51 protein-coding genes (1 of these 51 running past the window's edge) are annotated in these 57671 nt (G+C 36.5%); 7 read left to right on the top strand and 44 right to left on the bottom strand.

Features of this window, described 5'->3' with window-relative positions; all coding sequences use genetic code 11:
* The 4 genes in view from glmM to murB are tightly spaced (at most 35 nt apart) and all read right to left on the bottom strand, a layout consistent with a single transcriptional unit that may run on beyond the window.
* Positions 1 to 449, bottom strand: the 5' end (the start) of a protein-coding gene (glmM, locus tag JF75_RS03785; protein ID WP_046331906.1) for a phosphoglucosamine mutase. Its footprint begins 904 nt before the window's first position; 449 of the gene's 1353 nt are visible here — the first part of the coding sequence; it begins with the start codon at positions 447 to 449; its stop codon lies off the left edge, out of view.
* A gap of 20 nt (positions 450 to 469) precedes the next feature.
* Positions 470 to 1447, bottom strand: coding sequence for a CdaR family protein (locus JF75_RS03780; protein WP_046331905.1), 978 nt, complete (start codon positions 1445 to 1447; stop codon positions 470 to 472).
* Entirely contained in the window at positions 1444 to 2289 is an 846-nt protein-coding gene (gene cdaA, locus JF75_RS03775) for a diadenylate cyclase CdaA (protein WP_046331904.1), read from the bottom strand. The genes JF75_RS03780 and cdaA overlap by 4 nt, the downstream gene beginning before the upstream one ends.
* A 35-nt stretch (positions 2290 to 2324) precedes the next feature.
* Positions 2325 to 3224 carry a UDP-N-acetylmuramate dehydrogenase gene (gene murB / locus JF75_RS03770; RefSeq protein WP_046331903.1) on the bottom strand — a complete coding sequence of 300 codons (900 nt, stop codon included), beginning with the start codon at positions 3222 to 3224 and terminating at the stop codon, positions 2325 to 2327.
* A gap of 100 nt (positions 3225 to 3324) precedes the next feature.
* Here murB and JF75_RS03765 point away from each other — a divergent pair, with 100 nt between their 5' ends.
* Complete coding sequence (locus JF75_RS03765; RefSeq protein ID WP_046331902.1) at positions 3325 to 3858, top strand: 3'-5' exonuclease; 534 nt, start codon at positions 3325 to 3327, stop codon at positions 3856 to 3858.
* Between the two features lie 34 nt (positions 3859 to 3892).
* Here JF75_RS03765 and tsaE read toward each other — a convergent pair whose 3' ends face one another.
* From tsaE to JF75_RS03750, 3 genes are read right to left on the bottom strand one after another with little or no spacing between them, the layout of a single operon-like run.
* Positions 3893 to 4366 carry a tRNA (adenosine(37)-N6)-threonylcarbamoyltransferase complex ATPase subunit type 1 TsaE gene (gene tsaE / locus JF75_RS03760; RefSeq protein WP_046331901.1) on the bottom strand — a complete coding sequence of 158 codons (474 nt, stop codon included), beginning with the start codon at positions 4364 to 4366 and terminating at the stop codon, positions 3893 to 3895.
* Positions 4356 to 5354 carry a phosphate acetyltransferase gene (gene pta, locus JF75_RS03755; RefSeq protein WP_046331900.1) on the bottom strand — a complete coding sequence of 333 codons (999 nt, stop codon included), beginning with the start codon at positions 5352 to 5354 and terminating at the stop codon, positions 4356 to 4358. The genes tsaE and pta overlap by 11 nt, the downstream gene beginning before the upstream one ends.
* An 11-nt stretch (positions 5355 to 5365) precedes the next feature.
* Positions 5366 to 6061 (bottom strand): uracil-DNA glycosylase, encoded by a 696-nt coding sequence (locus tag JF75_RS03750; protein ID WP_209423240.1) that lies wholly within the window; start codon positions 6059 to 6061, stop codon positions 5366 to 5368.
* 194 nt (positions 6062 to 6255) lie between these two features.
* On the opposite strand from JF75_RS03750, the gene JF75_RS03745 reads away from it, so the two are divergent.
* Together JF75_RS03745 and JF75_RS03740 are read left to right on the top strand one after the other, a co-directional pair.
* A complete protein-coding gene (locus JF75_RS03745; protein WP_046331898.1) occupies positions 6256 to 7131 on the top strand; it encodes a Cof-type HAD-IIB family hydrolase in 876 nt (291 codons plus the stop codon).
* Positions 7132 to 7141: 10 nt separating this feature from the next.
* Complete coding sequence (locus tag JF75_RS03740; RefSeq protein WP_046331897.1) at positions 7142 to 7663, top strand: LURP-one-related/scramblase family protein; 522 nt, start codon at positions 7142 to 7144, stop codon at positions 7661 to 7663.
* 88 nt (positions 7664 to 7751) lie between these two features.
* On the opposite strand, the gene JF75_RS03735 is transcribed toward JF75_RS03740, so the two are convergent.
* The 10 genes from JF75_RS03735 to JF75_RS03690 all read right to left on the bottom strand — a co-directional run bounded on the left by JF75_RS03735 (position 7752) and on the right by JF75_RS03690 (position 18031).
* Complete coding sequence (locus JF75_RS03735; protein ID WP_046331896.1) at positions 7752 to 8324, bottom strand: GDSL-type esterase/lipase family protein; 573 nt, start codon at positions 8322 to 8324, stop codon at positions 7752 to 7754.
* Between the two features lie 65 nt (positions 8325 to 8389).
* On the bottom strand, positions 8390 to 8992 hold the full coding sequence (locus JF75_RS03730; RefSeq protein ID WP_046331895.1) for a hypothetical protein: 603 nt from the start codon (positions 8990 to 8992) through the stop codon (positions 8390 to 8392).
* Between the two features lie 129 nt (positions 8993 to 9121).
* Positions 9122 to 9763 (bottom strand): hypothetical protein, encoded by a 642-nt coding sequence (locus JF75_RS03725; RefSeq protein ID WP_046331894.1) that lies wholly within the window; start codon positions 9761 to 9763, stop codon positions 9122 to 9124.
* Between the two features lie 134 nt (positions 9764 to 9897).
* Complete coding sequence (locus JF75_RS03720; RefSeq protein ID WP_046331893.1) at positions 9898 to 10479, bottom strand: hypothetical protein; 582 nt, start codon at positions 10477 to 10479, stop codon at positions 9898 to 9900.
* 155 nt (positions 10480 to 10634) lie between these two features.
* On the bottom strand, positions 10635 to 11390 hold the full coding sequence (gene tpiA, locus JF75_RS03715; protein WP_046331892.1) for a triose-phosphate isomerase: 756 nt from the start codon (positions 11388 to 11390) through the stop codon (positions 10635 to 10637).
* A gap of 24 nt (positions 11391 to 11414) precedes the next feature.
* Positions 11415 to 12626 (bottom strand): phosphoglycerate kinase, encoded by a 1212-nt coding sequence (locus JF75_RS03710; RefSeq protein WP_046331891.1) that lies wholly within the window; start codon positions 12624 to 12626, stop codon positions 11415 to 11417.
* A gap of 106 nt (positions 12627 to 12732) precedes the next feature.
* Positions 12733 to 13749: a type I glyceraldehyde-3-phosphate dehydrogenase gene (gene gap, locus JF75_RS03705; protein ID WP_046331890.1), complete on the bottom strand. Its 1017-nt coding sequence runs from the start codon at positions 13747 to 13749 to the stop codon at positions 12733 to 12735.
* A gap of 63 nt (positions 13750 to 13812) precedes the next feature.
* Entirely contained in the window at positions 13813 to 14844 is a 1032-nt protein-coding gene (locus JF75_RS03700) for a sugar-binding transcriptional regulator (protein WP_046331889.1), read from the bottom strand.
* Positions 14845 to 15264: 420 nt separating this feature from the next.
* Complete coding sequence (gene argF / locus JF75_RS03695) at positions 15265 to 16257, bottom strand: ornithine carbamoyltransferase (protein ID WP_046331888.1); 993 nt, start codon at positions 16255 to 16257, stop codon at positions 15265 to 15267.
* A 247-nt stretch (positions 16258 to 16504) separates the two neighbouring features.
* Positions 16505 to 18031: an LBA0864 family S-layer associated protein gene (locus JF75_RS03690; protein ID WP_046331887.1), complete on the bottom strand. Its 1527-nt coding sequence runs from the start codon at positions 18029 to 18031 to the stop codon at positions 16505 to 16507.
* 165 nt (positions 18032 to 18196) lie between these two features.
* On the opposite strand from JF75_RS03690, the gene JF75_RS03685 reads away from it, so the two are divergent.
* Together JF75_RS03685 and JF75_RS03680 are read left to right on the top strand one after the other, a co-directional pair.
* Positions 18197 to 19639, top strand: a complete 1443-nt coding sequence (locus JF75_RS03685; RefSeq protein ID WP_046331886.1) for an APC family permease — start codon at positions 18197 to 18199, stop codon at positions 19637 to 19639.
* An 80-nt stretch (positions 19640 to 19719) separates the two neighbouring features.
* A complete protein-coding gene (locus JF75_RS03680) occupies positions 19720 to 20169 on the top strand; it encodes a Fur family transcriptional regulator (RefSeq protein ID WP_245190707.1) in 450 nt (149 codons plus the stop codon).
* A 318-nt stretch (positions 20170 to 20487) separates the two neighbouring features.
* Here JF75_RS03680 and JF75_RS03675 read toward each other — a convergent pair whose 3' ends face one another.
* The 6 genes from JF75_RS03675 to JF75_RS03650 form a co-directional block, all read right to left on the bottom strand.
* Complete coding sequence (locus JF75_RS03675; RefSeq protein ID WP_046331884.1) at positions 20488 to 21525, bottom strand: hypothetical protein; 1038 nt, start codon at positions 21523 to 21525, stop codon at positions 20488 to 20490.
* A 404-nt stretch (positions 21526 to 21929) separates the two neighbouring features.
* Positions 21930 to 22142: a GtrA family protein gene (locus tag JF75_RS10775; protein WP_052726867.1), complete on the bottom strand. Its 213-nt coding sequence runs from the start codon at positions 22140 to 22142 to the stop codon at positions 21930 to 21932.
* Positions 22143 to 22465: 323 nt separating this feature from the next.
* Positions 22466 to 24472, bottom strand: coding sequence for an SEC10/PgrA surface exclusion domain-containing protein (locus JF75_RS10125; protein WP_052726866.1), 2007 nt, complete (start codon positions 24470 to 24472; stop codon positions 22466 to 22468).
* A 31-nt stretch (positions 24473 to 24503) separates the two neighbouring features.
* A complete protein-coding gene (locus JF75_RS03660) occupies positions 24504 to 25913 on the bottom strand; it encodes a zinc ribbon domain-containing protein (protein ID WP_046331883.1) in 1410 nt (469 codons plus the stop codon).
* A gap of 23 nt (positions 25914 to 25936) precedes the next feature.
* Entirely contained in the window at positions 25937 to 26911 is a 975-nt protein-coding gene (locus JF75_RS03655; RefSeq protein WP_046331882.1) for a zinc ribbon domain-containing protein, read from the bottom strand.
* Positions 26912 to 27424: 513 nt separating this feature from the next.
* Positions 27425 to 29131, bottom strand: coding sequence for an SH3-like domain-containing protein (locus tag JF75_RS03650; protein ID WP_245190706.1), 1707 nt, complete (start codon positions 29129 to 29131; stop codon positions 27425 to 27427).
* A gap of 160 nt (positions 29132 to 29291) precedes the next feature.
* Between JF75_RS03650 and clpP the strand changes: the two genes are divergently transcribed.
* On the top strand, positions 29292 to 29876 hold the full coding sequence (gene clpP / locus JF75_RS03645; protein ID WP_034977497.1) for an ATP-dependent Clp endopeptidase proteolytic subunit ClpP: 585 nt from the start codon (positions 29292 to 29294) through the stop codon (positions 29874 to 29876).
* A 57-nt stretch (positions 29877 to 29933) separates the two neighbouring features.
* Here the strand turns inward: clpP and whiA are convergent, their stop codons facing one another.
* The 17 genes from whiA to JF75_RS03560 all read right to left on the bottom strand — a co-directional run bounded on the left by whiA (position 29934) and on the right by JF75_RS03560 (position 50781).
* On the bottom strand, positions 29934 to 30869 hold the full coding sequence (whiA, locus tag JF75_RS03640) for a DNA-binding protein WhiA (protein WP_046331880.1): 936 nt from the start codon (positions 30867 to 30869) through the stop codon (positions 29934 to 29936).
* Positions 30870 to 30874: 5 nt separating this feature from the next.
* Positions 30875 to 31900 (bottom strand): gluconeogenesis factor YvcK family protein, encoded by a 1026-nt coding sequence (locus tag JF75_RS03635; protein WP_046331879.1) that lies wholly within the window; start codon positions 31898 to 31900, stop codon positions 30875 to 30877.
* A 4-nt stretch (positions 31901 to 31904) separates the two neighbouring features.
* On the bottom strand, positions 31905 to 32783 hold the full coding sequence (rapZ, locus tag JF75_RS03630; RefSeq protein WP_046331878.1) for an RNase adapter RapZ: 879 nt from the start codon (positions 32781 to 32783) through the stop codon (positions 31905 to 31907).
* A gap of 90 nt (positions 32784 to 32873) precedes the next feature.
* Positions 32874 to 33416, bottom strand: a complete 543-nt coding sequence (locus JF75_RS03625) for an HdeD family acid-resistance protein (protein WP_046331877.1) — start codon at positions 33414 to 33416, stop codon at positions 32874 to 32876.
* A 50-nt stretch (positions 33417 to 33466) separates the two neighbouring features.
* Positions 33467 to 36319, bottom strand: coding sequence for an excinuclease ABC subunit UvrA (gene uvrA, locus JF75_RS03620; RefSeq protein WP_046331876.1), 2853 nt, complete (start codon positions 36317 to 36319; stop codon positions 33467 to 33469).
* On the bottom strand, positions 36309 to 38351 hold the full coding sequence (gene uvrB / locus JF75_RS03615; protein WP_046331875.1) for an excinuclease ABC subunit UvrB: 2043 nt from the start codon (positions 38349 to 38351) through the stop codon (positions 36309 to 36311). Before uvrB ends, uvrA begins: the two co-directional genes overlap by 11 nt.
* Before the next feature lie 100 nt (positions 38352 to 38451).
* Positions 38452 to 40176: a phospho-sugar mutase gene (locus tag JF75_RS03610; RefSeq protein ID WP_046331874.1), complete on the bottom strand. Its 1725-nt coding sequence runs from the start codon at positions 40174 to 40176 to the stop codon at positions 38452 to 38454.
* Positions 40177 to 40303: 127 nt separating this feature from the next.
* Positions 40304 to 41239, bottom strand: a complete 936-nt coding sequence (gene trxB / locus JF75_RS03605) for a thioredoxin-disulfide reductase (RefSeq protein WP_046331873.1) — start codon at positions 41237 to 41239, stop codon at positions 40304 to 40306.
* Between the two features lie 57 nt (positions 41240 to 41296).
* On the bottom strand, positions 41297 to 42316 hold the full coding sequence (locus JF75_RS03600) for an NAD(P)H-dependent glycerol-3-phosphate dehydrogenase (RefSeq protein ID WP_046331872.1): 1020 nt from the start codon (positions 42314 to 42316) through the stop codon (positions 41297 to 41299).
* A 30-nt stretch (positions 42317 to 42346) separates the two neighbouring features.
* Positions 42347 to 43183 carry a prolipoprotein diacylglyceryl transferase gene (lgt, locus tag JF75_RS03595; protein WP_045927796.1) on the bottom strand — a complete coding sequence of 279 codons (837 nt, stop codon included), beginning with the start codon at positions 43181 to 43183 and terminating at the stop codon, positions 42347 to 42349.
* Entirely contained in the window at positions 43180 to 44142 is a 963-nt protein-coding gene (gene hprK / locus JF75_RS03590; protein WP_046331871.1) for an HPr(Ser) kinase/phosphatase, read from the bottom strand. Before hprK ends, lgt begins: the two co-directional genes overlap by 4 nt.
* 17 nt (positions 44143 to 44159) lie before the next feature.
* Positions 44160 to 44435 carry a hypothetical protein gene (locus JF75_RS03585; protein WP_046331870.1) on the bottom strand — a complete coding sequence of 92 codons (276 nt, stop codon included), beginning with the start codon at positions 44433 to 44435 and terminating at the stop codon, positions 44160 to 44162.
* An 8-nt stretch (positions 44436 to 44443) separates the two neighbouring features.
* Positions 44444 to 45560 (bottom strand): peptide chain release factor 2 gene (gene prfB, locus JF75_RS03580; protein WP_167334209.1). Its coding sequence is split into 2 segments (ribosomal slippage): positions 44444 to 45487 and positions 45489 to 45560, totalling 1116 coding nucleotides; the frame shifts between segments, so codons are not numbered across the junction.
* A gap of 79 nt (positions 45561 to 45639) precedes the next feature.
* The gene (gene secA, locus JF75_RS03575; protein ID WP_046331868.1) at positions 45640 to 48039 is read right to left on the bottom strand and encodes a preprotein translocase subunit SecA; all 2400 of its coding nucleotides are present in this window, start codon (positions 48037 to 48039) and stop codon (positions 45640 to 45642) included.
* Between the two features lie 130 nt (positions 48040 to 48169).
* The gene (gene hpf, locus JF75_RS03570; RefSeq protein ID WP_046331867.1) at positions 48170 to 48718 is read right to left on the bottom strand and encodes a ribosome hibernation-promoting factor, HPF/YfiA family; all 549 of its coding nucleotides are present in this window, start codon (positions 48716 to 48718) and stop codon (positions 48170 to 48172) included.
* A gap of 93 nt (positions 48719 to 48811) precedes the next feature.
* Positions 48812 to 49501, bottom strand: a complete 690-nt coding sequence (locus tag JF75_RS03565; protein WP_046331866.1) for a ComF family protein — start codon at positions 49499 to 49501, stop codon at positions 48812 to 48814.
* A complete protein-coding gene (locus JF75_RS03560; protein ID WP_046331865.1) occupies positions 49498 to 50781 on the bottom strand; it encodes a helicase-related protein in 1284 nt (427 codons plus the stop codon). The genes JF75_RS03565 and JF75_RS03560 overlap by 4 nt, the downstream gene beginning before the upstream one ends.
* A gap of 41 nt (positions 50782 to 50822) precedes the next feature.
* Here JF75_RS03560 and JF75_RS03555 point away from each other — a divergent pair, with 41 nt between their 5' ends.
* Positions 50823 to 51485, top strand: a complete 663-nt coding sequence (locus JF75_RS03555; RefSeq protein WP_046331864.1) for a YigZ family protein — start codon at positions 50823 to 50825, stop codon at positions 51483 to 51485.
* A gap of 133 nt (positions 51486 to 51618) precedes the next feature.
* Here the strand turns inward: JF75_RS03555 and JF75_RS03550 are convergent, their stop codons facing one another.
* The 4 genes from JF75_RS03550 to JF75_RS03535 form a co-directional block, all read right to left on the bottom strand.
* Positions 51619 to 52773 carry a glycosyltransferase family 4 protein gene (locus JF75_RS03550; RefSeq protein ID WP_046331863.1) on the bottom strand — a complete coding sequence of 385 codons (1155 nt, stop codon included), beginning with the start codon at positions 52771 to 52773 and terminating at the stop codon, positions 51619 to 51621.
* Positions 52774 to 52939: 166 nt separating this feature from the next.
* On the bottom strand, positions 52940 to 54736 hold the full coding sequence (locus JF75_RS03545) for an FAD-binding protein (protein WP_046331862.1): 1797 nt from the start codon (positions 54734 to 54736) through the stop codon (positions 52940 to 52942).
* Between the two features lie 21 nt (positions 54737 to 54757).
* The gene (locus tag JF75_RS03540) at positions 54758 to 56563 is read right to left on the bottom strand and encodes an FAD-dependent oxidoreductase (RefSeq protein WP_046331861.1); all 1806 of its coding nucleotides are present in this window, start codon (positions 56561 to 56563) and stop codon (positions 54758 to 54760) included.
* Between the two features lie 14 nt (positions 56564 to 56577).
* A complete protein-coding gene (locus JF75_RS03535; protein ID WP_052726865.1) occupies positions 56578 to 57570 on the bottom strand; it encodes a helix-turn-helix domain-containing protein in 993 nt (330 codons plus the stop codon).
* Between the last annotated feature and the right edge of the window lie 101 nt (positions 57571 to 57671).

Raw genomic sequence — 57671 nt, 5'->3', positions numbered from 1 at the left:
CCCAATCCTTTAGCAGAAGGTCTAGGCAAATTATCTTCTGGAGCATCAATTAGTTTTTCAATTTCGCCCTCCATTTCGTCCGACAATTTCAAGCCATCGCTGCCAAAGAACTTAATACCGTTATCTTCTACAGGATTATGGGAAGCAGAAATTTGAACACCGGCATCAGCCCCTTGAGCACGGACTAAATAGGACAAACCAGGGGTAGTAATTACACCAACTTCTAAAACTTCAATCCCAACGGAAAGAAGTCCGGATATCAAAGCGTATTCCAACATTTGCCCCGAAATCCTGGTATCACGAGAAACTAGAACTTTTGCCTGCTCTTCCTTAGCTTTATTTTTAGTTAAAACGTAGCCACCATCACGACCCAGTTTAAATGCCAATTCTGGAGACAAGTCTTGATTAGCCACTCCACGTACACCATCAGTGCCAAAATATTTCAACATTATTAAACAACCTTCCTATCTTAATTATTTTTATTTTTTGAATCGTTTGCATTTTCCACTTTTACATCAACAGTAATCTGCCTGGGATTTGACCTTACAACCCCATCAGGTAAATTAAAAGTAATTGTTTTGGTAGTAGAAGCCGTAATAGTTCCTAGGTCGACTGGGACCTTTAAATGCTTCACTTTAGCCAAATCATCTTCACTACCATATAAAGTAACATACTTAGTTTTAGCAGTTAGAGAATATATTTTATTCATTTTCTCATGCTCAGGCTCAAGCTTTATTTTAACTGCTTTTTTGGCTGTTGTAACGGGAATTGATACTTTAGCCGTTGCGGGATCAATAACTACGTTTAGTTGCCTGCCCTTATGATCTTCTGCTATTAAATTGACCTGCCGCTCATATGTGTGGTCAATCCCATTTGGTAAAACTACTTTGGCTACTATTTGGTCAATTTGATCTACTTCAGAACGAGCTCCGGTCACTTCAACCTGCTGCGGATAAACACTGGAGTGACCCAGTTGATAGCCACGAGCAACAGCACTCTTATTATACTCTATTTGTATAGGCATTGTAGTAGATTTTCGTCTTTGAATATCAACTTCAACACTGCGAGGATTAAGCGAATAGGATATTTGCCTGTTAATGCCGTTAACATGAATTTTAACGTTATGTTTGCCAATACTTTTATTAGTCAAATCGATGTACGCTCTGAAGTTTTGGGTATTAACGGTTGAAGTAACCAATGCAGTTGAACCCTCGAGTGTCACGCTTACTTTTTCAGGATAGCCAACAACATAATACTTATCAGTATCAACCGAAACTTGCAGGGGAACCTTAATGGTTTGGGTTTTATTTGCAGTTTGCTTTGTTTTCTCTGCTTGTCCTTGAGATAAAAATCCGCCCTGAGTAGAGTTAATATAAATAACCAGTAAAACAGCTATTAACAAAGATACCAGTTTAATAAACCAAGATTTTTTCCAAAATTCTCTCATCGGTCAGCACCCCATTTCCAGAGCTTGCGGATAATTTTTTGATACCATTTATCGTTATCATTTTTCTTTGGAACCAGTTCTGCATTGAGATATTTTAGATATTCATCACGGGTTAAATCAACCATAAAACGGCCATTACGGGTAATTGTAACCCCTCCAGTTTCCTCTGAAACAACTACAGTAATTGCATCCGTCACTTCAGAAATACCTACAGCAGCGCGATGGCGTGTTCCCAGTCTTTTAGGAATCATGCTGTTATCTGAAAGTGGCAAATAGGCCGCAGCAACTGCAATTTGATGATCATTGTTGATGATAACCGCACCATCATGTAACGGGGTATTGGGAATGAAAATGTTAATAAGCAGTTCCCCCGTAACATCTGCATTTAACTTAATTCCAGTTTCAATATAATCTTCAAGACCGGTTTCCTGCTGAATTGTAATCAATGCTCCAATTCTTCTTTTTGACATGTACTGAATAGCTTTATCAAGCTCATTAATAAATTTAATTGATTCATCCCGAGCACTGTCCTCACGGCCACCAAAAATAGGCAAACGGCCTAAATGCTCAAGTCCACGTCTGATTTCTGGCTGAAAAATCACAATTATACCTACTACGGACCAGGAAACGATTTGATCAATTAACCAGGTGGTAGCATGCAATTGCAAGATGCCAGCAATAATGCGTACAAGAAATATCAGTACAATACCCTTGGCCAGTTGAACGGCTTTAGTTCCTCGAATCAAAACCACCAGGTGGTAAACAACAAACCAGATAATTAGAATATCAAGAATTGTTGAAAAGGTGCTCCAAGTAAAAATATGGGTACCAACACTTTGCATAAATTCTCCTTCCCATTATGTGTAAACATAATACTTTAATCATTGGGCTTACCAATAATTCTAACTTCTGTTTGTAGGTCAAGTCCAAAACTTGACCTGATTTTCTTTTGAATTAAATGAATTAAATTTAAGTAATCCGTAGCCGTAGCACCACCTTTATTCACGATAAAACCAGCATGTTTAGTTGAATCTTGAGCACCACCAATTTGTTTTCCCTGAAGTCCTGCTTGAATAATCATAGGTCCAACATAATGACCAGCTGGGCGCTTGAAAACACTTCCACAAGATGGATATTCCAGAGGCTGCTTATACTTACGCAAAGCGTTGAGATAATTCATATTTGCCAAGATTTTGCTTTTATTTCCTTTTTTTAAGGTAAAAGCTGCTTCTGTTACAATATCACCATTTTCCTGCACCAAGGAGTGACGGTAGGAAAATTTCATTTCTGCTTGAGAATAATTTTTATATTCGCCTGCTCGTGTCAGCACCTTTACACTTTGGATTACATTGCAAGTTTCTCCTCCATAAGCACCAGCATTCATGAAGACTGCCCCACCAACACTGCCTGGAATTCCAGCTGCAAATTCCATACCGCTTAAACCATGATGAGCAGCAGTAAAAGCCGTATCAACAATTGTGGCTCCTGCTTGGGCAATAACGCAATTACCTTTAACTTTTATTTTTTCCATCTTGGTTAAAATTATGACTAAACCATCAATTCCACCATCTCGGATAATTAAATTGGAAGCATTACCTATTACCGTTAAGGGAACATTATTTTCGTTAGCAGTAATTACTAATTTCCTTAATTGACTGTCATTACGAGGAAAGGCGAGAAATTCAGCTGGTCCTCCAGTTTTAGTAAATGTGTATTTACTAAGCGGAACCTGCTTTTCCATTTCAATACCATTTTGGGCTAAATCCGCTAATTTCAAAACAAAAATCCCCTTTTTTACTAATCTTTTACTATTTTACCGCATTCAGTTAATTGCTTCATCATATGTTATACTAAAATTAAAATTTAAAGGAGATAATATGAATTTCATCGCGATGGACTTTGAAACAGCCAACCAGCATCCAGAGAGTGCTTGCTCTTTGGCACTAGTGATGGTTCGGGACAATCAAATTATAGATCGTTTTTATACGGTAATTAATCCGCAAATGCCTTTTGATGCTCGCAACATTCAAATTCACGATATCACTGCGGCAGATGTCAAAGATGCCCCAACTATGGCTGAAGTTTGGCCTAAAATTAAGGATTTATATCAACCGGGGATGTTAGTCACGGCTCATAATGCCCGCTTTGATACTAATGTCATGCGACAGAGCTTGGCACGCTATGACATACCTGAACCACACTATTTTGTCATTGATACTTTACGCACCAGCAAATTATTTGAACCCAAATTACCTAACCATAAACTCGACACTGTTTCAAATGCTCTTGGTGTAGAATTATGGCACCATCATAATGCCTTAAGTGATAGTGAAGCATGTGCCGGTATATTAATAGCGCAAGATAAACAATATGGTGACGAAGCGCTGAAAAACTTAGTTTATCAAATATAGTATAAAAAAAGTAGGGCCTTTTAGACCCTATTTTTTAACTTATTTTTTCTATAATATTTTCTGCCCATTGTTTATTCCTACTGCCTTTGGGCGCGAATTCAACTATTCGCTTAGTCGAGTTCCAGCTATCATCTACTCTTTTGATGGTCAGTTGTAAAAATTGCTCAGGAAGTTGTTCTTGCACAATTTCCGGCCATTCAATCACAACCAAGCCAGGTTCCGCCATATAAGCACTTAAATCAATTGATGATAAATCATCATTTTCCAAACGATAAAAATCCATATGAAATAATGGCAGCTTGGCTTCAGGATATTCCCTCACAATAGTAAAAGTAGGACTTTTTACTGGGCGTTTAATTCCCAGTGCCCTGCCAATTCCCTGAGTTAAAGTCGTTTTACCTGCGCCCAAATCACCATTTAACAGTAATAAATCATGAGCTTGTGCAGTTTGAGCAATAACTGCACCTAAATGTTGCATTTCCTGTGTCGAATTGACCTCAAGCTTCATTTTCTTCATCCCTTATTAGTGCCTGTGCAGCAGTTAAAACGGCAATATTATAAACATCTTGAGTATTTGCCCCGCGCGAAAGATCATTAACAGGTTTGCGCAGTCCCTGCAAGATAGGGCCAATAGCCGCAAAGTTACCTAGACGTTGAGCAATTTTATAAGAAATGTTGCCAGACTGCAATTCAGGAAAAATAAAAATATTTGCTCGTCCCTTAATGACAGATTCTGGAGCTTTTTTAGCAGCTACTTCAGGCACAAAAGCAGCATCAAATTGTAACTCACCATCTGCAGGAATATCTGGATGTTGCTGTTTAAAAATTTCTGCAGCTTGTTCAACTTTAGCAACCATATCTGCCTGGGCTGAACCTTTAGTTGAAAAACTTAAAAATGCGACTTTAGGATCAATATTAATCATTTGTGCAGTCTTAACTGACTGGTATGCAATTTCAGCTAAAGTTTGGCTATCTGGATCTAGATTAATTGCGCAATCAGCAAAGATATATTTTTCATCGTGCCGCTCCATAATAAAACTGCCAGAAACACGTTTCATGCCTTTAGCGGTGTGGATCAATTGCAAAGCCGGTCTTACCGTTGCAGCAGTCGAATGAGTTGCTCCTGATACCATGCCGTCGGCCAGCCCCATTTCAACGAGCATAGTGCCAAAATAATTTGGATCTTTTACTGTTTCTGCTATTTCACTGGGGTCAACTTTTTTCCCTCGTGCGTTGATAAAGCTCTGCACCATAGCTGCCTTGTTCTCATAGTGAGCTGGATCAATTATTACTAACTCTCTAAAAGTTAAATTTTGTTCTTGTACCAAACTAGTTATCTTCGTGGAACTGCCTAATAAAATGGGCTTAACAACATTATCCAAAGATAATTTGCTGGCTGCGTTTAAAATGCGGAGGTCATCTCCTTCAGGAAAAACAATCTGATACTTTCTGTGTGACTTTTGTACTTTATTTTTTAATAAATCAAAAACGCTCATTTATTTCCTACCTATGCTAAATCTGCTTGTGTAACTTTGGTCGGCAACTGCCAATCAATGGGAATTTCGTTAAAATTTTTTAGTGCTTCGTTGCAGCGTGAAAAAGGTCTTGAACCAAAAAATCCTCTGTCTGCGGAATACGGACTTGGATGAGCTGATTTAATCACAAAGTTTTTATCTTGGTTAATCAAAACGATTTTATTTTGAGCATAGCGACCCCATAATATGAAGACCACTTTGCCACGATCACTTAAAGCCTTAATTGCGGCGTCAGTTACTTCTTCCCAGCCTTTTCCCTGGTGACCGTTAGCATGACCGTAAGGGACAGTTAAAACAGCATTTAATAGTAAAACTCCCTGATCTGCCCATTTTTTTAAATAACCATGATTAACGGGTCTACAACCCACATCATCATAAAGTTCCTTATAAATGTTTTGCAGAGAAGGTGGCAATTTTACACCGGGATTAACTGAAAAGCTCATCCCTGTTGCCTGACCAGGATTATGATACGGATCCTGTCCCAAAATGACTACTTTAGTATTTGCAAATGAAGTTAACTTAAAAGCGGTAAAAATATGATACATATCAGGATAAATCTTTTTGGTCGCATATTCTTTTTTTAAAAATTCATGTAATCGCTGATACTTTTCACTGTTAAACACTGGAGCCAAGATTTCATCCCAGTCGTTTCCAATAAATTTTTTCATCACCTAAACAGCCTCTCTTTCGTTAACTTTTATGTTATCATGAAATTAATAATGAAACTGGGACAATAAATACTTTTAATTTCTTTTAATTTTCATGTGAAGTTGATAAAAATTAAAGGTAAGGTTTTCTTCATAATGTTAACATGTAAAGTACTCATTTAACTAGCAAAATTGGAGGAGGAGTAATTTTACCATTGATTAAATTAGTAGCTTGTGATTTAGACGGAACTCTTTTTAACAGTGATATGGCTATATCAGACAAAAATGTCGCTGCGATTCGTGCAGCACAAAAAAATGGTATTGAATTTTTAGTGGCAACCGGGCGTGCGCCACGACAATCTCGTAAAACTATGCATGATTATGGTCTTAAAACTGGCTTTATCAATATTAATGGTGCATTAGTCTATGATGCGGATGCCAATTTAAAGGTTAAGCACAAACTGCCAAATAAAAAAGCCAGTCTAATTTCAAAAATCCTCAGGGAAAATAATATTTATTTTGAATTAGTCACCGCTGAAAAGATTTTCTCAACGGATACTAGTAAGCGAATAGTTAATTTGGCTCGTTCCTTAATGTTACTTGATCCCAAGGTTAATTTTAAAAAAGCAGTAGCTACAGCTGCAGGTAGTGATGCTATGCTTAGCATGACTTTAGTAGATGATTATGATCACTTACTAACAGATCCCAAGATTGAAATCATGAAAATTATTGCATTCGATGGTCGCGGTCAAGCTGCTTTTACTCAAGCTAAAAAAGAAATCAATGCTTTAGGTGACGTTGTTGTGACTTCAAGCTCTGCTGCTAATATTGAGATTAATGATGCTAAAGCACAAAAGGGACCAGCGCTTCTTGATTATGCACGTCAAAAGGGTATTAAACGTGAAGAAGTAGCTGCTATCGGTGATAATTTAAATGATGCCAGCATGATTAGAGATGCCGGAACAGGGGTGGCTATGGCCAATGCTGTTCCGGCAATAAAAGAATTAGCACAAGTCAAAACCAAGTCAAATAATGAAGATGGAGTTGCTTATGTTTTAAGAAAATTTATCAAGGATAATGCAAAAGAATAGAGGTGCTTAGATGCGCTACTTACTGGAACTAACTCAAAAACAGGAATATGGTCAAATTCCTGTAGCCAACGAACAGAATAAAATTCAGTATATAATTCAAGGCAATTTAGATAATCCCAATCATACTTTGTACTTAAAAAAAGTTAATGGTAAAGAAATCGGACGTCTTTATACCGATGGCAATGGATTTATTTCTTCCTACACAATTGATGTTATCAACCATTCTCTAGTAAAGGTTAAACGCTTAAACAATAAATTGGCAAACCTTTTTTATATTACTAGATTAAATTATATAGTCTCTGGCAGTATCAAAAAGGGAAGTTATAAGTTCCTCTTTGGTATCAAAAAAGTCGCAACAGTGCGTACTGTTGTTCAAAGTGAGGGCGTAGTCCTCATTTGCGACATTGAACGACCTGAAGATGTCCCTTTTATTTTATTATGTGCTACTCTTTTCACCCAGTGGCATACTACACCATTGAGACTGCCAACTTTTCCACCTATTGGTCGTAAATATAATGTTAACTTTAATTAATATAGTTACTAGTATATCAAACTGACTTTACTAGTAACTTTTTGGGCTTTATAATTTACTATTTTGACGTAAAAAATGTTGAGTACTTTTAGGTAATCAATAATTCTTTTACCAGTAAATCTGATAAAAACTGGTATCCTTCTGCTCCAAAATGCAAACCATCATTTAATTGTCCTCGACAAAGATTTGTTAAGTCACCACGTTTAATCATAGCTTGAAATAGGTTAATAAAATGCAAATTATAAGTTTCGGCTAGTTTTATTAATTCTGCAGTATAAATAGCTATTTCACGATTGATTCTATTTTTTTGTCTGGTTTCATCAACTGCAGGCGGTGAAATCAAAATTACATTTTGCGGATGATATAAACAAATTACGCTCGAAATTATGAGTGACATATTTTTCTTAAATTGGGTGACGGGAACTTTTTTATGCATAGCCAGGTCATTTGTTCCTAAGAGTAAAATCAATTTGTCACAACGTTCAACTTTTAACACTAAATCTGGCAATAAAGCGTAAAATGCGCCAGAATTAATACCAGAAACTGCCGTATTAACTAATTTGCTTCCTGGTATTTTTTCTTTTATTGCTACGTTAATATGAGGCACTTTTAAGCCTTCTTTGCGTGCAATAATGCTATCCCCTGTTAGCAGTAATTTCACGATTTCCTCCTAACTTTTCATAAAAAAACTGTAATCACAAATAGCTGAGACTACAGTTTAATATCTTAACGAGGATTAATTTTACTATACTTCATATTTTTAAATTCATATGCACTATATTTATTAGTTAAAGTTTTAGATTTAAAATATTGATTTATTACTAGACCATTTTCAGGATTACCTTGAAATAGTACTTTATGATTTTTACCTGCGATTGATTCTTTTTTAACTATAAAAGCATAGCCATTTTTTAAGGATTTTTCTTGGACTGGGCTTAGAATAATCCATTTGTTACCATTTATTTTCTTACTTGTAACACGCATGTATTTAGCAAGTTCATCTTTGTTACTTTGTTTCCAGGCATTAGGCATTTGCCAAGGATATTTTCTTGTTCCTTTAACAAAACTTGTTTTCACAACTTTAACATAATCATTTGCCCAAGGAGTATTAAACGCAATTTTGTGAATAAACATGGGGCTCGGTGTGAGATTATTGTTGCTAAACCACTTACCCCGCCAAGTCTTGGGAAATTTAAATTGCTGTCCCAGTAGCTGGCTCTTCTGATTTTGCGCAGCTTTCGCCGTTAGCGGCTCGTTTGCTTTAATTGGTACACCAAGTGATAGAGTGAGAGATGCTATGGCAATTAACGCAGTGATTTTTTTAGACATTTATTTTCTCCTAAAATACTTTTTATTATATAGTAATAATTATAAACTGGCTGCTCAATTTAAGAAATACATTTTTTATGAAAAAAACTGGTTCCATTTAAAACCAGTTTTTAATTCTAAAATATATATTTACTTTTTCTGATATTGATTAAAAACAGGAGCATATGTCTCATTCTTAAAATGATAATTCTGATATTTCTGTGCTAATTTTGGTGAACGGTAAAATTGATCATAGATTTCGCCAGTCTTAGGATTAGCCTCAAACATTACTTTCTGGGTTTTACCGTCAATTTTTTTATTTTGTAAACTGAAAGCATATCCGATTTTGATATTATTTTCATCTATTGGGCTAAAGACAATCCATTTTTTGTTGCTAATCTTATTAGTTGTTACTCGACCCAAATGTTTGAAAATTTTATCATGCTTGGTAAACCAACTTTGAGGCATTTGCCACAAGTATTTATTGGTGCCTTTTACTTTACCTGCTGAAACCAGTTCAACATACTCTCCGGTCCAAGGTGTGTTGAAACCATTCTTTTTAATAATCATGTTGCTCAAGTGACCATGTGTATTACTAAACCACTTGCCCCGCCATGATCGTGGAAATTTGAAATCTCTTTTAAAGCCATACTTAGTTTTATTACTGATTTTCTTAACTGATTTTTGCACCTTAATAGTCTGAGCTTGATTTGTCTGGCTATTAATAATTCCACCTGCTGCAGCTAAAGCAATTACTGTTGCTGTCCAAATAGCAGTTTTACGAAGTTTCATAGTATTGACTCCTTACTATAATTTTTACCTCATATTATGGACAGGTATTTTCCTTATTGCAAGCGATATCATTAAAAGTAAACAAAAAGCCACTATGAATAGTGACCTCGATTACTTAGGAAAAATGCATGAAATTACCATTCTCCGTATCTTTTTAGCTCTTTAGGCTTATGACCTCCATATTTTTTAGCCAGCTTGCGTGTTTTCCAATAAACATTAGTAATTCTAAATGAGGATGTAGTTCTATCAATTAAAACCTTATGTCCTTTGTAATGATATAAGCCAAGACTCTCACCAGATAAAGCCGGACTTACCCACGGATACATGGATATATATTTTATACCCTTATCTTTTTTAAACTTTACTGGATAATATGTTCTCGACCAGTTCCGAGCCGCCTTAGGTATTTTGGTACCTTTAAAATTAGCTTCTTGCTTATGCAATGGACTCCCGGCAATCGTGTGGGCAGTAATCTTTATCTTATTAATTTTCTTTGCTTTAATTCCATTGATGTCAAAATACTTGCCATACCATGTGCCGCGCATTTTTTTAGGTACAGTAAATTTTCCTAAGTCTCCCTTAACATGCTTTGCCTCTACAACTTTATTAAAATCCGCAAAATTACTATTGCCTTGACTAACACAAATTCCTAAAACTAGCAATACCAAGAGGGCTACCAATATTTCTGCTAGTTTAAAATTAACTTTCTTTTTCATTTTACTGCCTCATTTTATTATTTATATATAAATTATTTATAAAATTATATTATTTTCTATTTTATTAAAAATCAAGCATAAACTAAATATCTTTTGGAACAAACAAAAAAAGTTTCTGCGAATCGCAGAAACTTTTTGATAAATTACATTTAAAACTAATCTTGATAGTTTACTAATTCTAAGAATGAATCAGGCTTAAGTGAGGCACCACCAACTAAACCACCATCAATGTCTGGTTTAGCCATTAATTCTTTAACATTGCCAGGATTTACTGAACCACCATATTGAATTCTAACATTCTCAGCAGTTTCTTCATTGTACAAATCCTTGACAGTATCACGAATAGTCTTGCACATTTCTTCAGCTTGATCTGAACTGGCAGTCTTACCGGTTCCAATAGCCCAGATTGGTTCATAGGCAATAACTAAACTGGCAACTTGATCCGCAGATAAGCCAGCAAGTGCAGCCTTGATTTGACTAACTACCCAATCTTCTTGCTTATTAGCCTCACGTGTTTCAAGTGATTCGCCACAGCAAATAATTGGGGTAATATCGTTAGCAAATAAAGCTTTAGCCTTCTTATTAATGTCTTCGTCTGTTTCGTGGAAGTAACCGCGACGTTCAGAGTGACCAATAATGCAGTAATTCATGCCCATTTCTTTTAAAACTTTAGGTGAAGTTTCGCCAGTAAAGGCACCTTCATCCTCAAAATAAGCATTTTCTGCACCGACACGTAATTCAGAACCTTTTGCGGCTTGAGCTAAACTTTCGAGATCAACAGCAGGAGCACAAATCAGTGCTTCAACTTTACTTGCTTCTGGCAATTTATCCTTTACGGCAGCAACAAACTCAGTTGTTTGCTTAGGATTCATATGTAATTTCCAGTTACCAGCAATAATTGGTGTACGCATGTAAATAATGTCCTTTCTTAAAGTTTACTTGTCTGAAATGCAGGCAATTCCTGGTAATTCCTTACCTTCAAGGTATTGCAAGGAAGCTCCACCACCAGTTGAGATGTGGGTGATCTTAGGGGCAATACCAAGTTGTTTAGCAGCAGCAGTAGAATCACCACCACCGATAATAGTTGTAGCATCAGTTAAGTCAGCAAGAGCCTTACCAACTTCTAACGTGCCTTCAGCAAAATTAGACATTTCAAAGGCACCCATTGGTCCATTCCAAACAACAGTCTTAGCATCTTTTAAAACATCTTTGAACTTGGCAACAGTCTTAGGACCGATATCAAGACCCATCATGTTTTCAGGAATGTCATCTTCTACAACTTTGCGAGCTGCATCATTAGAAAATTCAGTAGCTGCAACATTGTCAACAGGCAAAACAATTTTACCATCAGCGTCTTGCAACAATTTCTTTGCAAGATCTACTTTATCTGGTTCAAACAAAGATTTACCAATTTCATGGCCTTGAGCTGCTAAGAATGTGTAAGCCATACCACCACCAATTAAAATGTGGTCAGATTTTGGAATGAGGTTAGTAATAACATCGATCTTGTCTGAAACCTTGGCACCACCTAAAATTGTAACGAATGGGTGTACAGGGTTAGCAACAGCATCACCCAAGAACTTAATTTCCTTTTCCATTAAGAAACCTGCAGCAACAGGCTTGCCATCTTTCTTCATAGCTTCAGCGATACCAACATTAGATGCGTGACTTCTGTGAGCTGTACCAAAAGCATCGTTAACATACATGTCACCTAATGAAGCCCAGTATTCACCTAACTTAGGATCATTTTTGCTTTCACGCTTGCCAAAGTCATTGTCAATATCTTGGAAACGAGTGTTTTCAAGAACAGCAACGTCACCGTCTTGCATTTTGGCAACAGCATCTTCAACCTCTTTACCTTCGTTAGCTGGAACAAAAGTTACAGGTTTTTTCAAAAGTTCGCTTAAACGTTCCGCAACAGGTTTTAATGACAATTCTTTCTTATCGTCATCAGACTTTACACGACCCAAGTGACTAAGCAAAATTGCTTTACCACCATTTTCAATAATGTATTTGATAGTAGGAAGTGCAGCAACAATTCTGTTGTCATCGCCGATCACACCATCTTTAATTGGCACGTTAAAATCAACACGAACTAAAACCTTTTTGCCCTTTACATCAAGGTCAGAAACAATTAATTTAGCCATCTATATCCTCCGATAATTTAATTATTTTTATTTTGAAAAAAAGGCGGAAGGAAGAATTTCCCTCCGCCTTCTCTTTCACCACTTAACAGTAATCAAATATTACAGATTAAAGAGTAGCAAATTTCAACAAAGTACGAACCATTTGGCAAGTGAATGAGTATTCATTGTCATACCAAGCAACAGTCTTAACTAATTGATTGTCACCGGCAGTAGTTACCATAGTTTGAGTTGGGTCAAAGATTGAACCAGCAGTCATACCAACTACATCACTTGAAACGATTTCGTCATCGTTGTAAGCAAATGATGGGCTTTCGTACTTCTTCAATGCTGAGTTAACTTCGTCAGCAGTAACTTTCTTGTCAAGGATTGAAACTAATTCAGTTAATGAACCATCAGTAACTGGAACACGTTGTGCGTGACCGTTAACTTTACCATTCAATTCTGGAACAACAAGACCGATAGCCTTAGCAGCACCAGTTGAGTGAGGAATAATGTTAACAGCAGCAGCACGTGCTGAACGCTTGTTACCACCACGAACAGGACCATCCAAAAGCATTTGGGTTGAAGTGTAAGCGTGGATAGTAGTCATAGTAGCTACCTTGATGCCAAACTCTTTTTGCAAAGCATCAACCATTGGTGCTAATGAGTTAGTAGTACATGAACCAGCTGAAACGATCTTGTCGTTTGCATCCAAAGTGTCATCGTTTACTGAGTAAACAATAGTCTTCAAGTCATTGCCGGCAGGAGCTGAAATCAAGACTCTCTTGGCACCTGCGTCAAGGTGAGCTTGTGACTTAGCTTTGCTGGTGTAGAAACCAGTACATTCAAGAACAAAGTCAACACCATCATTCTTAACCCATGGAATGTTTTGAGCTTGAGGTTCTGCGTATACACGGTATTTCTTACCATCTACAACGATTGAATCTTCAGTAGCTGAAACTTCGTGGTCAAATGTACCATGAGTTGAGTCATATTTTAGCAAGTGTGCCAAAAGTGCTGGAGTAGTCAAGTCGTTAATAGCAACAACTTCAATATCCTTTGACTTTTCGCCCAAGTCCATAATGCGACGGAATGCCAAACGACCAATACGGCCAAAGCCGTTAATACCAATTTTAACTGTCATATTCTAAAGTCCTCCTTAAGAACTATGTAAGAACTGTAAACATCAATTTATTTTAAATGAGAATTATTTCTCCTTTAAAATCTTCTCTGAGGCTCCTTCATCAGTAATTAACCAGGTTTGATGAGGAGCATTAGGCATATAAGCCTTGATTGCTTTGGCCTTGCGGCCACCGCAAGCAAATGCAAATATGTGGGGTATTTTATTTAGATTCTCAAACTGCAAGCCAACCTGATGAACGCGGTCAACAATCTTTCCTTCGCCATCGAAAAAACACCCAAAACATTCGGTGACTACTTTTTTTTCACGCAATTCAGACAAGCGAATTGAATCGTATCCTCTGCGCCTAGCCATATCGTGTGCCAGTCCAATTCCATGAATTACTACATCCGTTTGTGAAATATCTTCAAGTACGTCGGTAAAAGTAGATTCACGAATCAAGGATTTGTAGGCTGCTGAAGAAATCTGTTCCGGTAAATATAAAGTTTTGTATTTACCACCAGTTTCAGCTGCCATCTCTTGAACAATAGTATTGCTTTGAATCGCAACATTTTCACCCAAGGCCCCACGACCTGGCACAAATACCAGTTGTCGATTTTTACTTAAACTTTTAGACAAATTCCTAGTAGATCTTGCAAGAGCTTCACCACCAAGAACAGTAATAATTGAATGTCCTAAAGGTAAAATCAGATCTAGAGCTGCATTAAGCTCTTCACCCATTCTCTCATAAACCAATTCCTGTAAATCGCTATCTCCCGGTACAATGATTGTCCGTTCAATACCAAGTCTACGCGCTAAATCAATTTCTGATTTGCGAGCGTTAAACAGGCGATCTATTAGAGGTGCGGCCTCCTGCAATATCTTTTTGCCCTTTTCTGTCATAAACATGCCAAAACTTTTGATCTCGATCAAACCATGATCACGCAAATATTCAGTTTCTGTTCGCACATTTCTTTCAGAAAGTCCTAATGACTGAGCCACACTTCTGCGACCAATTGGTGCATTAAATGATATTTGCTCAAGGACTAGATATCTTTGTCGAAAAACTTTTAAGATGTCAGGAACGAGAGCTTCAAGCACGGGAAATTCCGAGTACATTAATATCTCTCCTTCTTCTGGGACGATATTGACCCATTTATTGTCATTAGATGTCCCAGATTGTCTAAAAATATATGAGAAACGTGACTTGACACTGATCAAGTTAATCATTTCTCAATCGACAACTATAGTATAGCAACACCAAGTAAATAATTCAAGTTTAAATGAATCAATTAGAAAGTCTTAATATTTTTGACCAACTCTTATTCTTGAAATAATCTACTGTCTTTTTTTGCTAAAGAAAAAACAATTCAATTTTTAGTTTTTTTCTGTTATACTTGTTGTTGTGTCAATTTGGGTCCTTAGTGTAATGGATCGCACGTAAGATTCCGGTTCTTAAAATCTGAGTTCGACTCTCAGGGGACCCATAATTAAAAAAAGAGTACCTGTTGCAATTTTCCAACAGGTACTCTTTTAGTTTTAAGCTAATAAATTTTGTAAAGCTTTTTGGCTTTCATTATTAAGTTGGCCTTTAAGCAGATAAGTGAATACTGCCCTCATCGCTGTTTTTTTGTTGGCAGCTTGCTGCCAGACAATTGATTTTTCACCGTCAAGCACAGCGGCTGTCACTTCTTCCCCTCTGTTTGCAGGCAGACAGTGCATAAACTTAACAGCGGAATTATTTGTTTTAGTTATTAACTCATCATTAACTTGGTATTTAGGATAAAAAACCTTCATGTATTCTTCTTTATCAAGCTCTTGCTCATACAGACCATACCAGACATCTGTATATACAAAATCAGAATTTTCTAAAACTTTTTCGTCATCAGATAGTGTAATCGTGCCACCATTTTCCTGCGCTAACTTCTTTGCTTTATCATAAACGGCTGAAGGAACCCACTTTGATCTTGGACCATATTGGACAAAGTGCATCCCCATTTGTGCGCACAAAAATAGAGCAGAAACAGTAATTTGTGTGGCATCTCCAACAAAAACCAGCTTTACATCAGATAGATTTTTTCCTTGAGGCAAAAATTCCCTGATGGTAATTAAATCTCCAAGGGCTTGTGTTGGATGATCATTATCACTCATAAAATTAACTACGGGTGCAGGCGAATTTTGAGCAATTTCAACAATATCCTCATGACTGGCAGTTCTAACCCCAATGATATCAACCAGATCACCTAGGGCATGACTCGTATCAGCTAAGCCTTCATGACCATTTTCTCCCAATTGAATTTGACCAGGTGCTAAATACAATGCGTGACCGCCAAGTTCAGTCATTGCAGTTTCAGCTGAACAGCGTGTTCTTGTAGATACCTGATCAAAAATCATACCCAGACTTTTTCCTTTTAATAACGATGGGTAATATCCATGATTAATAGTTTCTTTAATTTTAATACCCAGCTCAGCTAAATATTCCATTTCGTCTTTTGAAAAGCTACAAGTATCAATAAAGTCTCTTTTAACCAAAAAATCCTCCTTAAAATAACTGCTATTTGTGTTGTTGCGTATCATAATACAGGAATTCCGCTTCTTTTAAAACCAATTGGAGTCGAATATAGAAAGTCTTAATTACTTTTAAAACATTTTAAAGTAAGAGTTGAAGTATAAATTTTAAAACTAAACTTCATAATTGATAGTATTTTTCTTTTCTAACAATTTCAAAAATAATAAACAAAAAAAGCAGCTTGAAAATCAAGCTGCTTAATATCATTTTTTAATTCGTGTTACCGGCTGTTAGTTCCCCTCTTTGAGCAAATTCAACATAAAGCTTATTGCCATATGAGGATAGCCCTTCAATTTCACGTCTAACATTTAAATGGTGGGTCTTCTTAAATGTACCATCTTTATCAACTTTGAAGATGTAATCATTAAAACCAACATAGAATTGACTGTGCTTTTGATCATAAGTAAAGCCTTGAACTGGAGAATGGTTGCTTACAAAGTTGCCTTTGGTAGCACCAACTTCAACTGGGGTCCAGGTGTCACCTCTACGGGTAACTTTCCAATATTCGTAATAACCGTGGCCACCATTATGGAACAGGCAATACATTGTATTGTCGCCGGCAAATGTAGCATTGTGAATGTATCTTGGATTACCATAGTTAGAAATTCTAAAGGTCCAAATTTGATTAATCTTCATGTCTGACTTACGGATTTGTAAGATTTCTTCAGAAGCATCTGAATTGCTTGAAGTATTATTATTGGCAATTACGTAAACATATTTAGATGATGAACCAATAGCCTGGCCATGTCCTAATTTAACATAAGGACTGACTTTAATATGTGATGCATATTTCTTAAAAGTTGACCAGTTTAAGGTTAATAAGTTTTGAGCCTTAAACTTGTTAATGTGTTTTAAGTCATAAGAAACTAAGTGACCGTTTTGAGCTTTGCTAGAGTTAAAGACCGCAACAGTAAAGTTTGAGCCATGAACAGTGATGCCTTCTGGAATAACACCTACCTGACCCATTTTATCTCCTGCCTTGTGGTAGTCAAGGCTTACAAACCGGGGCTGGAACAACTTGGTTTTTAACGTTAATCCATTAGCTCTAAAAGTATTGGATCTGGTTTCAGGGGTATAATGATGAGCCGCATTCCAATTTCTGGATGAAGACTTTGAACTACCCTTCCAAGTTGTAACTTCCTTTGGACCCTTCTTAGGGGTTTTATTGGCTCTTGCGATACCTTCGTTTTTGTCAGAGCGAACAGTCACAGCAACACTAGCCTTAGCCTTGCCATAACTGTAATTAACAGTAGTTTTTCCTGGTGTGCCCGAATTAATCTTAGATTTAGATACATTAACTTTACTTGCGTCAACGGCTGTTCCGGCACTATCAGTCACATAATTAATCGCATCTTTAGTATTAAATGAATATTTATTATTTTGTACTAAACTAACTTTATTAGCTACTGAAATTTTATTTCTAGCAAAAAAGTTTTGGTTAACCCAGCCAACTGTACGACCATCAACAATTATTTTCCAAAACTTGCCCTTTTTAGTGTTAATTGACTTCTTTGACTGAATCTGTGCATGTTTAAAATACTTTGTCGATGTAAATTTTCCGGATGGTCCTTTTTTCGAAGCATGACGATAAACTGCATAGTTACCATTACCAGCTATTTTAGTGACGGCCTTATGATAACTTTTAGCAGAAATGTAAGAATTATTACTCCCAACAAATAAACCAACTGCGGCTATAGTTCCAGCAACCAGCAACGTGTTTTTAAATCTTTTTTTCATTAAAACTTACAACCCTTCTTTTATAATATAATAACAGTTTTGCACTTTTTCAGGCATAAATCAATAATTACCGCCGTTATAAAAATAAACTACTTTTTATTAGATTTTTATAACCATTTAAGCTAAAATAATAAAATTGTTATCTTAAAATAAGGGAGTAGTTTCATGGGTGAAACACCAAACAATTCTAAAAAGATGATGTGGACAACGCTTGCTACTATGGCTTTTTCTATAGTATGGAGCTTCGGCAACGTTGTTAACGGATTTATATATTTTGACGGTACTAAGGTAATTTTCAGCTGGATTGTTATTTTCCTGCTTTTCTTTATTCCTTATGCATTAATGGTTGGTGAACTGGGGTCTGTTTTTAAAGACTCTGAAGGTGGTGTGGCTTCTTGGATTAACGCCACCATTGGACCAAAATGGGCCTATTATGCTGGTTGGACCTTTTGGGCGGTTCACGTAGTTTACATTTCCAGTAAAGGTACAGGTGGCTTAAGAGGCATGGCCTGGGGCATATTTGGAAATACTAATTGGTATGACAGCCTGCCAACTGCTTGGACACAACTAGCTACACTAGTAGTCTTTTTATTCTTTTGCTGGGTAGCCAGTCGAGGAATTCCAGTAATTAAAACTTTGTCGACAATTGCTGGTACTTCAATGTTCATCATGTCAATTTTATTTATTATCATGATGTTTGCGGCGCCAATGATTAATCCGCACGCTAATTTCAATACTGTAAACTGGAATTGGCAAAACTTTGTGCCAGATTTTAACATTAAGTATTTTACTTCTCTTTCTATTTTAGTATTTGCTGTCGGTGGCGCAGAGAAGATTTCGCCATATGTTAATAAATTAAAAAATCCTTCAAAGAATTTTCCAAAAGCGATGTTGGGCTTGGCCGGAATGGTGATGATTTCAGCTATTTTGGGCACAATTGCTTTAGCATTAATGTTTGATCCAAAGACCGTTAATGGCAATTTGAATGAATACATTTCAAACGGTCCTTACATTGCCTTTCAAAAATTGGGTGAATATTATGGCGTTGGTGGATTATTCCTCTACATCTATGCCTGGTGCAATGTTATCGGTCAATTTTCCGCACTGGTTATAAGTATTGATGCTCCTTTAAGAATGCTGCTAGGCGGCAAAGAAGCTAAAGATTTCATTCCTAAAAAGCTCTTAAAAGTCAACAAACATGGTGCCTACATTAACGGTATTTGGATGATTGTTATTCTTTCTGGTGGAATTATAGCACTTCAAGCCGTTATGCCTGATGCACAAGCAGTAATGGCGCAATTGGTTAAACTTAATTCAATTGTAATGCCAATGCGGTATCTATGGGTTTTCATTGCATATTTGGCCTTACGGAAACAACATGAAAAGTTCCACAAGGGTTTTGATAACTACCAAATGACCAAGCACCAATGGCTAGCATATATAGCTGGCCTTTGGGGACTAGCTGTTACGATTGCATGCTGTTTAATGGGGATGTATTCATCAGATCCGTTCACGCTATGCTTAAATATTGCTACACCGGTAGTACTACTGCTACTTGGATTGATTATGCCGACTATCAGACGCCACCAAGAAGAAAAAAATAATTAAATAAAATCGCCTTGCTTAAGGCGGTTTTTTCTTCACCAAAAATGCTAAACTATAATTAAATAATAAAGGAGATGAGAACTTTGCCTAATTTTCATGATGATGCTGAGGACTTGTTACGTAGCCACCACTTAAAAGCTACTAAGCCGCGCTTAAAAATATTAGAATACTTAATGGCACATCACAATCATCCTACTGCCGCCACAATTTTTACAGCAATTAGTGGAAACGAACCTACTTATCGTGCTACAGTTTATAATACTCTAAACAAATTGGTTGATGCCGGAATTGTAATTGAAATAAAAAATGGTGATGATTCTCTACACTACGATTATTTTGTCAAACCCCACTTTCATATTATCTGTAAAAAGTGTGGTAAGATAGCTGACGTTTATTATCCTAATTTTGACTCAATTGAAAGTCACATGAGAACAGAAGCAGAAAAACAAACTGGTTTTATAACCTCTTCTAGCCATGTTGAAATATATGGTTTATGTCCTGACTGTATAAAGAAAGAAAAAAGAGCTGAATGATACGACTCCTCAATTTAAGAAAAATTTGGGGGTCACATCAAAGTGGCTCTTTTTTTATTTATGATAAATAATTTATTGGTAACTTTCTTTAACTAAATTTATTTACCATTGCTTTTTGTTAACTGATCCAAGTCTGCTTCCACAAGTTGAAATTTGAGAATCAAAGTAGATCAATATATCCTTTTCGTTCTGCACTTAAAAGTAAGTTACTTTAATGAGGTGTCAAAAGAAAAATTAATTTATTCCATTAATGAATCTCTTTTAATCTTGGGCATTTTTGAATTTATAGCTATTGATTTCATTTTTTAACTTTGCAAGTTACCTAAGATAATATAAATCGCTAAATTTTTTATTTTTATTTTGCATGGCAAGTTGCGGTGTCTTCCAATAAATTTGATCAGTCGCTATTGAGGCACTGCTTGCAACAACTAAAACTGGTTGACCCATTTCTGAATGCAGGCCATAATATATGCCATCTCCTGCTCCCTGCATCCAAGCTCGAAAATTAATCCATCTGATGCCATGGATTTTCCTGCTCAATTCTCCTGTCATTTCCCAGTTTTCGGTTCTTATTTGATAGTCTTTAGACATTTCTCCATAAGTTTTATGCTCAAAAAATTTATCATCGATCCGATGCAATTCATATTTTTCACCATTTTCAATAGTATAATTTGGGCCAATTGTCGTAGTATTCATACGTTTATTAAAATAACTATACCAGTTACCTCGCATAACAAACGGCACGATGAAAGCTCCAGCATCACCCTGCATTTTTTGACTCATTAGCTTTGGACTGATCCTTAGATCAAAAATCTTAGTTTTATGGGCATATTCGCTAATTAAATAATCCCAGCCATTTTCTTTCAAGTATTGACGCATAGTTCTAAATGTTGCGTGACCCAACTCTTTCATGCCATTGTTCGTATATAAATAGACAAGATTATCTTGACCGACTTGTTTTAATGTATAAAGCACTTCATGATCCCCTATTTGGTAAACTACACCAAAGTTCGAAGGTACATGAGGAAAATATTCGCTATTTTTAACAGCAACACCAATTCCATTTTCTTTTTCGTCTGCTAATGTTTTTTGCCAGTCATCGCCATATTTTTTAGCAGCATATACCGCTATGACAGTAGCTGTTCTTTTAGGATTTATGTTGGAATCAAATGCTTTGCCTTTTCTCGGTGCAGATTTAGTCTTAGAATTAGATTCACTGGGTTTTAATTTTTCTATTTTGGGGGCTGAACCAGATTTTCTTTGTGTTTGTTGACTACAAGCCGATAACAATAAAAGTACTAAAGATAAAAAAGCTAAAAATTGCAATATTTTTGACTTTTTTAACTTACCTAACATTTTCAAGACTTCCATTTTTGAATTTTTGAACTCTTTCTTTAATTCCTTGATTTTAAAATATTATCATGAATTAGTCTGCATTATTTTAAGAAAGCAATAAGTAAAAATTCCTAGTGTCACAAGGCAACTAAATAATAATAATAAAAAACAAAGTTTTAAAATTTTAGATACCAAATTTGAAAAATTAATATTCATTTGTTCACGATTTACATTATTCCTAAATCTAACTACATCTCTTAATTACCTGGCCGAGTCTTATTTTTGAAACTAAATACTTTACTAAAAAGATAATTAGCAATAACGATTATTACGTTATCGACAATTTTTACCCAAAAAGCATTTGCATTCATGATAACTATACCATTTTTTAAAATCAAAAAATCTATTAATAAACTGAGAATTTTTCAGAATAAAAAAGAAAAAATTTCTCCAATCATTTGCTTTTTTGTACAAGAATGTGCATGAAACACATATAGTTTATTGGTAACATAGGCAAAAATGACTGACACCAGCCAAGCCATAAAGGTGGCCACCTGGTAGCCAGTCATATGTTTCCAAATATATAAATAGTTAAACAATAGCAAGTTAATTAAAGTAGTTAAGCCACCAAAAATCATGTATGCTATCACTTGCCAATATTTCACAATCAGAGTTTTTATTTCATTACTTATAAAATTATTTAAATCTACAACTTCTTCATCATCTGCTTTTGATTAACAAAGAAATGATTTTTTTCATCCCTTCACTTGAAACTTGATTCCAAGCTGTAATATTCTTTTCAATCGGTTCCTTAGCAGCACTGACTTTAGTAACACCGCCACTAAATGCCGTTATTTGGTGTTTGATTTAAGCCAATTGATACCAATGCCGCGCCAGCCACTGACATAATCTTTTTTAAGAAGCTATTCTTTTTTACGTTGTGTACTCCTTTTATGTCAATTTACTTTTGACCGGTAGGCTTATAAGTACCACCATGCCTGTTTGAATATTCTATAGTACTTTGATTTATTAAGATAAAATGGGTAACCGTAACACCATATCCAGCTCCTAAGCCACTATCTGGTTTAGCATTATGAAATGAAACAGCACCTGTAAGATTATCATCCTTTAATAGTGAGGCAGCGTGGTGATATTCTGTACCTTCCCTGATTGTTCCATCTTCTTCAGTGGTTCCTCCAAAGAGCATACCTACTATGGCGTCGTATACAAATTTCTTTGCTTGAGTCATGCTAATCTTTTCTGTAAATATGCTCGTAGAACCCTCTATTTGAAAATTCGTATTAAGATCTTCAATATAATTATCATTAATATTGAGTCCATTATTTTGCGCTGCTTGAACTATTCCATTTACGTAATGACCAGTAGGTTCGGTCTCTGTTACAAAACCAAATTTTTTATTCTTTAAATATATTGCTGCTATATCATTTGCCAATTTTTGATTATTTGGGTCTGTGTGTATTGGCTTTTCATTTAACTGAACTCTAACGGAATTCAACATTTTGACAAAGAAATCACTTAATTCTTTACTTTGCGAATTTGTGAGTGCATTCAAGTCCACAATTTTTTCATCATCAGCTTGCGATTCTGATTTAAACTTATTGGTTTTCATCCCAGTGCTCGAAGCATTATCTAGCGCTCTAATATCTTCAGTAGTTGCACCGCTAGCATCAGCTTTGTTAACCTTTTCCAATGTGTAATCAGAAGGAATAACTATAGTATTTTCAGCATAGTTTGATTCAGAACTATTTGAGCTGTTGTTGTCGCTACTGTTGGAGCCGGAATCATTTGAGCTGTTGTCACTACTGTTAGAGCCGGAATCATTTGAGCTGTTGTCACTACTGTTAGAGCCGGAACTATTTGAGTTGTTGTTGTCACTACTGTTGGAGCCGGAATCATTTGAGTTGTTGTCGCTACTGTTGGAGCCGGAACCATTTGAGTTGTTATTGTCGCTACTGCTGGAGCCCGAGTCGTTTGAGCTGTTGTTGTCACTGCTGTTGGAGCCGGAGCCATTGGAACTGTTATTGTCGCTGCTGTTGGAGCCAGAATCATTCGAGCTGTTATTATCGCTGCTGTTGGAGCCGGAATCATTTGAGCTGTTGTTGTCACTACTGTTAGAGCTGGAACTATTTGAGTTGTTATTGTCGCTACTGTTGGAATTAGTGTTATTTGAACTAGAACCAGTGCTACCCGAGCCATTACTACTGCCACCATTTGAGCTGGAACCATTTGAACCAGTATTGTTAGAACTGCTATCGTTTCCTGTTGGCACACTTATGCTGCCGCTAGAACTTGAATTTGATGCTGAACTATTTGCTGAATTCGACCCATTTGAATTGGAACCAGTAGTTGAGCCATTTGAACCATTGCTATTATTTTCTACTGGCTTAGTAGTTGTTGGTGTTGAAGTGTTGTCTGATGTATCATTGTTTGGTTTTACAACAGGTGCTTTTTTAGTCAAAGCACTTACTTTTATGTAGCCGTATTTTGTTGAATAGTACTTCTTGCCCTTAATGGTTACTACGCCACCATATACCTTGATCTTTTGACCTTTACGAACCTTACTGTTCTTAATTACTTTGCCACTTCTGGTATATAATACTGTCTTTTTGCCTGCTTCACGGGTCTTGCCATCAACGTTAGCAGCTTTGATATATTGATTCTTGCCTATCTTGTAGTAAGTTTTGCCTTTAACAGTTTTCTTAGCATAAACGTGTACTTTTTTTCCTACTTTAATGGTCTTCTTGGTTTTGACCATCTTTTTGCCCTTTTTCTGGTATACTGCAGAATTTGCACCAACGGTTTTGACTTTTTTGGTCTTCTTGGCAGCACTGACTTCAGTGACACCGCTATTAAATGCGTTATTTGGTGATTGATTTAAGCCAACTGATACCAAAGCTGCACCAGCCACTGACATAATCATTTTTTTGTAAAAACTATTCTTTTTCATGTTTAAACTCCTTCTAAATTAATCTACCTTACTAATACCTTTTATCACTAACTATTTTACCAGTTCCAATTGATTTAATCTTTTGACTTTCATTATCTTCATCATCACTATCAGAAGAACGGAATGAAGCACCTTTATATAGCAAAACTTGTTTTCTTTCAGTATCACCAACTTCAAAAGTAAAGGTAATTTTATAAACTACATTGCTAGACTTATTTGGTGCAGGACTGACAGAAATAACAGAACATGACATATCATAACTGTCAATGTCGTCATCTTCGTCATATCCCTTATCCATTTTGCGTAATTCTTGATAACTTTTGTTTTCCGCACCATTAAGAAAAGCATCTTCATCTGGATCCTTAAAATTGTCCTCTAATATTTCTTGGGCATCTTCTTTGGCAATTAAACCATCCCACTTAGGCTCAATGGTCTTATGACTATCATTTGCATCATCATATTGCACATCACCATAATTCAATTCCTGAGATTTAATAGTATTACTACCAACTTTAGCCTTAACATAAATTTTCAACTTATCAGTTACTGGATAGTCTTTAAACATAAGTTGACCTTTTTTGTTTAAAGTGCCAACATTTTTATCATTCAAGTAAAGAATTGCACCAGGAGTACTTTTAACCGTAAAATTTTCAGTCCTAATTCCCATATCAACTGTGCCACTGGACCACAAGTCATAATTTGAAGTTGTCGACAAATTCCTGTTTGAAATATTAGACTTGACTTTTATGTGGTACGTTCCTACGAACAAGTGTCTTAACTTAACACCATATTTATTATCTTGTTTTTCACTAGCAAAATTCCCGGGTTTAACCTGACCGATGTATTTACCATTGACAGTTATGGAAGAATTTGAATGATTAGTGGCTACAGTTGCATAAATCGTAGGCACTCTTAAAACATATCTCGGAAAAATCAGCATATGATGACCAGATTGAACAAGATGAATTCTATTGAATGATGCGTCTTCTTTTAAATAATTAATTAATTCGTTAGCAGCTTTATGATGTTCCGCAAAATAAGTCTGAGTTGGTTTTAAAGCCGCATCTGTTACCTGCATGGCAGAATCGTCCGCAACAACATCTTTAGCTAATCCAGTTTTTGTATCAATTAAATCTGATTTAATTCTATTAATTTGATTTTCTTTTGAATAATGGTTTGAGCCCCAAGCATAAAATATTGTAAAAACTGCTAAAAATGCTACACCCAGTGTGAGCAAAACTTTCGTTTTCTTTTTCATGGGTTGGGCATGATAAGCTTGACGTCCTTTAGATGAGCCCTGTTTCTTAACTGTTTGCTGATATGCTTGTCTTGACGGACTGGCATGTTCTTTTTTTGCTAATTTGAAACCGCAGTTGGGACAAAACTCAACGTTGCTCTCTAACTTTGTGCCACAATTGGGACAAAATCTTCTTCCACTCATTATTTCTTGCTCCTCTGTCCTTATCAGCTAAAGGCTGAAAACAATTGATTCATTAATGAATCATAGGCTGAACTATATATCAGAGAGAACAAAATTATTAGCGCAATAATGATAATAAAGAAAGAAATGATGTAGCCGTACATTTTGTCACGTACCGGCTTAAGATTTTCACCTAAAGTAGTCACCTGAAAACCCATAAAGAAGTTTGCAATTATTAGCAAAAACAATAAAGCTGACATTGAGCCATTATTTGACCCTAATAGCATAATAATAAAAGTTAAAACGGACAGGATCAAATTCAAATTACTACAATGAACACCAGAATTAACAAATTCAAGCAAATTTTTCCCGTGACCATAAATAAATCTATAAGCAGCATAATAGCCACCAATAACTATCACTTCAAAAAGGACTGAAAAAAATAATAATGCAATTGTAGAATTAAAGGCAATTCCAGAAACTGTATCTCCTAGACCAAAAGTACTTGCACCATACCTATTAGCAACAGCTTTCATTCCAAAATATATTCCTAAAACCAGCACAATATCTTCTGCGAGGATAGTCACCCAACCATACCAACTTTCCCCAGTAAGTTCTGAGAATGGGCGTTTCCATGATGCCACACACCATTGCCAATAGTTGTTGAACTTTTCTTTTCTTGCACTATTTGAAGTTTGATATTGATTATTAGTTTGTCCTTGATTTGAATAAGTTGGCTGAGAATTGTACTGTGGAGGTTGCGGCGTTATTCTAGGCTGTGCAAACTGGCTTTCAGTTTGACTAGTTTGCTCAGAAACAGACTGTCGATCATTCGGAGTTGTACTTTGTTTCATGTGCTCCGGCTCTTTTTTTTCCGGAGTAATTGGTGGGTTAACATTTGGCTTAAGTTCTGATTCATTTACTTGAGTATTATTGATGTTACGCAAATCAGTACCGCATTTAGTACAAAAGTTAACGTCAGCTTCCATTAAGGCACCACAATTGGGACATTTTTTCATTTATTTACTCCTTTAAAAGACAAGTATTCAAATCTAATATTTTAAACTTAATTATATCTATTATTATTATTTCTATTATATAGAAACATTAATTAAGATATATATTTCCTATCAAGATAACCAAATTTTATACTACATACAATTACTTTAGTTAATATGCAAAACTAATTGTAAAAGTGCTACAAATTATAATAGAACTGCTGTAACGGTTTTGGAACATCATATAAAAAATAATAATAATAAATATTATAGTGGCAGTTTACTTTTTATTTATTCACATACAAAAACGATTTAGACCAAATTTAGTGTTTTTGTTATTAGAAATACTTTTTAGCTTTTTGTTTTTATATAATATCATTATTTATAAATAATTAATAAATATGATTATAAAATTATAGATTAGCGATATTTAACTTTCTTTAAGATTTATAAATGCGTAATTTTATTAAAGGAATTTTTTATTCATAAGCAAAAAAATAAGAGCTTTTCAGCTCTTATTTCAAATTGTTTTGTCTACTTAATATTCGTACTTACGAGTAATTCAGCTCTTTGAGCTAGATTTACATACAGCTTATTATCGCTAATTGAGATGCCTTCGATTTCTCGACCAGTGTCAAATGAGTAGGTATCCTTTATTTTACCATTACGACCAATTTTAAAAATCAAATCATTAAAGGCTAAATAAAAGTTTTTATGCTTGGGATCATAAGTAAAACCCTGAACAGGGGCATTGTTATTAACAAAGTTGCCATCAGTTTTTCCTACTAGTTTAGGATACCAGTTATCGCCGGTGCGAGTAAATTCCCAGTATTCATAACAATTATTTTCAGTATCATGATAAACGGTGTACATATCATAATCAGAAATCATCACACCATTATGGAAATAGCGGTTAGTCTTCCCGTCATCAATCCACGTTTTGATTGTCCAAATTTTATTAATCTGCAAGTCACTTTTACGTATTTGAATCAATTCTTCAGAATCATTTGTGTCTTTTAAAGTATTGTCGTTGTTTAAAACATAAATGTATTTGTCGCTTGAACCCATAGCTTGGCCGTGGCCGATTGGAATATACGGACTAACTTTGATATGTTTAACGTAATTGTTAAACTTCTTTTGGGTCATATCAAGTAGGTGCTGTGCATTATATGGGCTAGTCAATTTATTCAAATCGTAACCTACAATATGACCAGACATCACATCTGTATGACTCAAAAGACTAGTATAGGCCCACCCATCAGAAACGTTCACTCCTTCTGGGATATGACCGACACGATTAATATTATCATCTGTTGGATCTGCAACACTTAATAAAACTGGTTGATAAAACTTAGTTTTCAGTGTCAAATCACCACTAGATAAGGTATGTTTACTATCTTCAGGACTATACTCTGTTGGACTAACATAGTTTAAGGATGAACCATAATGAGTTTTCCAAGCTTGATAATCATTTGTGCCCGGTTGAGCAGGGAAGGAATTAAAAGTATCAGCATTAACAACCCCTTCTTTAGTGCTCTTTCTAACCGTTACTTTAACTGTAGCAGTCGCATCCCCATATGTATATTTAACTTTATATGTTTTTGGCGTACCACAATTTATACTATCCTTTGACACAATTACTTGACTATTGTCAATTACAGTTCCCATACTATTAGTAACATATGAAATTGCATCTTTTGGTGAAAAGTTATAAAACTCATTGCGGACCAAAGTGACAGTTTTAGGCACAGCAATTTTGTTTCTATCAAAGTAATTTTCATTTACATAGCCTACTTCACGACCATTAACATAAATATGCCAATAACGATATTTTTTGGTTTCGATCAGTTGATCTGACTGAATATGACTATACTGAAAATTAATGCCATCAGCTACTTTAGTATTAACTTTGCCGTCTTTAACTTCTTTCCAAACCTTATAGTTTTTATTACCGGCAACTTTTGTCATCATAGCAAAACCGGTAACAACCTGTTTTGGCTTAGGCTTAGTATTATCCTGATTATCTGTACCATTTTGATCAGTTTGACCCGATTTATTGGCATCAGTATTATCAGAATTTGCATCAGTTGAGCTATTCGATGATTTATTACTATCATCTTGAACTGGCGGCTGAGTGCTACTGGAATCTGCCGCAACTGATGTAGTTGACAAACCGGTATAGATCAATAATCCGGCAACTAAAGTCAGCAAATAGGTTATTGTTTTCTTATAAAGCTTCAAAATATATCCTCCAATATTTAAGTTTACATCTAAATTATATAATAAAAACCTTATTAAAAAGAATACAATTTTAATACACTTTCATTGACAGCAAGTAATGTAAGTGATTTAATTAGCACTGTACTTGATAGAGTGCTAATTATATTTAGGAGGTAGAAAGATGCTTGTACCTACAGTTATTGAACAAACTGCACGCGGCGAACGCGCATATGACATATATTCACGTTTATTGAAAGACAGAATCATCATGTTAAGTGGTGAAATTAACGATGATATGGCAAATTCAATTATTGCACAATTACTATTTCTTGATGCTCAAGACAACACCAAGGATATTTCACTTTACATTAACTCACCAGGTGGTGTGATTACTTCTGGTTTAGCAATCATGGATACCATGAATTTTATTAAATCTGATGTTTCAACCATCGCTATTGGTATGGCAGCCTCTATGGCTTCCATTTTACTGACTAGTGGTGCAAAAGGTAAACGTTTTGCATTACCTAATTCGACTGTTTTGATCCATCAACCTTTAGGTGGTGCACAGGGTCAGCAAACTGATATTCAAATTGCAGCCAATGAGATTTTAAAGAGCCGTGAAAAGATTAACAGAATTTTACATGAAACTACTGGCCAACCTTTAGAAAAGATTCAAAAGGACACTGAGCGCGATAACTACATGACCGCACAGCAGGCTAAAGACTATGGCTTAATCGATGAGATTATGGTTAACCAAAAGAAATAAGCGTTAGCAAATAGCTTGTATTAAAAAAAGAAACCCATCCGCATGGATGAGTTTTTTTTATTTCTGGATGTTTTCAGCTATATCATGTATTTTTTTAAAACGATGATTGACTCCTGATTTTGATATCGGACCATCTGGCACCTGCTGTGCAATTTCCTTTAATGATAATTCCGGTTCCTCTAATCGCAGTCTAGCCAAACCTTGCAATTTTTCAGGAATATTTTCCAAGCCAATTTTGCGCTCAATTAGTTCAATGTCTTCAACCTGCTTGGCTGCAGCATTTGCAGTCTTTTTTAAATTGGCTGTATCACAATTAACAAGCCGATTGACAGAATTCCGCATATCACGCATGATACGCAGATCCTCGAAAGACAGCATTGCATTTAAAGCTCCAACGATATGTAAAAAATCGCCAATTTTTTCGGCTTCTTTCAGGTATACAATATAACCCCGTCGCCTTTGCGTACTTTTAGCATTTAAATTAAAGCGATCATTCATAATCTTGAGTAGGTCATCATTATGATCTTGATAAATAGAATAAATCTCTAAATGATATCGACTGGTATTAGGATTATTCACACTACCACTGGCTAAAAAAGCGCCCCTAAGGTATGACATTGCCCCTTCACGTGATTTAATAATCCTCTCTGGAATTCTAGTAATTAAATTTAACGTAGGCGATAAAATTTCTAAATTATTCAGTATTTCTTTAACATGATTTTGCAGTCGTACCAAATACTGGTTATTTTTCTTAAGCTTCATTTTGCGTGAAACTATTAGTTGTGGTTCCACTTTATACGCAATCTTTATTAGCGAAAATATCCGTCTGGCAATTGCAGGGTTTTCAGTAGTAATATCAAGGCTAAACTGATGCTCGTGAAAATTTAAAACGCCATTCATACGCAAAAAAGCAGCCAATTCTGCTTTAGCATGTTCAGGGTGAATTGGCAATGAAGTCAACTCTTTTTTCACATTACTTGCATAGCTAGCCATTATTCTTATTCCTTCCTGCGAGTCATTGCGGCATATGCCAAATTGATGATTTCCTTAGCTACTTTCCTGCCATCATGAAAAACTAAGCCACTATGTTGGTCAATAAAATCATCAGTGATCACGCGACACCCCTGCTCACGTAACCCCTTGAAATCGTTTTTAACGGGTTCAAGGTAGGCATCATAATCTTTAGGATTAAACTTGGACATGTCTATTTTGGCGCCGTTGACCAATGTCGTGTTAATATAATGTCCCCCGAGATGGGCATTGATTACTCTGACATGGTCACAATCTGAAAAGTGATCCGTTTCGCCTAGCTGAGTCATGATATTGCAAATATATATTACTTCTGCATTTGTTTTTTTGACTGCTTCTGCTAAATTAGGAATCATCAGATTAGGCAAAATTGAAGTAAACAAACTCCCAGGTCCTAAGACTACAGCATCAGCATTTTTAATTGCCTCTAAAACAGGTGGTACGGCTTCTGGTTCAGACTTGGAGTTTGTATTAGTAACCCACACCCGTTTAATTCTTTTATCCTTATCAGTAATTTCTTTTTCACCAGCTTGAATGGAACCATCAACAAACTCAGCGTTAAGCGTTAAGGGCTCATTAGAAGCTGGGAAAATATGTCCGTCCACTTTCATCATTTTAGATAAAGACTGGACAGCATCAAAAATGTTGCCGTGCATTTCATTCAAAGCGGCAATAATCAAATTACCAATGGCATGACCAGAGAAAAAGGAATCGGAAGAATCAAAACGGTATTGAAAAACATCTTTTTCTTCTTGGGATATTTCACTTAACGAAACCAAGACATTACGGATATCACCCGGGGGAACAACGTTAATAAAGTTGCGTATTGAACCAGAAGAACCCCCGTCATCTGATACCGTTACAATTGCTGTGATATCAGCATTTTGCTCTTTGAGTGCATTCAAAACAACAGGCAAACCAGTACCGCCACCAATAACCACAACCTGGGGTCTCCTGCTTTTACTGGTATGATTTGCTTTTTCATCAAATGTCATATAATCACCTATTTCTAGTGTAACGACTGATTTCGCGATGGGTTAGGTCAACCGTGTAATCTTCAGCCAAATCTTTGGCTAATTGGTTTGCAATTGCAACGCTACGGTGCTGTCCACCTGTACAACCAATGGCAATAGTCAACTTGCTTTTACCTTCTTTGATATAACCTGGTAAGGCATCTTTTAACAAGTCCAAAAATTTTTGATAAAAGCTGCGCGTTTCCTTTTTTTCCATCACATAATTGAAAACTCTCTTATCAAGGCCAGTAAAAGGGCGCAATTCCGGTATGTAAAATGGATTAGGCAAAAATCTGACATCCATCACAATATCAGCATCAATCGGTATACCATATTTAAAGCCAAAAGATAATACTTCAATTGCAAAAGGCTGTTTATGCTGTTTGCTAAACCTATTTGCCAGTTCTTGTTTCAATTCTTTAGGACTTAAATTAGAAGTATCAATTATGTCATTTGCTCGGCTCTTAATGCTGGTTAAAATTCGTCTTTCTTCCTGAATACCATCAAGTAAGCGACCATTATTGGCTAATGGCGGAACACGCCTTGTTTCTTTATAACGTGCTACTAAAGTATTATCTGCAGCATCTAGAAAAATAATTCTGGTTTGGACAGTACCATTGTCTTCCAGCGAATTAATTTCATTATCAAGATCTTTATAAAATCGTCTAACACGTAAATCAATTACAACTGCTACTTTAGTAAAATCATCCGAATTAACAATTAAGTCCCAAAAACTAGATAAAAGCGATGGAGGTAAATTATCAACCACAAAATAGCCCATATCTTCTAAAGCATGAGAAGCCACGGTTTTCCCTGCACCACTCATGCCTGTAACAATCAGTAGCTGCTTTTTATGCTTAGCCATTTTCGCTGACCTCCTATTACTAAAATTATAACATACCAGGTGTTTCATTACTTTTTTGGCAAAAAAAAAGTTCAAATGAACTTTTTAAATCTATCTGTTGACAAATGCTGCAATTATCTGATTAATACCAAAGATTAGCAACCAGAAGGAAACTAGCCAAATCAATGTTAAAGCTGACAACGCAGGATTAAACATCAAACTAATTGCTATCAGTAGCCCTAAGATATTTAATATTAAATTGAGCCAAAAGAAAAAGGTAGAAATCTTTCTCATATTCCATGAAAAAATGATCCCGGAAATTGAATCAAATAAGAACCAAAAGGCAAACAAATAAGCAATTGTTAAGCCAGCAGCATCGTAGGAATAGAGAAATAAGATTCCGACGATAATATCAAGCACCCCTGAAACAATCGACAACCAACTGGAAGGGATAAAATACCGAAAACGACTGTAGAATACCAGCCACACGAATCCCTGAACAATAGACACAATAGCAAAAAGCAATACAAAGGCATGAAGTGCCTTGCCAGGGTGACGCAATAAGAACAGCCCGGCAATTACCATTAAAATACCAGAGATAAATGCTGCCCAATTAAACCCGCGATTTTCTCTGTAACTAGAAAAATTATCCATTTCTATTCCTCCTTGCGCTTTATTGTACACTTTATCGCAATAAATTAATACTATTTACTTGGCTTTTTACTATCCTTTTCCGTTAATGCCGTGTCACGCTTAAGCACAGGTTTTAAGTATTGACCAGTATAGCTTTCCTCAACTTGTGCAACCTGTTCCGGAGTTCCAGTTGCAACTATTTTGCCACCACCTTCTCCTCCTTCAGGACCTAGGTCAATTAACCAATCAGCATTTTTAATCACATCAAGATTATGTTCAATTATCAAAACGGTATTTCCTTGATCAACCAATCTTTGCAAGACTTCCAGTAACCGCTTGATGTCATCAGTATGAAGTCCAGTTGTTGGTTCATCGAGAATATAGAAATTCTTTCCCGTTGACAACTTTTGCAGTTCAGCAGCAAGCTTCATTCTTTGAGCTTCCCCACCAGAAAGAGTAGTCGCAGACTGACCTAATTTGACATAGCCTAGGCCGACATCTACAATCGTTTGCAATTTTCGGGCAATTTTGGGAATATTCTTAAAAAAGTTGCATGCTTCGCTAATTGTCATATCCAAGACTTGTGCGATATTTTTCTTGCGGTAGGTAACCTCTAAAGTTTCAGAATTATAACGACTGCCATGACATACTTCACAAGGAACATAAACGTCCGGTAAAAAGTTCATTTCTATTTTAATAATGCCATCGCCGTGGCAAGCTTCACAACGGCCGCCTTTAACATTAAAAGAAAAGCGCGCCTTAGTGTAACCACGAAGTTTGGCTTCATTTGTTTGGGCAAATAAAGCTCTAATATCATCAAAAACACTGGTATAGGTAGCAGGATTACTGCGAGGAGTGCGGCCGATCGGACTCTGGTCAATATCAATGATCTTTTCAATGTTTTGGTAGCCACTGATGCTCTTGTATTTGCCAGGCTTTGTTTGGTTACGATTTAGTTTTTGCGCTAGAGCCCGTTTTAAAATCATATTAACTAATGTTGATTTGCCAGATCCGGAAACTCCAGTAACCACAATTAATTTGCCTAAAGGAAATTCAACCTTTAAATTTTTGAGATTATTTTCAGCTGCACCGGTAATTGTAATTTTTTTACCATTGCCTTTGCGTCTTTTTAACGGAACTGGAACAAACTTTTTACCTGCCATATATTGTCCAGTCAAAGACTGGTCATTCTCTTCAACCTCTTCTGGCGTACCAGCAGCCATGACTTCACCGCCGTAAGTCCCAGCACCCGGACCCATATCGATCAGGTAATCGGCTTGTCTCATAGTCTCGTCATCATGTTCAACTACAATTAAGGAATTACCTAAATCACGCATGCGCTTCAAAGCAGCTATCAGCCGGTCATTATCACGCTGATGTAAACCGATTGAAGGCTCATCTAAAACATACATAACACCTGAAAGATTAGAACCAATTTGAGTCGCAAGTCGGATTCTCTGAGCTTCCCCACCAGATAAAGTATTAGCAGAACGTGACAAGGTCAAATAATCTAGGCCCACACTATTTAAGAAAGTGAGCCTGTCACGCACCTCCTTTAGTATTGGCTTAGCAATGACAGATTCCTGCTCGTCAAGTTTGATATTATTGAAAAATTCAAGGGCATGACTGATTGCCAAATCCGATGCCTCAGCGATATCCTTGCCATTAACTTTAACCGCTAATGCTTTACGATTTAATCTTTTGCCATGACAAGTTGAGCAAGTAAGTTCTGTCATATATTTGCCCATAACATCACGCATAAATTTGGACATCGGATGATAATAGCGCCTTTCGACGTTTTCCATAGCACCCTCAAAAGGTGCTGTAGTATCATTGACCCCAAAATCACCAGTAACATGAAATTTAATTTTTTTAGTTGAGCCGTGTAAAATTGTTTCTTTTTGCTTCTTAGTCAGCTTAGAAAATGGTTTATCAAACGGAATTTTCAGTGCCGCACATGCCTGTTCAAGCATCTCCCCGTAATACTTGGAATTTTTCCAAGGTGCAATTGCACCTTCAGCCAAGGTTTTGCTTTTATCTGGAACAACTAAATCTTCATCTACTGATAGCTTAACGCCTAAGCCATCACAGTCTGGACAAGCACCAAACGGTGCATTGAAAGAAAACAGCCGCGGTTCCATCTCACCTACAGTAAAGCCACATTTAGGACAGGCATAATACTCTGAAAAGTTGATCATATCACCACCGATAATATCAACATTCATATAGCCATCTGATAAGCGCAAGGCAGCTTCTACTGAATCAAAAAGGCGTGAACGTATGCCTTCCTTAACAATTAGCCGGTCAACCACGATATCAATTGAATGGCGTTTATTTTTTTCTAAATCAAATTTTTCACCAATTTCATGCATTTCGCCATCAACGATAACACGCACATAGCCTGCTCTTTGTACCCGTTTAAAGACTTCTTTATGTGCTCCCCTTTTAGCTCTAATTACCGGTGCCAAAATTTGAATACGACTGCGTTCAGGCAATGCCAAAATACGGTTGACCATCTGTTCAACTGACTGCCGCTCAATTAAGGTGCCATCATTTGGACAAACTGGATGTCCAACTCGTGCCCATAATAATCTGAGATAATCATTGATTTCAGTAACTGTGCCCACAGTTGATCTGGGATTATGCGACGTCGTTTTTTGATCAATTGAAATCGCAGGGTTAAGACCATCAATCGAATCAACATCAGGTTTATCCATTTGGCCTAAAAATTGTCGGGCATAACTTGAGAGTGATTGAACATATCTTCTACGGCCCTCAGCATAAAGCGTATCAAAAGCTAAAGAGCTTTTGCCAGAACCAGACAAGCCTGTAATAACAACTAATTTATCTTTAGGGATAGACAAGTTAATGTCTTTTAAATTGTGTTCACGCGCACCCCGAATAACAATTTTATCATTTACCATTTAATGCTTTTCCTTTTTTCTTAATTGGGCTTCTAGTTGAGCTCTCCAATTCCATGATGGCATCACGTAAAGTTGCAGCACCTTCAAAGTCAAGTTTCTTAGCAGCATCCTGCATTTGCTTGCGCAAATCTTTGATCATGGTTCTCTTTTGTTTAACGGTTAGTTCATCAAAATTCAGATCGGCAAAACTGTCAGTTTGCGTGTCTTCATCAGCAACTTTGGTGGCAGAAATAACATCTCTGATTGGTTTAACAATCGTTTTCGGTTTCATGTTATGTTCTTTATTAAACTTGATTTGCAATTGACGCCTTCTCTGAGTTGCTTCAATGGCTTGCCGCATTGAATCCGTAATCGTATCAGCATACATAATTACCGCACCATCAGCATTCCTAGAAGCACGTCCCATTGTCTGAACAAGAGGTCTATATGCACGCAAAAAGCCTTCTTTATCAGCGTCAAGTATGGCAACCAGTGAAACTTCTGGTACATCAATTCCTTCACGCAATAAGTTGATCCCAATCAAAACGTCATACTTGCCAGTCCGCAAATCACGCAAAATCTGCATCCGTTCCAATGTTTTAACATCTGAATGCAGATATTGTACTTTGATACCCAGATCTTTCAAATAATCTGTCAGATCCTCTGCCATTTTCTTCGTTAATGTAGTAACAAAAACACGTTCATTCTTTTCAATGCGTTTGTTAATTTCGGCGACCAAATCATCAATTTGTCCTTCAACTGGTTTAACTTCAATCTTGGGGTCAAGCAAACCTGTTGGTCTAATGATTTGCTCAACTTTGTGATCTGTGCGTTCCAGTTCATAATCTCCCGGAGTCGCTGACACATAAAGAATTTGATTTACATGTTTTTCAAATTCAGCCAGTTTCAAGGGTCTGTTGTCAAGCGCTGAAGGTAAACGAAAGCCATAATCAATCAAAGTCTTTTTACGATTACGGTCACCATTATACATTGCTCTAATTTCAGGCATAGTAGCATGAGACTCATCAATTAAAATCAAAAAATCATCTGGGAAAAAGTCAAGTAAAGTATAAGGCGGCTCGCCCTCTTTACGGCCTTCCATATGACGAGAATAGTTTTCAATACCGTTGGTATAACCAACCTCACCCATCATTTCCATGTCAAAGGTAGTGCGCTGCTTAATCCGTTCTGCTTCCAGCAACTTGCCTTCGCCCTCAAACTTTTTCACCTGAACATTCATTTCTTGTGAAATTGCTTTAAGAGCCCTTCTCATCTGTTCTTCATTGGTCATAAAGTGAGTAGCCGGAAATAGTGAAATACTCTCTCTTTCACCAATCACCTCACCAGTTAAAGAGTCTACTTCCACAATTCTGTCAATCTCATCACCAAAAAATTCAATCCGATAAGCATGATTGGAATTTCCAGCAGGGAAAACTTCTACCACATCCCCACGAACGCGAAAACGGCCACGTTGAAAGTCAATATCATTGCGGTCATATTGGATATTGACCAAATCACGCAGCAAAGTATTTCTGTGATATTCTTCACCCTCATGAACCGTAATCACACTCGCAGCATATTCTTTAGGATCACCTAAGCCGTAGATACATGAAACTGAAGCAACGACAATCACATCGTTACGTTCCATTAAGTCACTGGTAGCCTGGTGACGCAACTGGTCAATTTCATCATTAATCGCCGAGTCCTTTTCAATATAAGTATCAGACTGAGGCACATAAGCTTCAGGTTGGTAATAATCATAGTATGACACGAAATAGTCAACGGCATTGTGGGGGAAAAACTCTTTAAATTCCCCGTAAAGCTGGCCAACTAAAGTCTTATTATGAGAAATGACTAAAGTAGGTTTATTTAACTTCGCAATAATATTGGCCATCGTGAAAGTTTTACCTGTACCAGTTGCACCTTCCAAAATCTGTTCTTTATAACCCTTTTTAAAGCCAGCAGCCAACTTATCGATCGCTTGTTGCTGATCGCCTGCTGGATTAAATTTAGAAACCAGATCAAATTTACGTTCTTCTTGTCGTTTAATCATCGAAAGACCCCTCGTAGAAAAAGCTGGACAAAGCAGCCTAACTCTTATTTTGACTTATTATATTTTACACTCTCGAACGTATTTTCGCATCCTTTTTGTTTTATTTTAACAGTTTTGCCAATGCTTTTTGATAACTTTCGGCAGCTTCATGTGCAGTTGCAATATCTGGTTTATTTACTCCAACATAAGCCTTAATAACAGGTTCCGTGCCTGATGGCCTCAATGCAAGCCAAGTTTCATCAGCTAAAAAGTATTTCAATACATTTGATTTAGGTAAATCTCTCATCGGCTTAGCGCCATCTTCATTGAACTCCTGCTGCTTTAGGAAGTCTTGAATTTTAATGACCTGCACTCCATTTATTTTTGATAAATTTTCAGAACGCAATTTTGCCATTAATTCAGCCATTTTCTTTTGTCCACCAATTCCAGGCATTTCTATAGCTTTGGTAATTTCATAGGAGGTGCCATATTTTTCCCAGATTTCACTTAAACCATCTAAGACTGTCATATTCCTTGAGGCATAATAAGAGGCTACTTCAGCAAACATTAAGGCCCCTTGCATAGCATCCTTATCTCGAGCAAATGACTTAAAAAGGTAACCATAACTTTCTTCAAAACCCATTAAAAATTTGCCGTCATGCATTTTATTCATACGGTCAATTTCTTCGCCAATAAATTTAAACCCCGTCAAAACTGATTTTGTTTTAATACCAAAATCCTCTGCAATTTTAAGTGGCATACTACTCGAAACTATTGAAGTAATTAATTCAAAATCACTGGTGAGTTGACCATTATTTTTCAAATTAACTAATAAATAATAAATCATCAAGGTAGCAATTTGATTACCTGTTAAGACTTGAAAGTCACCATTTTTTGTTCGCACACAAGCACCCATACGATCTGCATCAGGGTCAGTTGCAATGATTAAATCGGCATTTTTTTCATTTGCCAGCTTAATCCCTGGATCAAAGACATCACGATATTCTGGATTTGGCTTTTTAGTAGTGGGAAATTCCGGGTCAAGTATTGCCTGACTTGGGACGGGTACTACATTGGTAAAACCATTTTGCCTAAAAGCCCGTTCATAAAGTATTTTACCTGTACCATGCAAAGGAGTGTATATAATTTTTAATTTGTCGGCAGTTTGCTCTATAAGTTCAGTATTAACATTTACCGTTTTCAGTTCTGCTAAATATAGCTCGTCAATATCTTCTCCAATTAACTGCAAAATTCCCTGAGCACGAAGTTGAGCTACCGATGCAGTATTAACTGTAAATATATTAGTTACCTTTTGGGAGTATTCAAAAACCCGTTCTGCATCTTCAGGACCCATTTGAGCACCATCAGCACCATAAACTTTATACCCATTATACTGTTTGGCATTATGAGAAGCAGTGATATTAATTCCTGCATAAGAATGCAAGTATCTTACTGCAAATGAAAGTTCAGGAGTTGGTCTTAAATCATCAAAGAGATAAACATGAATATTATGAGCTCCAAGGACTTGTGCTGCATGCTCCGCAAACTCACGAGAATGGTAGCGGGAATCAAAAGAAATTACCACACCCCTTTTTTGAACTTTTGCACCTTTTTCATCGATCAGTCGGGCCAATCCTTCTGTCACTCGACCCACAGTATATAAATTAATACGATTGGTCCCAGGCTCAAGTCTGCCACGCATTCCAGCAGTACCGAAGTTAATATCCTGGCCAAATGCATCCTCAATCCATTTGGGATCCTGACTTAGCTTTGCTAACTGTTCTTGCAAGTAATTTGGCATGTTGTGTGCATTTTGCCATTCTCTAAATTTTTCTTCTGCATTCATTTCGCTAAAGTACCCCTTTTTTCTAGCAATAAATTCGGTTTCATAGATTCTATTCTAGCATTTATCATTATTGCTAGCCGTAAAAACAAAAAAAGAATTCAATTTAAATGAATTCTTTTTTTAATCTTTATATTTGACGATCATTTAAGTCTTGGAGATAATTATAAGCTTCTTGACCAGCAATGCTGCCATCACCAACCGCATTAGCAATCTGACGCAAGTCTTTAGCACGCACATCACCTAAGGCAAAGATGCCATCAACTTTAGTTCTCATATGTTCATCAGTTGGGATCCAGCCCTTTTCATCAGTTATGCCTAAGTCTTTAAATGGTGCTGTTTGAGGAATAACCCCAACATAGATAAAGACACCGCGAGTTTGCAAATGTTTTTCTTCTCCTGTTTCTTTATCTTTGTATGTCACTCCCGTAACCTTTTTGCCATCACCATCAATAGATTCGGTCAAGCCATTCCAAATGAAATGCATTTTGGAATTGGCGAAAGCGCGTTTTTGTAAAGTCGGCTGCGCCCGTAACTGATCGCGACGATGGATAACCGTAACTGATTTAGCACTTTGTGCTAAATAGATTCCTTCTTCAATAGCCGAATCACCACCACCAATAACAGCAATGTCTTCGTCCTTAAAAAAGGCTGCATCACAAACTGCACAATAAGAAACACCTTTACCGGAGTACTCATCTTCACCAGGGACTCCTAAATGACGATGATCAGCCCCAGTAGCAATAATCAATGCAGGAGCACTATATTCACCTGTATCTGTTTTTACGATTTTCTGGTCTCCGTCTATGGTTACTGTTTGAACGTCGCCATATTCAAATTTTGTACCAAATTTCATGATTGAATTATACATTTTTTCACCTAGTTCAGGTCCCTTTATTTCACTGAAACCAGGATAATTATCAATCGCATCAGTGTTATTCATTTGCCCGCCATACAAACCACGATCAAGCATTAGAACTGACAAATTTGCCCGAGAAGCATAAAGAGCGGCAGTTAATCCGCCTGGTCCTGCTCCTATAATGATCACATCATATTTTTCCGTCATAGTTTTACCCCCAGTACTTTCTTATTTTTCGTAAGTAATGTTACAACAAATCAATTACTAAAGTCTAATTTCTTGTTTAGGACTCCTGCCCATCATCCTGGTAATTTCATCATCAACATTGGAATTTTGGTATAAAACTCGGTAAATTGCTTCACTGATTGGCATATCGATCTGCTTTTCTTGACATAATTCATGAACAGCTTTTACTGTTGTAGCGCCCTCTACAACTTGACCCATGTTCTGCAATATGTAGTCAAGACTCTTTCCTTCACCTAATTGTTTACCACAACGCCAATTACGGGAATTAACTGACGTACAGGTAACAATTAAATCACCTATTCCGGAAAGTCCGCTAAAAGTCATTGGGTCAGCACCAAAATAATTGACTCCTAAACGCGTAATTTCAGCTAAACCACGCGTCATTAAAGCCGCTTTAGCATCATCACCATAGTGTTTTCCTACTAAAATTCCCGCTGCAATGGCAATAACATTCTTAACTGCCCCAGCCACTTCAACACCAATCAAGTCACTGTTTGTATAAAGGCGGAAATAATCATTTGAAAATAACTGCTGAACTTTTTGCGCATTTTTCCTGCTTGTTGAAGCACATGAAATTGCAGTTAAATCTTTTTGAGCTACACTTTCTGCATGACTCGGTCCTGAAATTGCTACAATTTTGTCTTCATCATCGGGATAAATTTCTTCTGTCAAAATTTCGGAAATCAATTTTTTGGATCCCGGCTCAATACCCTTAGTAGCAGTGACTAAAAGTGGTTTGGCATTGATCTGCTTTAACACTTTGCTTACATTTTGGGCAACACTGCGAATAGCTTGAGTGGGCAGGACAAATAAAACAATTTCTGCAGCCTTTAATGCTTGTTTTAAATCACCTGTTGCAGTAACTGTCTCATTTACCTGCCAATTCTTCATGTAATGTTCATTAGTATGATGCTGATTAACTTCGCCATTAACTTTTTCGTTATTGCCGTACAATACGATTTCATAACCTTTGTCAGCAAGCATAGATCCCAAAACAGTACCCCATGAACCTGCTCCTAAAACTGCAATTTTTGTCATCTTTAACTCTCTTTCACTTAAAACAATTATTTAATCCCGACTATAAGGATACTTCAAGCCGCTACCGTCCAGATACCATTTCGGTTTAACCACGCGCCTGCGATAGATAAACAAACAAATAACTACAATTAGCAATATTACACTAAGCATTTGTGAAACTCGAATTGAACCCATTAAATAAAGACTATCAGTCCGCATCCCTTCCACAAAAAAACGCACCACAGAGTACCATGCCAAATAAAGCATAAATATTTCACCCTGTTTGAATAAATGCTTTTTATGCCGCAAAAACAATATTATTAACAAACCAATCAAATTAAAAAAAGATTCATACAAAAAAGTCGGTTGGTAGTAGATTCCACCAATTTTCATTTGGCTGATGATAAAATTAGGCAAATGTAAGCTTTGTAAAAATGCTAAGGTTGTTGGTTCACCATGGGCTTCCTGGTTAATAAAATTCCCCCAGCGTCCTAATATCTGGGCTGCCATTACACCCGGGGTAATAACATCCAACATCAAAAATGGCGGCAGCATTCTTTTATAACAAAATACCAAAAGAACTGCCAAGCCTGCTAGCAAGCCGCCATAGATAGCGATGCCACCATTCCAAATAGCAATTATTTGATCGAGATGCTGGGAATAATAATTCCACTCAAAGATAACATAATAAATTCGTGCGCCAACATATCCAATCGGAACAGCCCATAACAGCAAATCCATGAAGTCATCACTTTCAATTTGCCGTTTGCGTCCCTCAACAATTGCCATTGATACGGCTAAAATAATTGCCACTGCCATGATGACGCCATACCATTTGACACTTAGGTTTCCTAATTTAAATGCTACTGGACTAATGGTCAATGTCATTTATTCTTATCCTTTGCTGAATCTTCTTTAGAATTTTGCTTAATTAACTTCGTTAGGTTATTATCAAAAGTTCTTGTAGCGTTATAACCACTTCTCTTGGCACGGAAATTCATTGTAGCGATTTCGATAATGTCTTCCATGTTGCGACCTACTTTAACTGGGATAGTAATTTGCGGCACTTCAACATTACAAATATCACGTTTGCTTTCTTCAAAACCTAAACGATCGTAATTTGCCTTATTATCCCAATTAACAAGTTTGATTACTAGTTGAATACTTTCACGGTTTTTAACGGCACCAACACCGAACAGATCCATAACATCAATGATACCAATACCACGAATTTCCATTAGGTGTTTTAATATTTCCGGAGCTTCACCCATCACGGTTTCCACATCTTTTTGATAAACATCAACTCGATCATCAGCAATTAAACGGTGACCACGGTGAATCAAGCCTAAAGCAGTTTCAGATTTACCAACACCTGAATCACCAGTCAGTAACACGCCCATACCTTTAACTTCAACTAAGACGCCGTGAATCGTATCACGGACAGCTAGTCGCTCTCTTAAATATTCCGTTAAAATACTAGAAACATAAGTGGTTGATTCAGGTGAAGAAAGGATTGGAATTTGTGCATCATCAGCAGCTTTAACTAATTCAGGGGGTACACGCAGAGAACGTGACACAAAAAAGCACGGCGTATCAGGTGTGCAAAGCTTAGTAAAAACATCGACCAAGCTATCGTGATCTAACCTGGCAGCATAAGAAATTTCTGTTCTACCCAATAACTGAATACGCTGGCGGGGGTAAAAGTCAAAGTAGCCTGTTAACTCCAGTCCTGGTCTGTAAATATCGGATACTATAATTTCTTTATCGTTAATATATTGTTTTCCGTGCACAACATGGACAATTTTATTATCACGAATTAAATTTTTTAATTTGACCGCATTTGTCATTTTAAAATGCCCCTTTATTACTTGTCGACATCTTTAGTTTTAGCATCACGTACTTTTTTACGCTTTGGTCTGGTTTCATTGTTTTGATTCCAATTATTCCAGTCATATGGACCAGAATCGGAGTGCATGCTCTTATTTTCATCATTCTTAGTAAAGTGGTTGATCAACCATATGATACCAATAATTACTAGAGCCGCGGGCAACAACAGAATAAAAGCATGAAATAAAGCATAAATCACACTTAAAATGACTACAGCAAGTAAAACTAAACCAATAATTCCCCAAAAACTCATCTAATCACCTACTCCGGGTTTTCCTGACTTAAAAGCCATTGTAAATATGCATAAACGAATGGTTGCAACTTGCCATCCATTACACCACTTGTATCGGAAGTTTCATAGCCTGTGCGCAAATCTTTAACCAAATTATAAGGATGAAAAACATAGGATCTTATTTGTGAGCCCCAACCAATTTCTTTTTGGTCACCTTTAAGTTCCTGCTTATGCTTACGCTTTTTTTCTTCTTCTAAATGAAACAATTTTGCTCGTAATTCATTCATCGCAGTTTCCCTATTTTGCAGTTGAGAACGCTGTGCCTGAGATGTAGTTACAATACCTGTTGGCAAATGAGTAATTCTAACCGCACTGGAAGTTTTATTAATATGCTGACCACCAGCACCACTTGAGCGGTAAACGTCAATGCGAAGGTCCTTAGGATTGATGTCGACCTTAATACTGTCATCAATTTCTGGAATAACTTCCACGGAGGCAAAGGATGTATGTCTCCTCTTGGCCGAATCGAAAGGAGAAATTCTGACTAACCTGTGAACACCATTTTCTGACTTCATGAGGCCGTAGGCATTTTTACCTGTAATTTTTGCGCTGACACTTTTAAGACCAGCTTCTTCTCCGGGCTCATAGTTATTAATTTCAAACTTAAAATTTCTAATATCAGCATAGCGCTGATACATTCTAAGTAGCATTTGCCCCCAGTCCATAGCTTCGGTACCACCAGCACCAGGATGGATTTCAATCAGGGCATTATGACTATCGTATTTACCAGCTAAGAGCAAATCTAATTCGTAATCATGAAATTCAGACTGCAACTCTTGTAAATCAGCTTCAACTTCTTTTTGTAAGTCACTGTCTGGTTCCTCCCGCAACAATTCTACTGCTGTTATTTCATTTTCATAATCAGACTTTAATTTATCAAAAGAATCGCGTTTTTCTTTTAACAAGTTTGTCTCACCAATTAGGCTTTGCGCTTTTTCTTGATCATCCCAAAAAGAGGGGTCCTGCATCTTATTTTCATTAACAATAATATTTTCAGTTATTGAATCTAAGTCAAAGAGACCCCCTAAAGTGGTCTAACCGCTTATTTAAACTATCTAATTTATTTTGAATTTCACTTATTTCCATCTTTTAGCAATAGCTCCCTTATTTTCAATAAAATTTCAGTAAAAAAGAGAAAGCAGCTGCTTTCTCTTCATCTTAACTATTAACGACTAAGATTTTGTCTGATTTCAGCTTTCATAAATAAACGAGTTACGTCAAACTCAATATTTGAAATCATTTCTTCAAACATGTTGTAACCAGAATCTTGGTATTCAACTAATGGATTAAGTTGACCGTAACCACGTAGACTAATTGATTGCCTTAATTGGTCCATTGCATCTATATGATCAGTCCAGCGATCATCAACTACCCGCAAGATAACGACTTTTTCAAATTCAAGCATTTCGGAAGGATCAGCTAAAATTTCTTCTTTTTCTTCGTAATTGGCTTCAACAAGATCATATAATTTTTGCTTTAAGTCAGATACGGTAATTGTTTTGAAATCAATTGCATCTGTTTCTTCTTCATTGGTTAAGCTGGAAGAAATAAAGTCACGCAGAGAATCAAGACGCCATTTGCTGCGATCACCTTGCGTAAACATATCTACTTGACTATTAATGGTGCGCCTAATCATTGGAATTAAAACATCCTTAAGTGACTTTTCTTCACCAATAACCTGCATCCGTTCACCGTAAATAATTTCACGTTGAATACGCATAACATCATCATATTGCAGAGTTTGCTTACGAGTATCGTAGTTATTACCTTCAACCCGCTTTTGAGCTGACTCAACTTGTCTGGTAATCAAACGACTTTCAATTACCTTGTCATCATCATTATCAGATAACCGATCGAGGAAGTCTTTGACTCTATCGCCACCAAAACGTTTCATCAAATCGTCTTCAAGTGAAAGATAAAAACGCGTAACACCAGGGTCACCCTGACGACCGGAACGGCCACGGAGCTGATTATCAATTCTGCGTGATTCATGGCGCTCAGTACCAATAACAGACAGTCCACCTAGTTCTTTGACACCAGGTCCTAGTTTAATGTCAGTACCACGACCAGCCATGTTAGTCGCAATAGTTACGGCACCACGTTGACCAGCATTCATAATGATCTGAGCTTCTTTAGCATGGTTTTTGGCATTTAAAACTGCATGCGGTATTCCTTCTTTGTCCAGTAAATTACTGAGTCGTTCAGAACTTTCAACCGCAACTGTACCAACTAGCACTGGCTGTCCTTTTGCATGACGCTCTTTTATTTCATTAACAACTGCCGCAAACTTCGATGACAAAGTTGGATAAAGAATATCAGGATTGTCTATTCTAATTAAAGGGCGGTTAGTCGGAATAGTAATAACCTGCATATTGTAAATTTCACGGAACTCTTCTTCTTCAGTTTTAGCAGTACCTGTCATACCGGCAAGTTTTTTATACATTCTAAAGAAGTTCTGGAAGGTAATTGTAGCCTGGGTCTTGGATTCTTCTTGAATCTTTACTCCTTCTTTTGCCTCAATAGCTTGGTGCAAACCATCAGAATAGCGCCGACCCTGCATCACACGACCAGTAAACGAGTCAACAATTAAGACTTCACCGTCTTGGACAACATAGTCAATATCTTTAAGCATAATGTAATTTGCTCTTAAAGCTTGGTCAATATGGTGCACCAGTTTTTGATTCTCAACGTCGTATAAATTTTTAAGTCCAAAATGATCACAAGCTTTCTGAATACCAGTTCTAGTTAAAGAAATAGTCTTGGTAGGCCAATCAATCTTGTAATCACCATAATCCTTGTCATCGTCTGCATCATCGTCACTCTTATCTTCTTGAAGAGTTTTGACAAAGCGGTCAGCACGAATATAGTCACCGTTAGCTTGTTCAGCTTCACCGGAAATAATTAATGGTGTTCTAGCTTCATCGATTAAAATTGAGTCAACCTCATCGATAATGGCATAGTTAAGTTCACGCTGAACCATTTGTTCTTTGTAAACAACCATGTTATCACGCAAATAGTCAAAGCCAAGTTCACCGTTAGTGGAATAAGTAACGTCACAGCTATATGCTTCTCGTTTTTCATCTGGAGACATTGCGTTCAGATTAAGACCAACAGTTAAACCAAGCCATTTATACAACTGGCCCATTTCTTCAGCGTCACGACTGGACAAGTATTCGTTGACAGTAACAACATGAACACCTTTTCCAGTTAATGCGTTCAAATATACCGGCATGGTTGCAGTCAAAGTCTTACCTTCACCTGTCATCATTTCAGCGATGTTACCATAATGCAGCGCAATTCCACCCAGAACCTGCACATGAAATGGATAAAGGCCTAAAACTCTTTTAGCTCCTTCGCGAGCAACCGCAAAGGCTTCAGGTAAAAGTGAGTCTAAGCTCTCACCATTTTTTATCCGGTCACGAAATTCAGGCGTTTTTGCCTGCAATTCTTCATCAGAAAGTTGGCCATACTCTTCTGCATGACTTTCAACTTTACTGGCAATTTTTTCAAACTTTTTCAGTTCTCTTTTATCGTTATTGTATAGTTTCTTTAAAATGTTTACCATTTAATCGATCCTTATATGTAGTTAAAGTATAAAAACACATGATAATTTTACCATGATTGACGCCAAATGAAAAATAAACAAAACAAAAACCTCACACTAAATGTGGGGCCCTTGTTTGATAATACTGTTCTTATTTTGTTTCAATCAAACCATAACGGCCATCATTTCTACGATAGACAACACTTGTGCCGTTAGTTTCACCGTCTTGGAAAACAAAGAAGTCATGCTCAAGCATATTCATTTGCAAAATAGCTTCTTCAGGACTCATAGGTTTTAAGCCGATTTGCTTATTGCGCACAATAGAAAATTCTTTACTCTCTTTGTCTTTGGTTTCTTCTTCGGCACTTTCAACAAAGAAGTCATTAATGCCTTTTTCACGACTCTTACGGTTCACACGGGTCTTATATTTTCTAATTTGTCTTTCAAGTTTTTCAGAAACAAAATCAATACTGCGATACATGTCGTCAGTAGTTTCTTCAGCTCTCAATACTAAGTATGGCAGTGGTATAGTTACCTCAACTTTAGCCTTGTGATCACGATACACCTTTAAATTTACATGTGCAATCATATCTTGATTCAAATCAAAATACTTCTCTAATTTTTTTAGGCGTTTTTCTACGTAACTTCTTAAAGCATCAGTTACCTCAATATTTTCACCACGGACATTATACTTTAACATATGAGATTCTCCTTTCAACTGCTTATGCAGTCTTATGTTACCTATATTATAGCAAAATTATAGCAAAACATGAAAGCGCTGAACAATTTAGTTTTATCTGCATAAGGTAAAACTACTAATTTTTGCATTAGGAAAAACTTCTGCCAACGCATCCCGTGCATGATAAAGCGTTCTGCCCGTAGTATATATATCATCTAATAAAAGTATCTTGTATTTCTTCAAATTAATCGTAAAGTTTTTCTTAACAAAAAAACTTTGCTCACTTCTTAATCTTTCAGCGCGATTTTTTTCTCCTTGTGCACTTAGCCCTGCTTTTTTACCCAATACACAGGTTAATGAAACCAGATTACTATAAATTGAACTGATAGTATCAAACTGTCTTTGTTCAAGATGCTCTGGAGAAGTGGGCACAGGAACATAGAGGTCTGCTTGACGTTTAGTTAAATCTTCCCGACATAATTCCTCTAATACTTTGTGCAAAGCATAATCACCATACCTCTTATAATTAACCATTAAATCATGAAAAGCTTCATTATATAAATATAAGGAATGATTTTTTAGTAATTTTTTTCCATAGATTTTCTGCCAATTAATACAATCTAAACAAAATTTATTTTGGCTCAACTTACCAAAACAATTTGGACAATGTTTGTCAGGGATGCGCATATATTTACTTTGACAATTAGAGCAAATACATTTGGTTTCCTGTTTGTGCCAAGAAAATAATTGGATAAATGACACTTTAGCAACAAAAAGCTGACCACACAGTATGCATTTTTTCATTTGTTCATCTCACGAATTTGTTTCATCGCATCACGAATACTTTTAGTGTATTTATGATAACAAAATAATATTAAACCACTGGGATCAGTTTTAGCTCGACCCACTCTGCCAGCTATTTGTACTAGGCTCGATGCAGAATAAATTTTATCATCCGCTTGAACAACAATTACCCAGACATGGTTAAAAGTAACGCCTCGTTCTAATATTGTAGTTGTCACTAACAGCTGAATTTTTCCCGCCCGAAACTTTTCAACCTTTTCAATTCTATTAGTATCATTTGCATGAACTCCAGAAATCCTAATCTGACTAAATTTCGGCTCTTTTTTCAAGGCATCTATATAAATATTTATTTGGTCAATCCGAGGTACAAAAAGCAGTAATGGGTGGCCTGCTTCTATAACTTTCACAATTTCTTTAATGAGTCTGACATTAATTTTGTTTTGGCTCAGAAAGGGACGGAGAAACAATTTTTCTTTTGGTACAGGTAAAAGATTTCCATGGAACCTTCTTTTCAACTTTAGTTTGCGCAATTTACCTTTTTCTACAGATACCAATAAATCTTTAGTAGGCGTTGCGGTTAAGTAAACGCGTTGACCGCCATCATTAACCGCATTCGTTGCTGCAAAATGTAATTCTGAATTATGGACATAGGGAAAAGAATCAGCTTCATCAATCACAAGTAAATCAAAAGCATGAAAAAATTTTAATAATTGGTGTGTTGTACAAATAGTTAATTGCTCTAGTCCTGGCTCTTGATACTCACGCCCATGATATTTACCGATCTTAATTTTACTAAAAGCTTTTTGAAAACGCGGATATAATTCGTTTACCACATCAATTCTTGGCGTGGCTATACAACATCTTTTTCCTTCTGCCAAGCAATGTGCTATCAAAGGAAATAACATTTCTGTTTTACCTGCACCGGTTACAGCATGAACTAGTGAATCGCGACCATCAACATAATTTTCAGTTAATTTACGTGCAATTTCAGCCTGTAGTGAGGTTAGTTCACCCTCCCAGGTTAATCCACCATTTGCTTTGATCGAGAAATTTATTTCTTGTTCATTGCGAACTAAATAATCGCCTTCCACAATTCTTCCCAGACCAATGCAAGCTCTGCAATATTTTTTGCCACTTGGCAATTGGGCATAAACATTGGCATTGCAGCGCAAGCAACGACCATTTTTAATTGCCTCGACTTTGGTTAAACCATCCTTTGTGCTAAAATCCATTTGACTACTAAGCCATTGGCGGCCTGCAAGATTTGAAATACTTTCCATTTTGTCCTCCAATGATAAATACGCAAAAAGGGCTGATTTTTTTGAATGAAAAAGAAAATTATTTGACCATTAAAGAAAATGGCAATCACGAATTAACGATTAAAAAAAGTCGCTTTATTACGACTTTAATACGGACCTCAACTATTGAAGAAGCTGAAAAAGCAATTGCCACTGTTTCTAGCAAATACCGTGATGCCACTCATAATACGTTTGCTTACACCATTGGTTTAAACGATGAGCATGTTAAAGCTAGCGACAACGGTGAACCTTCTGGTACTGCGGGAGTACCAGAATTAAAAGCCTTGCAGTTAATGAAACTTAAAAATGTCACTGCAGTAGTTACACGCTATTTTGGCGGAATAAAACTGGGAGCTGGAGGATTGATCCGTGCATATTCTAATAGTGTGACTAAGGCAGCCGAAGCCTTGGGTGTAGTTAAACGCGTTCAGCAACAAGGTGTTAAATTCGAAGTCGATTATAATAAATTCGATGAGGTCCAGCATTATCTTAAACAACAAAAAATTTTTATTGCCAATATTGACTATGGCGTCAGCGTGACAATTTCAATTTACATTGATGAAGACAAATTAAAGGAATTAGAGAAGGATCTCACCAATATTTTGTCCGGCAAAGTACAGTTTATTTTTCTTCCCAAAAGATATAACGAAGTCGTTGTCACTCAACATAACTATCATGATCAGTAAAAACATAATTCAATAACTATACAAAAGAAGAAGACAATCCACATTTAAGGAATTTGTCTTCTTTTTTCTTGCTAATTTCGGCAATAGTCAAATTGACCTTTAAACTAGTATCTTTTGTCAGTATCTGCCAAGCCTAATCTTTCTTTTTCTTTTTTAATTGTTCAGGTTTGTCTTGCCCAAGGTGCCAAACTTCCACCGTGGGATCTTTTTTACTCCGAGAATTAATCAGTTTTTGTGTCAAATTCATAAGCGGTTTGTATTTTTCTCCTAAAAGTCCAATGGATTCCACAAAAAACTCTAATGCAACTGCCAGACCTGCAATTAAAACCCACATCCCCCACATTGGTGACAATAAAAACAAGAGAGAAATGAATGAAAAAATAAGTGATAAAGCATAAATCGTTAAAACCGTTTGTCTGTGGGTCAAACCCATTTTCATTAGTTGATGATGCAAATGGTGCTTATCTGCTTGCGAAACAGGACGGTTATTTAATTTGCGCCGAATCATGGCATAAATTGTATCTGTAATTGGAACGCCTAAAATAGTGACCGGTACTAACAGAGAAATAAAAGTTACATTTTTTAAACCTTTAAGTGAAAATACCGCAATCATAAAGCCAATATATAACGCCCCTGTATCACCCAAAAATATTTTTGCGGGATTAAAGTTATAAGGCAAAAATCCCAATAGACATGCAGCAAGCATAAAACAACCAATAGGTATGTATAGTTGACCGGTATGCAGAAAGAAATAACCAACGATCCCCATGGTAATAAGTGAAATCATCGAAACCCCATCGGCCAGGCCATCAAGACCATCAATTAAATCAACTGCATTAGTTAAGGCCAATATCCAAAAAATAGTAATTGGTAAACTCCACCAGCCTAATTGTATTTGTTTATTAAGAAAGGGCAAATTTAAGACGTTCATCCTGATGCCGGCAAGAAAATAAATTACTAGAGCGCCAATAAATATACCAAACATTTTTTGCCTTGGCTTTAGCTCCATAATATCGTCAATTATACCAGTCAAGACAATCACACTGGATCCTAAAAGTATGCTAAAAGCCTCATGCGTTGGGAATTGCTCCCGCAATAAAACAAAAGCACCAATATTAAAGGTCACAAAAATACCCAATCCGCCTAAAGTTGGCATTGGCTTCTTATTTACCCTTCTTTTATTTGGAATGTCGACTGCACCTAATACAAAAGCCAATCTCCTAATAAAAGGCGTGATCGCAGCTTGTATAATCACTAAAAAGAATAATTCAACAATAATTTTAAACATAGTCGGCTACTTTCATTTATAGTTGTCTTAATTATACAAGGTGGAATAAAAATGCACAAATTAGGTTAATTGAATACAAGTATTTTTTAACAAAAAACTGTTATTTAATATAAAAAGAACTGGGTTCAAATGAATCCAGTTCTGATTAATCTGTAAGATATAAAAACTAACTTTGAGAGGCAGCTGAACTCGTATCAGCCTCCGCTTTGACATTGGCTGCCGCACTTTCTCCAGCTATTCTTCCAAAAACAACAGCATTAGTAATGCCCATTCCACATCCAGGATAAGTCATTCCGCGCCAACCACCTGTAGTACTTCCTGCAGCATAAAGATTGTTTATCTTTTTATCAAAATTGTCCAGAACTTCTGCTTTGGTGTTAATAGCTAATCCACCTGCCATGTCAGGTGTTGAAGGAGCCAGTTTAGCAGCATAAAATGGTGCTTTAAAAGCTGTTAAATCTTTTTGACGACCAAATTCTGTATCTTCTCCTTTAATAATGTCATTATTCCACTTTTTAATTGTTTTCTCTAATACCTCCGGATTTAGGTTAATCTGCTGAGCTAATTCTTTTATCGTATCAGCTTTCTTGAAGTAACCATCTTCTACCTCACGTTTTAAATGTGGTGACGGAGCTGGTGCTGAAAAAGCAGCTGGCATTTCATTTGCCATGCCTTCATCAAAAATTAACCAAACGTAGCCTTGATCAAGACTTGCGATTTTCTTAGAGGCATATTCAAAATACATATCTTCCCTAAAGTGTCTTTTAGCATCTGTGCCTACCCAAATGTAAGGCTTTGTCCAGGCAGTACACAGAGGACCGATACATACATTATCGCCGGATTGAGTGCCAATTGAGTTTGCTATTGGCATCCACATATCTTTTAACTTAGCGCCAATTTCAGCGCCCATAGTGATACCATCACCCATTTGTCTGATTGAACCATATGATTCTCCAACAGCAAAATCAGGCGCAAAACTCTTAAGCATTTCTTTATTACGAGAAAAGCCTGCTGTAGCAATAACAACACTTTGAGCTTTGTAGTTACCCTTATTAGTATGTACACCAACTACATTATTATTCTCGTCAGTTATTAAGTTCTCAGCTGTAATATTAAAAATAAATTTTGTGCCAACTTCTTTTGCCTTATTGTAAAGCGGCTTTGACAAACCATAGCCACTTTTTTCGACAGTTAAATGAGATCTAGCTGCTGGAGTCGCATAGTCTTTCATTGCTTCTTCATTGCCAATTTCTTGGACTTCTTGAAAATTGACACCAACTTCACCAGCCAGCCATTCATAATCTTCTGCGCCATGTTCAACAATTGTTTCTCTCATGTCCGCATCTTCATAGCCTTGACCAACTGCTTTTAAATAATTATTCCAGTTTTCCTTGGTATCAGCTATTCCTTGGGCTTTTTGCAAACTAGTGCCCCCACCAGCGTTGTAATAACCGCCAGACAGAGTCATGTCGGACAGCATATAACTTGAAGTATATTCCAAGCAAATTACTGCAGCACCTTTTTGCCTAGCAGCAATAGAAGCTGAAAGACCAGCAGCTCCCGCTCCGATTACCAAAATATCTGTTTGATCTTCAAATTGCAAATCATCTGGATTAACGTTACGGTAGTCCTCACCATTAACCTTTTTTGCAGTATTTCTCAAATCAACCTTTTTATCAAGACCACTGGGATCGCCAGCCTTTGAAACAGCGTCTTTAACTGCTTTTTGAACAGCTTGAAAACTAATAGTTGCACCAGTGACTGCATCAATATTATATGACTGATGCTCAACAATTAGCTTTGGTGCTTTTTTTAAAGCAGCAGTGCTTATACCAGAAGTTTCATCCTGTTGATCAATTGTTACATCCGTAATTTTATTGTCTTTGACTGTTACCGAAACCTTAACTTCACCACGATTACCAGAACCTTGTCCCTGATAAACGCCATCTTTTAAATTTGCCATTTCTTATCCTTTCGTTAGAAACTAAGCTTGATTTAACGCAGATTCAACAGCCTCTTTAAATGCACGACTTGATGCAGAAGCTCCAGATACAGCATCTACATTAACTGTTTTGTTAGTCAGCATTTCTTGTTTCATTTTCTTAATCGCTTTTTCACCGTAGTCAGGAGATTCACTTTCTTTTAAAACTTCAATATTGGTTGGACGCTTATCACTGTCAACTGTTATTCGCACTACTATTTCATTGCCCATGCCGCTTGTTGATTTGCCAATATATTGATTTTCAGCAGTGGAATAATCTTCTTGTTTACCTTCAGATTCAGGAAATGCAGCATCAGTATTATTTTCACTAGCACTGGCACCTGAGACTACTTGATCATCTTTAGTCTTGGCGGCATTTTCTCCGGCTATTTTACCAAATATTAAGCAGTCAGCCATGTCACCCCCGCCATTATATTGATTTGCACCTATATGACCCAGCTCACCAGCAGCATATAAGTGTGGCAAAACTTTCTGATCTGTATCTATGACTTCAGCATTTTCATTTCGACGTGGTCCACCTTGAGTGTTTAACATCGTATGTTGCTGAGCTAAAGAATAGAACGGACCTGTAAGTGCAATTTTGACCATTGATTCTGGCTTACGTCCACACTGATAATCGACTCCCTGATCAACAAAGAAATTATATGTGTTCAAAGTATTTTCTAAAACTGCCGGATCAACTTTTATTTCTTGAGCTAAGTCAGCAATAGTTTCTGACTTAACTACTTTAGTTAAAGCTTCCTTTTGAAATTCATCATTCTCAGCTGAGAATAGTTCATCATATTTCTTCTGGTCAAAAATCATATGAGGATGCACTTGGGCTAAAGGGATTCTCCAAAGACCATGATTATAGCGATGACCATGACGCGTTGGATCGTCTTCTGCTACATAACGTGTACCATCATCGCCAACTGTGATCAGTGAACCGGCAAATAATGCTTTCCAGGCCATAATATTATGAGCTCTTTGACCTTTAGGAGCAGCTAAATTAACAGTTCCACCAGGTTCATAATTATTCATATGCCATAAATCTGCACCAACTTCTATAGCCATTTTGATACCGTCGCCATTGTTATAAAGCGTTCCGTATGGCAGTAAATTAGTTTCACCTAAATAGTCCTGAACCATTTGTTCGTTATTTTCAAATCCACCTAGCGCTAAAACTACACCGTTTTTTGCTTGAACATTGAACAGCTTGTCTTTATTTTCAATCTGTACACCTATAATTGTCTTATCAGGATCCTGGATTAAATGCTTTGCTGGTGTTGAATAAAGTACATCAATCTGATCGCTGCGGTCTAAAACGTTTTGGCGCAGCTTTTTCCAAAGAGCTGCATCGAATATCTGATCATGCACCAGCAGGTCGTCATTGGTATCTGCCCCTTCAAATTCAGGATATTCTGCACTCATATATGCCAACATAGCAACATTTTTGTTACCTGGATTATTTTTTACGCTAAATGCTTTACCACCGAGATACTTTTCAAAGTAATCCGGCAAATTGACCATCCCTTTTACAAAAGTTTCAAGCACCTGCTCATCTAAATCAAGTGGAGCAGTCATTTTTTGATAATACTTTTTGAGCTTGTCATAATCATAACCTGCTTCAACAATCTGACCACAGTATCTGGTATTACCACCTTCATGTCCTTCTGGCGCACTGTCAACTAGAAGAACTTTAGCTCCCTTATCTGCGGCAAAACGCGCTGCTGTAGCACCTGCTCCGCCAAAACCGATTACCACGACGTCATAAGTTGCATTCCATGATTCGTTATCTTTTAAAAACATTTTTTTCTCCCAAATTAAATTGCATTAATGCTATTAGATTGTAAAATTTTTTGCAGTCGGTACTCTCTGACTGTTACCCCGGACCACTTCTTAAAAGCCTTATAAAATGAGGCAACACTGTTAAAACCAACTAAAAAACTTACTTCAGCAGTATTTAAAGTTTTATCTTGAAGCAGATTTTGTGCCAAAATTTTTTGCACAATACTGAGTTGCTTTTTAAATGTAGTACCCTCATTTTGCAGCCATCTTTGCAAGGTCCGTGAAGAAATACCCAGTTTATTTGCTACATCTTTTAGCTGAAAATTACCACCAGCAATCAGCTTAAAAAGAGTGTTTTGCACAACGGCTGAAATTGGAGGATTAATATTTAATTTTTTAATGTACTTTTTTAAACCGGGTTCAATAAAGTTCCACATTACATCGTTCTTAGTTATAAAAGGTTGTTCTAAATCACACTTTCTAAACACCAAATAATTATCTAAACTATTTTGACCTTTAATGCCTAAATAACTATTAATTTTTGATCCATATTTGTATTTACTACCAATAGACACAGGGATAATAGTTTTATTTGTTCCTGCTCTAATCAGACTAACCAGAGAAATTTGATCAACCAGTAAACTAAATCGTGAGTATTTACGATATTGATCTAAATATCTAATATGGATTCTTAAATTTTCACCTTCTTTAAATCTTCCCATTTCGATTGGTCCTATAAGCTGCTGGTAAGTTGCCAAACGGGAAATTGCTTGTATTCCGTTTATGCTTGATAATGCAGCAAAATATGGAGGAACAAACTGGTAAAAATTTCGGACATCGCTGCAAGCCAGCAACTGCTCATCACTTGCTTTTCTATCAAGCACCTCAAATACATGCGAATTCTTAATCCACTTGGCATTGAGATATTTGTCCATAACGCTGGAATCAAGTAACCCCGAAATAGAATCAAATGGATACCCTAGCTCTTGCAAAAAATCTTTCAGCTCAATTGTTATTTTTTGATTCACAGCAGTTTCCTCCATTCAATTTCAATTGTATACCCTTTCATTTTAGCAAAATATGTTTCTTTACGATAATATATGTTAAAATACGCCACTTTTTAGTCATA

It is taken from the genome of Lactobacillus kimbladii (assembly GCF_000970755.1).
Classification (GTDB): Bacteria; Bacillota; Bacilli; order Lactobacillales; family Lactobacillaceae; genus Lactobacillus; species Lactobacillus kimbladii.
This window is presented reverse-complemented; position numbering and strand designations above follow the sequence as displayed.

What these genes read in the sequence shown, in the direction of transcription:
- JF75_RS03780 (WP_046331905.1), bottom strand. Translation starts at nt 1,447, where the DNA reads ATGAGAGAATTTTGGAAAAAATCTTGGTTTATTAAACTGGTATCTTTG.
- cdaA (WP_046331904.1), bottom strand. Translation starts at nt 2,289, where the DNA reads ATGCAAAGTGTTGGTACCCATATTTTTACTTGGAGCACCTTTTCAACA.
- JF75_RS03765 (WP_046331902.1), top strand. Translation starts at nt 3,325, where the DNA reads ATGAATTTCATCGCGATGGACTTTGAAACAGCCAACCAGCATCCAGAG.
- tsaE (WP_046331901.1), bottom strand. Translation starts at nt 4,366, where the DNA reads ATGAAGCTTGAGGTCAATTCGACACAGGAAATGCAACATTTAGGTGCA.
- pta (WP_046331900.1), bottom strand. Translation starts at nt 5,354, where the DNA reads ATGAGCGTTTTTGATTTATTAAAAAATAAAGTACAAAAGTCACACAGA.
- JF75_RS03750 (WP_209423240.1), bottom strand. Translation starts at nt 6,061, where the DNA reads ATGAAAAAATTTATTGGAAACGACTGGGATGAAATCTTGGCTCCAGTG.
- JF75_RS03740 (WP_046331897.1), top strand. Translation starts at nt 7,142, where the DNA reads ATGCGCTACTTACTGGAACTAACTCAAAAACAGGAATATGGTCAAATT.
- JF75_RS03730 (WP_046331895.1), bottom strand. Translation starts at nt 8,992, where the DNA reads ATGTCTAAAAAAATCACTGCGTTAATTGCCATAGCATCTCTCACTCTA.
- JF75_RS03725 (WP_046331894.1), bottom strand. Translation starts at nt 9,763, where the DNA reads ATGAAACTTCGTAAAACTGCTATTTGGACAGCAACAGTAATTGCTTTA.
- JF75_RS03720 (WP_046331893.1), bottom strand. Translation starts at nt 10,479, where the DNA reads ATGAAAAAGAAAGTTAATTTTAAACTAGCAGAAATATTGGTAGCCCTC.
- tpiA (WP_046331892.1), bottom strand. Translation starts at nt 11,390, where the DNA reads ATGCGTACACCAATTATTGCTGGTAACTGGAAATTACATATGAATCCT.
- JF75_RS03710 (WP_046331891.1), bottom strand. Translation starts at nt 12,626, where the DNA reads ATGGCTAAATTAATTGTTTCTGACCTTGATGTAAAGGGCAAAAAGGTT.
- gap (WP_046331890.1), bottom strand. Translation starts at nt 13,749, where the DNA reads ATGACAGTTAAAATTGGTATTAACGGCTTTGGCCGTATTGGTCGTTTG.
- JF75_RS03700 (WP_046331889.1), bottom strand. Translation starts at nt 14,844, where the DNA reads ATGTACTCGGAATTTCCCGTGCTTGAAGCTCTCGTTCCTGACATCTTA.
- JF75_RS03690 (WP_046331887.1), bottom strand. Translation starts at nt 18,031, where the DNA reads ATGAAAAAAAGATTTAAAAACACGTTGCTGGTTGCTGGAACTATAGCC.
- JF75_RS03685 (WP_046331886.1), top strand. Translation starts at nt 18,197, where the DNA reads ATGGGTGAAACACCAAACAATTCTAAAAAGATGATGTGGACAACGCTT.
- JF75_RS03675 (WP_046331884.1), bottom strand. Translation starts at nt 21,525, where the DNA reads ATGTTAGGTAAGTTAAAAAAGTCAAAAATATTGCAATTTTTAGCTTTT.
- JF75_RS10775 (WP_052726867.1), bottom strand. Translation starts at nt 22,142, where the DNA reads ATGATTTTTGGTGGCTTAACTACTTTAATTAACTTGCTATTGTTTAAC.
- JF75_RS10125 (WP_052726866.1), bottom strand. Translation starts at nt 24,472, where the DNA reads ATGAAAAAGAATAGTTTTTACAAAAAAATGATTATGTCAGTGGCTGGT.
- JF75_RS03660 (WP_046331883.1), bottom strand. Translation starts at nt 25,913, where the DNA reads ATGAGTGGAAGAAGATTTTGTCCCAATTGTGGCACAAAGTTAGAGAGC.
- JF75_RS03655 (WP_046331882.1), bottom strand. Translation starts at nt 26,911, where the DNA reads ATGAAAAAATGTCCCAATTGTGGTGCCTTAATGGAAGCTGACGTTAAC.
- clpP (WP_034977497.1), top strand. Translation starts at nt 29,292, where the DNA reads ATGCTTGTACCTACAGTTATTGAACAAACTGCACGCGGCGAACGCGCA.
- whiA (WP_046331880.1), bottom strand. Translation starts at nt 30,869, where the DNA reads ATGGCTAGCTATGCAAGTAATGTGAAAAAAGAGTTGACTTCATTGCCA.
- JF75_RS03635 (WP_046331879.1), bottom strand. Translation starts at nt 31,900, where the DNA reads ATGACATTTGATGAAAAAGCAAATCATACCAGTAAAAGCAGGAGACCC.
- rapZ (WP_046331878.1), bottom strand. Translation starts at nt 32,783, where the DNA reads ATGGCTAAGCATAAAAAGCAGCTACTGATTGTTACAGGCATGAGTGGT.
- JF75_RS03625 (WP_046331877.1), bottom strand. Translation starts at nt 33,416, where the DNA reads ATGGATAATTTTTCTAGTTACAGAGAAAATCGCGGGTTTAATTGGGCA.
- uvrA (WP_046331876.1), bottom strand. Translation starts at nt 36,319, where the DNA reads ATGGTAAATGATAAAATTGTTATTCGGGGTGCGCGTGAACACAATTTA.
- uvrB (WP_046331875.1), bottom strand. Translation starts at nt 38,351, where the DNA reads ATGATTAAACGACAAGAAGAACGTAAATTTGATCTGGTTTCTAAATTT.
- JF75_RS03610 (WP_046331874.1), bottom strand. Translation starts at nt 40,176, where the DNA reads ATGAATGCAGAAGAAAAATTTAGAGAATGGCAAAATGCACACAACATG.
- trxB (WP_046331873.1), bottom strand. Translation starts at nt 41,239, where the DNA reads ATGACGGAAAAATATGATGTGATCATTATAGGAGCAGGACCAGGCGGA.
- JF75_RS03600 (WP_046331872.1), bottom strand. Translation starts at nt 42,316, where the DNA reads ATGACAAAAATTGCAGTTTTAGGAGCAGGTTCATGGGGTACTGTTTTG.
- lgt (WP_045927796.1), bottom strand. Translation starts at nt 43,183, where the DNA reads ATGACATTGACCATTAGTCCAGTAGCATTTAAATTAGGAAACCTAAGT.
- hprK (WP_046331871.1), bottom strand. Translation starts at nt 44,142, where the DNA reads ATGACAAATGCGGTCAAATTAAAAAATTTAATTCGTGATAATAAAATT.
- JF75_RS03585 (WP_046331870.1), bottom strand. Translation starts at nt 44,435, where the DNA reads ATGAGTTTTTGGGGAATTATTGGTTTAGTTTTACTTGCTGTAGTCATT.
- secA (WP_046331868.1), bottom strand. Translation starts at nt 48,039, where the DNA reads ATGGTAAACATTTTAAAGAAACTATACAATAACGATAAAAGAGAACTG.
- hpf (WP_046331867.1), bottom strand. Translation starts at nt 48,718, where the DNA reads ATGTTAAAGTATAATGTCCGTGGTGAAAATATTGAGGTAACTGATGCT.
- JF75_RS03565 (WP_046331866.1), bottom strand. Translation starts at nt 49,501, where the DNA reads ATGAAAAAATGCATACTGTGTGGTCAGCTTTTTGTTGCTAAAGTGTCA.
- JF75_RS03560 (WP_046331865.1), bottom strand. Translation starts at nt 50,781, where the DNA reads ATGGAAAGTATTTCAAATCTTGCAGGCCGCCAATGGCTTAGTAGTCAA.
- JF75_RS03550 (WP_046331863.1), bottom strand. Translation starts at nt 52,773, where the DNA reads ATGTTTAAAATTATTGTTGAATTATTCTTTTTAGTGATTATACAAGCT.
- JF75_RS03545 (WP_046331862.1), bottom strand. Translation starts at nt 54,736, where the DNA reads ATGGCAAATTTAAAAGATGGCGTTTATCAGGGACAAGGTTCTGGTAAT.
- JF75_RS03540 (WP_046331861.1), bottom strand. Translation starts at nt 56,563, where the DNA reads ATGTTTTTAAAAGATAACGAATCATGGAATGCAACTTATGACGTCGTG.